This is a genomic window from Variovorax sp. 01N425, from assembly GCF_056399465.1.
The window spans coordinates 282,493-336,277 of the sequence record NZ_JBFTRJ010000005.1 but is presented as its reverse complement, the minus strand read 5'-3'; the positions used below and the strand labels follow the sequence as shown (position 1 = coordinate 336,277).

The following is a 53,785-nucleotide window of genomic DNA, read 5'->3' as shown; positions in this document are numbered from 1 at the left end:
CGCGAACTCGGGGGCCGACCCCGTGGCCACGTAGACCTCGTTCGGCGCGAGATCGTCCAGCGCCTCGAAAAGCAGACCGAAAGCCTGCCGGCTCAGCGGCGACTTTCCCTCGGGTTCGGAGCGCGCAAAGCAGTGGGTCTCCAGCACGGGCATGGCGCGGCCCGCCACGACCATGGAGCGTTCGACCGGCTTGATGGCCGGGGGCAGGAACTGGTGCATGAAACCCAGGGTGTCGAGGATGTCGCCGACCACCGCAGGGAACAGGCGCGCGCGCATCAGGGCGAACAGTTCGTCATCGTCTTTCCACATTGCTTCTTGCCTCCTGAAGAAATGCGGATTGGACCCATGGCAGCACGCGTGCACAACCTGTCCACCTGTATGATAGGTAAGGAGACCGACGCATGACCGCACACCCCTTCGTCCTGGGCCGACTGGAGAGAACTTCCCTCGCAGAGCAGGCCGTTCAGAGCCTTCTGCAGCGCATACAGGACGCGAAGCTCGGCCCGGGAGCATCGCTGCCTTCGGAAGCGCGCCTGGGTGAGTTGCTCGGAGTGAGCCGAACCGTCGTGCGCGAGGCGCTGAGAACCCTGAAGGGCTTGGGTGTGATCGACATTTCGAACGGCAAGAGCCCGACGATTCGCCGCGAGCTGGACGCGACTGCGCTGGGCATCTACTTTTCGCGCGCCATGCAGGTCCTGGACAATTCCACGGAGGAATTGATGGACGTGCGGGCAAGCCTCGAGGGTCGCGCTGCAGCATTGGCAGCGCTTCGCCGCACGCCGGAGCAACTGGCCCGGATGTCTGACCTGGTGATCCGGATGCAAGCGCAGCTTCGCCGCCCCGCGGTGTACGCATCGCTCGATATGGAGCTGCACCTGGAAATCTCGCGGGCGAGCGGAAACCTGCTGCTGTTCCAGATCATCGGATCGATCCGGGCCTCGCTGGAAGCGCAGGCGCGCCAGGGCATGGAACGGCGCAAGACGCAAGCAAGCCTGCAACAGGTGCAGGATGCCCACGTCGAACTCGTCGAGCGGATCGGCAACCGGGACGCAGAGGGTGCGAGCCGATGCATGCTCTCGCACATGGAGAGTGCGCTGAGGGTGCTCCCGGTCCAGGGCAGACCGTCCGTCAGCCACCCGCGCGCTCGTCCGGAAGCTTCGCGATCACCTTGATCTCGAACTGGAAGCCATAGAGCCAGGTCACGCCGATGCCCGTCAGCGTCGGGTGCGGCGCCTCGCCCCAATATTCCCCAACCACCTTCCAGATGGTTTCGAACTTCGATTCAGGGTCGACGATGAAGACCGTCACGTCGACCACGTCGTCGAAGCTGCAGCCCGCGGCCGAGAGGATCGCGTTGAGGTTGTCGAACGCGAGCCGGACCTGCGCCTCCAGGTCGGGCTCCGGCGAGCCATCGGGCCGGCTGCCGACCTGCCCCGACACGAACAGAAAACCGTTGGAGCGGATGGCTGGCGAATACCGGTTGCGCTCATAGAGCGCCTGGCGGCCGGCGGGAAAAACAACGTTGCGTGCAGACATGGTTCGGCTTTCTTTCTTTCTTTCTTGGAAAGGGAGGTTGCGATCGATGGACTCTAGAAGCGCGCGGCCGCCAGATAAACAGGCAGGACGCACAATGACTGTTTGCTCAGCCCAAACAATCGACCGAGGCACAGAGATGGACCGATTCGATGCGCTGCAGGCCTTCGCCCGCGTGGTGGAGGCGGGCAGCTTCACCAAGGCGGCGCAGACGCTCCACATGAGCAAGACCACCGTGACGCAGCTGGTCCAGCAACTGGAGGCGCGGCTGCGCGTGAGGCTCTTCAACCGCACGACGCGCCAGGTCAGGGTCACGGCCGAGGGCGCGGCCTACTACGACCGCGTGGTGCGGCTGCTGGCCGACCTGGAGGATGCGGACGCCAGCCTGCTGGGCACCTCGGCCTCGCCGAGGGGGCGCCTGCGCGTGGACGTGCCCACCCCGTTCGCCCGCATGATCCTGGTGCCTGCGCTGCCGGCGTTCCATGCGCGCCACCCCGAGATCCAGCTCGAACTCGGCGTGAGCGACCGCATGGTCGACCTGATCGGCGACAACGTCGATTGCGTGCTGCGCGGCGGCGAGCTCACCGATTCATCGCTGACGGCGCGCCGCGTGGGCGAGCTGCGGCTCGGTGTCTTTGCGGCGCCGTGCTACCTGGAACGTGCCGGCACACCCGCGCACCCGAACGAGCTCGAGGGCACCCACCACCGCATCGTCGGCTACCTGAGCACGCGCAGCGGCAAGGTCGCTGCGCTGCGCATGCAGCGTGGCGCCGAGCACATCGAACTGCAGGGCCGCTACGTGGTCGCGGTCGACGACGGCAATGCCTACCTTGCGGCCGGCGTGGCGGGCATGGGCGTTCTCTGGCTGCCGCACTACATGGCCGCGCCCCACGTGGCCCAGGGCGAGCTGGTGCCGCTGTTCGAGGGCTGGCACTTCGGCGCGATGCCGATGTACGTGATGTTCCCGCCGAACCGGCATGCCAGCGCGAAGCTGCGCGTGTTCATCGACTGGATCGACGAGCTGATGGCGCTGCATGCGCCGATTGCTGCGCTGGGCGAGGCGTGATTCACGCCGGCGACTGCGCTCGCCAGGCCTTCAGGATCATCGTCTCGATGTCATGCACTTCGCGCCCGACCGCCGCAGCCACGGCCTCCCGGTACGGCGGCATGTTCGTGCATTCGAGCACGATGCGCTCGACGGAAGGGAAGGCCTGTACCAGGCGCACGGCCGCCTCGACAACATTGCGCTGCGCCTCGGCAAGATCGAGCACGGTGTCGTTGTCCAGGATGCGGCGATGGAATTCGCAGCCCGGGCGCACACCCATGACGGGTGTTCCTGCGGGCACGCCGGCAGCATGCAGGATCTGCGGCGTCAGCGATTGCGCATCGAAGGTGACGATGCCCGGACGGGCGCAGTGCCGCACCTGCAGCAGGCTCGAGGTCAGCACCGGCACCGGAACCGCCTGCGAGAGCACGTCCTGGTAGGCGGCCAGGAAACCGCAGCTGGTGGTGATCATCGACGCGCCTTCGGCCGCCAGCCGCACCGCGGCATCGACGAAAGGCTGGACCAGGCGCGGATCGGCTTCCTCGACGATGCGCCTGGGCGACGCACCCTGCACCGTGAGAAAGCGCACCGGGATGCCGGCCCGCGCATAGGTCTGCGGATTGCCGACATCGCCCGGCGGCCGCGGAAAGCGCGTGTCGAGCATCAGCACACCGAGAAAGCCAGGCGCAGCGGGGTTCATCTCAAACAAGAAATCAGGAGACCGACGGAAGGGCGCTGCGCCGGTCGATCTTCCGGCTCAGCACGATGGAGGTCTGCGTCTGGTTGATGCCCTCCAATTGGCCGAGCTGGTCCAAGAGGACATCGAGCTTTTCGGGCGTGTCGCAGCGCAGGAAGACCATGTAGTCGAACTGGCCGCTCACGGCCGAGAGCTCCTCGACTTCGGGCACGCGCTCGAGTGCCCGGATCACCGCGGGCGCGTTCTTGGCATTGACGCTGAGCCCGCAGATCGCGCGAACGGCCGCATGCTCGAGCTTGTGGCCCAGGCGCACGCCATAGCCCGCCACGATGCCTTCGCGCTCGAGCCGGGCGATGCGCGCGACCACGGTGGTGCGCGCGATCTTGAGCTTTCGCGCCAGGTTGGCGGCGGGCTCCCTGGCGTTGGCCTGGAGCAGGCTCAGCAGGTGCCGGTCGAGATCGTCAAGTCTTCCATCCATCGGGGTGTCTCGTGAAGTTCTGGCGTTTGACCGGCATGCTACGGCACTGCGGCCCAGCCGCGGCCGTCGTGCAGGGAAAGCTCGATGTGCACGTCCTGCAGCGCGTCGACGCAATGCAGGTTGACATTGACCTCGCCGGGGGCCGACCGCGGATGGCAGTGCGTATGGATGCCGCAGGTCCTGCAGAAGAAGTGGCGTGCGCGCATGGTGCCGAAGCGGTAGCTCGCCAGTTGCTCCACGCCCGCGAGCAGGCGGAAGTTGCCGGCCGGCACGCGGTGGTGCAGCGCCGCCTTGCGCACGCAGTAGCTGCAGTTGCAGCTCACGCCCTTGTGCGACGCCAGCACGAACTCGAAGCGCACCGCGCCGCAGTGGCAGCGCCCCTGCTGCCACGCGCAGGCTTCTTCGGAAGGAGCCTCGCCGCTCACTAGGCGAGGACAGCAGCGGGTTCGGCCGTGCCGGCGGACGCCTTGAAGCGGCCGAGGAACGCGCGCGTCGACTCCTGCTGCGGGTTGTCGATGACGATGCCGGGCGGCCCGCATTCCGCGACGACGCCATCGCGCATGAAGATCACCTGGTCCGCCACCTCGCGCGCAAAGCCGATTTCATGGGTGACCAGGATCATGGTCATGCCTTCCTTCGCCAGGCCCTTGATGACGGTCAGCACTTCTCCGACGAGCTCGGGATCCAGCGCCGAGGTGGCCTCGTCGAAAAGCATGACGTTCGGCTTCATGGCCAGCGCGCGGGCGATGGCCACGCGCTGCTTCTGCCCGCCCGAGAGCTTGTCGGGGTAGTAGTCGGCGCGCTCGAGCAGCCCCACCTTCTGCAGCAGTGCCCGGGCCTCGGCCGCCGCCTGTGCCTTGGGCGTCTTGAGCACCGTGACCGGGCCTTCCATGACGTTCTGCAGCGCGGTCATGTGGGGGAACAGGTTGAAGTGCTGGAACACCATGCCGGTGGAGGCGCGGAACTTGGCGAGCTTGCGCTCGTTCGGCAGCGCGGTGTCGCGTCCGCTGAACTGGATCGCCTGGTCGCCGACGGCGATGCGTCCGCCGTCTGGAACCGTCAGCAGGTTGATGCAGCGAAGCAGTGTGGATTTGCCGGAACCCGAAGGCCCGATCATCGCGACCACCTGGCCGCGTTCGATCTTCAGCGAGATGTCCTTGAGGACCACGTGGGCGCCGAAGGACTTTCGAAGGCCTGCGATCTCGATCACGGTGGGTGTCGTCATGTCAGGCTTCCTTGGCAACGCCGTATTCCATGCGCTTGGCCCAGATCGTGATGGGCAGCAGCACGGCGAAATAGGCAATGGCGATGAAGGTGTAGAGCTCCAGCGGCCGGTAGGTGTCGTGCGCGATCACCTGGCCCTGGTACAGCAGGTCCGGCACGGCCAGCACCGAGAGCAGCGAGGTGTTCTTCAGCTGCATGATCGACTGGCTCATCAGCGGCGGCACCATTTTCTTGAACGCCTGCGGCAGCAGGATGCGGCGCAGCAGCTGCAGGCGCGTCATGCCCAGCGCCTTGCCGGCCTCGGTCTGGCCGGCCTCGATGGAGATGATCCCGCCGCGCACGATCTCGGAATAGAACGCGCCGCCATAGAGCGTCAGGCACAGGGTGGCGGCGGCCGTGGCCGAGAGTTCGAGGCCGGTGAGCACGGGCAGCGCGTAGTAGAACCACACGAGCTGCACCAGCACCGGCGTGCACCGGAACACCTCGATGTAGGCGCGCAGCGGCGCCGTGATGTACGGGTTGGTGGACAGGCGCCCCAGGCCGGTGACCACGCCCACCAGCAGCCCGAGCACCACGCAGACCACCGTGAACAGCAGCGTGTAGAGCAGCCCGCTGATGAGCAGCGAGCGGTACTTCCAGAGCACCGCGAAATCCCAGTCGTAGCCTGCGGAGGCCGCGCTGGCACCGGCGAAGTGCTTGACCAGCGCCCAGGCGCCGGCCAGCGCGAGAACCACCATCAGGGCCATGCCCAGGCGGGAGCGCGAGCGGGGCGCCCCCTGCGATTCGGCGTATTCCATGGCCCGGCCTCAGAACTTGATTTCGGACGGGAAGGCGCTGGCCGGAACGCCGGCGAGTTTTTCCATGTTCTTCAGGATCACGCTGCGGACTTCGCCCTTGGCGCGAACCTCGCCCAGCCAGGCGTTGACGGCTGTCTGCATGGCCGGATCGGCTTCCTTGCGCAGGCCGATGCTCACGGGTGCGGTGTAGATCGGCGTGGGGATCTGCATCACGCCCACGTTGGCGCGCTTGGCCAGCAGCGGCTGCGCCAGCAGGATCACCAGGATCTGGCAGTCGGCGCGGCCGGCCTGCAGCGCGAGCGTTGCGGAGCCCGAGTTCTCCAGCCGCTGGACATCGGCCTTCGGCAGGATGCGCGTGGCGAGCTGGTCATGGCTGGAGCCCACGTCGACCACGATCTTGTTCTCGGGTGCGTTCAGCTGCTCCCAGGTCTTGGTCGGGAAGCCCTTCTTGCACACGGCGGTGTAGGTGTTGTCGAACAGGGTGTCGGAGAAGTTCACGACCTCCTTGCGCGCCGGCGTCGGCGCCATGCCGAACATCGCATCGATCTTGTTCGACTGCAGGTCGAGCACCGCGTTGCCCCAGGTGGTTTCCACGTACTCGACCTTGGCGCCGAACTTCTTCGCCAGGCTCTCGGAGAAGTCGGGCCCGAAGCCTTCCCACTTGCCCGAGACCAGGTCCTTGCTGAAGTACGGAATGGCCCCGGCGATCGCGCCCACCCGCAGGACCTTGGTCCGTTGGACGCGGGTCATCGAGCTTTCCGGCTCCTGGGCGACGCTGAGGGTGAGGGTGCATGCGCTCGTCAGCGCGAGGAGGGTGCGAAGGATCGCTCGTTTTGTAGTCATGGGGTCTCCAAGCAAAAAGCTCGCCATTTGAATAAGAAGGAAGGCTTCGACTCGCGAATGAAGTCTAGGAGCCATGATAGTCACGAGCAATGCGGCACTTCGTCAGGATCGCGCGAAGTTTTCGTCATACCGTCATCCTGGGCATGCGAAACGACCGATTCCGTCGGACGGCGCTTGAATATCCGGGTCGCACCATGGGCACGCCCCGGGTGCCAGATCGGTGCGCCCCGGGCGGCTTCAGCCCAGGAAGCGTGAAGGCCGGAACGGCGCGGGATCGAAGGCGCAGGCTTCGCCGGCCATCATCGTGCCCAGGAGCGCGGCCGTTCCGGGAGCGGTGTTGAAGCCGATGTGCTGGTGGCCGAAGGCGAGCCAAAGGCCTGGGCGGCCCGGGCATTCGCCGATCACCGGGCGGCTGTCCGGCAGCGTGGGGCGGCTGCCGAGCCAGGCTTCCTTGTCAAGGCGCTCCTCGAGTGGAAACGCCTCGCGCGCGGCGCGCTCCGCCAGGTCCAGCTGCGCGAGATTCCGGGGCGCCTCGCGATCGGTCAATTGCACGCCCGTGGAAAGGCGCAGGCCTTGTTCCATCGGCGACAGCACATAGCCGCCGCCGGTGTCGTAGACCGGCCGCCCGAGCGAGGCGCCGCCGGCGGCCCCGTAGTGCATGTGGTAGCCGCGCTCGTACGCCATCGGCACCGACAGGCCCAAGGCTTTCTTCGCGAACTCCCGGCTCCAAGGCCCCAGCGCGAGCACGACGCGCGAGGCCTCGTGGAGCGTGCCGGCGTCTTCGGTCACCTGCCAGTCATCGCCTGCATCCGATCGGCGCAGGCCGCCGATCGATGCCTGCCGGATGCGGCCTCCGCGCGCGGTGAAAAGCCTGGCATAGGCCTCGACCACCTGGCCCGGGCTGTCCACCGACGCCGTGTCCTGGATCCACAGCGCGCGCGGGAACAGCGGCTTCAGATGGGGCTCGAGCTGCGCGAGCTCTCGCGCATCGAGCACCTGCGTCGCGATGCCGAATTTCTTGAAAGTGTCCCGCGAGAGCTGGCCGCCGAGAAAGCCTTGCTCGCTGCGATAGAGAAAGAGCCACCCGTTCGTGCGCAGGCGGTGCGCCGCGCCCGCTTCGCCCAGCAGTCGCAGGTGCTCCGACGTCGAAAGCCGGATCAGTGCATCGAGCGCCGCGGTCGTTTCATGAAAGACCGCCGCGCGCGTGTTGGCCAGGAACTTCAGCGCCCATGGCAGGTTCTTCGCGAGGAAAAGCGGGTTGTAGCGAAAGCCCGCGGAGTTGTTCTTCAGCAGCCTGGGAAGCGAAGACCACAACCCCGGATGGTTGAACGGCATCAGCGAACTGCGGGCGATCACGCCGGCATTGCCGTAGGAGGTTTCGCGGCCCGGCGCGGCGCGGTCGAAGACCGTCACGTCGAAACCCCGCCGCTGGAGCTCGAGGGCGCACGACACGCCGACGATGCCGGCGCCGAGCACGGCAACAGTGTTCTTCATTCAGGCCAATCGGTTCATTCGCCGAAAAGTCTATCGCGAACCGCCGGCGCCGCGATCGGGTCTACAGATAGGCCACGTCTTCCGGCGCCAGCGCCAGCGGATCGAGCTTCTTTTTCGCGAGCCATGAATACACGGGCGGCACGCGGTCCGCCAGCGATTCGATATGGATGTCGATGAGGCAGGGGCCGTCATAGGCGAAGGCTTCATCGAGCGCCTGCACCAGTTCGCCGGGCGTGGCGGCCGTCCAGGCCTTGATGTCGAAGGCCTCGGCAATGGCCTGGCCGCGCGGCGGCAGGAAGTCCACGCCAAAGCATTCATCGTGGCCCTTGAGCCGGTGCAGCCCCTTGATCCAGCCGAAGCAGCCGTTGTTGAAGAGCATCAGCAGTGCCGGCACCTTCTTGCGAACCAGCGTCTCGAGCTCGCCGACGGCCATGTTGAAAGAGCCGTCGCCGAACATGCCGATCGGCCGGCGCGTCTTGTCGGCGTACCAGGCGCCGACCACCGCGGGAATCGCCGAGCCCAGGCCGCCGAAGGCACGCGGAATGACGAAGCGCGTGCGGCGGTCGCCGATGCGCAGGAAGCGCGTCATGTAGGGCGTGGGTGTGCCGGCATCCGAAAGAATGTGCACGGCCTGGCCGTACTTATCGAGCTGCTTGCCGAACTCGCGCACCACGCGCTCGGGCCGCAGCGGCACGTCGTCCAGCGAAAGCACGCCTTCGGCATGCTCCCAGAAATTCTCGCGGTAGGCGTTCAGGTGCTCGACCCACGGCGTGTGCTTCGAGCCATCGAAATCGACGGGCGCCTCGTTCAGGATCTGCTTCAGGACCAGCTGCGCATCCGCGGCGATCGACAGCAGGTTCTCGTAGTTGTTGGCAAGGCGCTCGGGGTTGATGTCGATCTGCACCACGCGCTTGTTGAGCGTCGACTTGGGGAAGGTCCAGCCCACGGTGACGACCGATCCCATGCGCGAGCCGACGAAGATCACCAGGTCCGATTCCTCGAGCGCGCGGTTGGCATGCGGATGAAAGCCGTTGTCGCCGATGACGCCGATGGCCAGGCGGTGATCGTCGGGCAGTGCGCCCTGGCCGGTGATCGTGTTGACCACGGGCACGTTGAGCTTCGCAGCCACCTCGGTGAGCGCGCTGCCGGCGCAGGAGCGGTTCACGCCGCCGCCCGCGACGAAGAGCGGCTTCGAGGCCTTCCGCAGCAGCGCGAAAAGCTCGCCCACCTTGCCGGGCGCGGGCGCCATCGGAAAGGCCGGGAAGGTCCTGCATTCAGGCTCGGCGTGCAGCGAGATGGCGTCGGGGTCGATCTCCGCCAGCAGCATGTCTTCCGGGATCTGCAGGTGCACGGCGCCGGGCGTGCCGGAGCAGGCCACGCGGAATGCGCGGCGAATGATCTCGGGCAGCTTCTCGGGCGACTTCACCTGCACCGACATTTTGGTGACGGGTTCGAACAGCCTGGCGCAGTCGAGCTCGGTGATCATGCCGCGGCCTTCGCCGGGCAGCGGCAGGTCGATGGTCAGCAGGATGACCGGCACCGAAGAGGCATTCGATTCGGCCAGTGGCGGCAGCGAGTACATCGCGCCGGCGCCCGAGGGGCATTCGAAGATGCCGGGCCTGTCGGTCAGCCGCGCATAGGCGTCGGCCATGTAGCCGGCCGAGCGCTCGTCGCGGGCCATGACGTGCTCGATGTCGCCCTGGCGGCGCTGCAGCGCCTCGTAGAACGGCACGTTGGTGTCGCCGGGCACGCCAAAAAGCACGTCGACGCCGTAGTTGATCAACATCTGCACGAGCACGTCTGCACCACGCATGGCAAAACTCCAGTCCGGAATTGAAAAAGAAGAAAGAGAGACAGGGGCGGGCCGGGGCCTTGCGCTCCCCGGCCGCGGCTTGCGCGAAGCACTCAGGCTCAGGCTTCGGCGAGCTCCTGCTGCGAAGGGCTGGAGGCGCTCACGCCAAGCCCTTGGTAGTAGTGGCCCACGCGCGTCGAGAGAAAGGCCTCGAGCGGCGCCTGCTCCTGCCCGACAAAGCCGGCGCGGGGCAGCTTGCCTTGCTGCAGCAGCTCGAACACGCCGACCACGCCGGCCGCCGTGGTGAGCTCGATGGCGGTGCGGTCCTTGCCGCGAAGCTTGGCGCCGAACACGCGGCCCAGGCGGGTCTCCTGCTCGAAGCGGCCGCCGCGCATGCCCGAGGCCGACGCGAACACGATCACCACGTCTTCGCGGCTGTGCGGCACCGCATGCTCGAGCACCTGGCGCAGCAGGTCGCGGCGCTCGATCAGGCGCAGGTCGTGCAAGAGGAAGTTCATCGCATCGCGGTGGCCCGGATAGCGGATGGTCTTGTAGTCGAGGTTGCGCACCTTGCCGCGCAGCGTCTCGCACAGCGTGCCCAAACCGCCGGAGGTGTTGAAGGCCTCGAAGGCCTCGGCGTCGAGCGTGAAGGTCTCATGGCCCTCCAGCGCCTGCACCGACACGAGCTGGCCGTTCACGATCGCATCGCAGGCGTTGCAGTATTCGTTGATGACGCCATCGATGCTCCAGGTGAAGTTGTAGCGCAGGCTGTTGGTGGCATTGCGCGTGAGCGCGCCGACGCGAAGGCGCAGGTCGTAGAGCTCGTCGAAGTGCCCCGCCAGGTGCCCGCCGAGCATGCCGATCACGCCGGGCGCGAGGCCGCTTTGCGGCATCAGCACAGACGTGGCTTCGTCGGAAAGCTGGCGGATCGCATGCGTGGCCGCCACGTCCTCCGTGAGGTCGAAGTAGTGCACGCCCAGCCGCGCCGCCTGCGTGGCCACGCGCGCGGCCAGGAAGAACGGCAGCGCGTTGATGACCACCGTGTGCGCGGCCAGTTCGCCGGCCAGCGCCGCTTCGTCCTCCACGTTCAGCGTGATCTGCCGCACCAGTGGATCATTGGACGGCGTGCCGGCGCGCTGGTCGGCCAGCGTCACCGGGATGCGGTGGTATTCGGCGATCATGTCCGCCACCGTGCTGCCCACCTTGCCCGCACCCAGCACCAGAACATTCTTGACTTGCAGCTTCGACATTTTGATTCTCCAGAAAAGAGCCGCGGCCCCGTAGAGAAAATGTAGAAGCGAAGGCTGGCAGGCGGTAGAGAGCAGAACGGCGAAGGCCGCAGTGTTCTCGACGTTTCGACGAAGGGGCGTGACGTTTTCGCGCGAGGGGCGGCCCGCGCCTTCAGGTTCAGGCCGTGGCGGCCGGCTGCCGTGCGAGCACCTGCAACACGTTCTTCGCTGCGCCAACGCCCATGTTCACATAGGCATCGCCGGTCACGCCGCCGATGTGCGGGCTCAGCACGAAGTTCTCCTCGCCCTGGAACGGGTGGCCGGCGGCCATGGGCTCGACCGCGAAGCTGTCCAGGCCCGCCATGCCGACCTGGCCCGAGCGCACCGCGGCCAGCAGCGCCGCCTCGTCGACGAGGCCGCCGCGCGCGGTGTTCACCAGGATCACGCCGCGCTTGCACCGCGCCAGCGTCCCGGCGTTGACCATGCCGCGGTTGTCTTCCGTCAGCGGGCAGTGCAGCGAGATCGCATCCGACTCGCGCCAGATCGCCGGCAGGTCGACGGCCGTCACATGGGGCGGAAGATTCGCGGCATAGGGATCGAAGCCGATCACGCGCATGCCCAGTGCATCGGCCATGCGGGCAAAGCGCAGCCCGATCGCACCCAGGCCGATCAGCCCGATGGTGCGGCCGCCGAGCTCGAGGCTCTTGTGCGTGGCCTTGTCCCAGTGGCCGGCATGCATGCGCGCGTCCAGCGCCACGACCGACTTGGCGCAGGCCAGCAGCAGCGCCAGCGCCTGCTCGGCCACCGCGGCGGCGTTCGCGCCCACGGCCGCGGCCACCTCGATGCCCCGCGCCTGTGCGGCGGCCTTGTCGATGGTGTCGGTGCCGCTGCCGTGCTTGGAGATCACGCGCAGCGAGGGCGCCGCATCCATCACCGCGGCGCCGACCTTGCCGTAGCGCACGATGATGGCGACGGGGTCGTGCGCGCGGCACAGCGCCACCAGGTCGTCTTCGGTCGGCGCCTTGCCGGCGTAGACGATCTCGTGGCCCTCGAGCAGCGTGATGGCCTGCGGCGCGAGGTCGGCGCCGGTCACCACGATGGTGCTCACAGGGTCTCTCCTTCCTTGAGCACGCCGGCCGTGCGCAGCGCAGTGTTGAGCCACTTGGCCGCGGTGTCGCCATCCTTGATGGCGGCAATGCGCGCGGCCTCGTCGCTGACCTTGCGGGCCGCCGCAGGCAGCAGCGCCTCGATCTTCTCGCGCTCCACCACCACTACGCCGTCGCCATCGGCAATCACGAAGTCGCCGGCACGCACCGTGACGTCTCCGACCGAGACGGAATGCCCGATGCGCCCCGCGATGTTCTTGGTCGGTCCGTTCGGGTTGGTGCCCACGCAGAACACGGGAAAGTCCATCTCGTCGATCTCGAGGCTGTCGCGGCAGGCGCCGTCCATCACCACGCCCGCGATGCCCAGCTTCTGGCAGGCCGTCATCATGATGGTGCCCATGAGCGCCGAGCCCTGGTCGCCCTTGCCGTCGATCACCAGCACGTCGCCGGGCCTGGCCATCGCGATGGCGGCGTGAATCATGAGGTTGTCGCCGGGGCGCACTTCCACCGTGAAGGCGGGGCCGGCCAGCTTCATGCGCGGGCGCAGCGCCTTGATGCGGCCATGCATCGCGCCCCGGCGGCCGGCCACGTCGGCCAGGATGGCGGGCTGGAATTGCGCGGCCTGCGCCACGACGTGTGCGGGTACGCGCTCGAAATTGCGGATGATGTCGGGAGGGTTGGAGGACATGGGTTTCTCTTGGAGGAATGAAGAGGGGGGGCAGTGCGGCGTGCGCCTCAATCGACCTTGGCGCCCGAGTCCTTGACGACCTTGCCCCAGCGCACCATTTCTTCGCGGATGTAGGCGCCGAACTCCTCCGGCGTGCTGCCCTTCACCTCGGCGCCCTGGCTCGCGAGCTTGCGCTTGACCTCGGGGTCCTGCAGCGCCTTGTTGAACGCCGCGTTGAGCTTGGCCACCACGTCCTTCGGCAGGCCGGCCGGGCCCGCAACGCCGAACCATGTCGCGGCCTCGAAGCCCTTGTAGCCCGACTCGTCCACCGTTGGCGCGCCGGGAAGGTCGGCGGTGCGCTTGCGCGAGGTGACGACGATCGGGCGCATCTTGCCGTTCTTGATGTGCCCGATCAGCGTCGGCACCGAGGACATGTACATCTGGACCTGGCCGCCGATCAGGTCGGTCGATCCCTGCGCGGCGCCCTTGTAGGGCACGTGCGTGAACCTGACGTCGGCGGTCTTCTGGAAGAGCTCGGTCGCCAGGTGCGCCACCGTGCCGCTGCCCGAGCTCGCGTAGTTGAGCGCCTCGGGCCTAGCCTTGGCCGCGGCCACCACGTCGGCCAGCGTCTTGTACGGCGAGTCGGCCGCCACCACCAGCACCAGCGGCGCGCTGGCAACGAGGCCGATCGGCGTCAGATCCTTCTCGGGGTTGTAGGGCAGCCTCGCGTAGAGCGTGGGATTGATCGCCAGGTTGCTGGTCTGGCCGAGCACCAGCGTGTAGCCGTCGGGCGCTGACTTGGCGGCCGCATCGACCCCGAGGTTGCCGCCCGAGCCGGGCTTGTTGTCGATGACGATCGACCAGCCGTTGCTGGTGGCGACCTTGTTGGCAACTTCACGCGCAACCAGGTCGGTGCCGCCGCCGGCCGGGAACGGCACGATCAGCCGGATCGGCCGCGACGGATACGGGGCCTGCGCAAGAGCGCCGGCAGGTGCGAGGAGGGTGGCGCCGGCCACCAGTGCTGCGGCGGCGATGGCGAGACGACGGCGCGAAGCGCCGGCACGAAGCGGGAATGAGGGCATGAACTTGTCTCCTGTGGCCGAACTGCCCGGCCCTGTGAAGCGGGTCCGGTGCGTTCGATGGAGGCAAGTATTCGCGCTGCTTCGCCAGCGGTCCAATCGATAATTTCTTGGAACCGATAAATGCCGCTTGGGGTATCAGCGCGACCGGAAACGCCCGTGCCTGGCCAGCAGCACCACCAGGCGCTGCGCTGCCGGCGAGAGGTAGCCGCTCTCGCGGTAGGTGACGACCATGCGCCGGCGCATCGTCACGCCCCGGACCTTGACCTCGCGCAGCGCCGCGCCCGAGCGGCCTTCCTGCAGGTGCAGCCGCGAGATGAAGCTCAGCAGGCCGGTCTCGTCGATCAGGCTCGGCAGCATCAGCAGCATCGTGCTTTCCACCTGCACCTGGGGCCGCGGCAGGTGGCTGCGGTCGAAGGTCTGGTCCAGCCAGTCGCGCGTTGGCGCGCCGGGCGGCTGCAGTACCCAGCGGTAGCCGGCCAGGTCCTTGAGCGTCGGCTTGGCCTTCTTGAAGATCTCGTGCGAGCTGGTCGCGGCAACCACGATCGGGTCTTCGGCGAGCAGCTTCGAGGTGAAGCCCGGCTCCTGCGTGCCCTCCGTGCCGACCATCAGGTCGATCTCGCCGGACCGCAGCAGCGGCGTCAGGATGTCGCCCAGCGCCACCGTCGTTCGCAGCGTGATGCCCGGCGCCTCGCCCATCAGCTCCCGCGCCGCCGGCGGAAGCAGGAACTGCGCGGCCGTGGGCACGATGCCGATGCGGATATTGCCGGCCAGGCCGCGGCCGATGTCGCCGATCTCGCGGCGCGCGCTTTCCACATCGAAGCGCGTGCGCTGCGCCCACTTGAGCAAGGCCTTGCCGGCGGCCGTGAGGCGGATGCCGCGGCCCGTTCGCTCGAACAGGGCCGCGCCGCAGGCTTCTTCCAGGCGCTTGACGCAGCTCGTCAGCGCAGGCTGGGTGCGGTGCAGCCGCTCCGAGGCGCGGCCCATGTGCTCGAGTTCGGCAATGACCTCGAAGTACTGCAGGTCGCGCAGGTCCAAAAAACTCTCCTGGTTTTGCTCTTGCGCGACGCGTGGCGCCGGGGCCTTCGAGCGAATGGTCTTGTCCCGTGCACGGTGGACACGGGCTGTTCGCAATATAGCGCCCAGCATCTCGGGATCGGCGTTCCGTTCAGGGTTGGCGCCTGTCCAGCCCTCGGCTGCGGAACCAGCGGAGTTTCGATCCGTTACTCTGCCGAGCCCGGCCGCTCCCCGCCAAGTCATCTGCGCTTCACGTTCGCGAGCCACACTGCAATGGATGCTTGCCGGCGCTGGTAGAGGTGGCCTTATGGCACCCGCCTGCAGTGCGGATCCTCGAGGCCGGCGGCATCCTCTCTTCCGCCCTCGGCTCAGTCCGGCGAGGCCTCAGCCCAGCAGCTCGATCGCCGCCTGCACGATCGGCCGCGCCCAGGCGGGCGTGGCCGCGAGCGCGGCCAGGTCGCCTGGCTGCGGAAAGACGGGTTCGCCCGCGCTCAGTTCGAGCACCAGCACCGGGTCCGCAATGTCGCCGCCGGGCGGCGCCTCCGCGCTGTTGTCGAAGACCTGCAGCCGCGTGAGCTTGGGCAGCAGCTTGATGAGGTTGGCGCGCGAGGCGATCCAGCGCTCGCGGATCTTGGCCTCTGGAATGTCGTGGCCGCCGCGCGCCACGCGCGCCCGCACGCGGGCGATGTGCTGCTCGGGCGAAGAGAGTCCGCAGAAGATCATGACCACGTCGTGGCTCGACGCGGCGCGCGCGAGCAGCGCGGGAATGGTGCTCGCGCCCAGCGTGGTCTCGAAGGCGTAGTTGGAACGCTGCGCGATGGCTGCTTCCAGCCGCTCGCGGCCGAGGTTCCATGCGCGGGCGTTCGCCTCTTCGGGCGTGATCCCGAGCTGCGCGATGAGCTCGCGCGCGCAGGTGTCGGGGTTGAACCAGGTCAGGCCGTGCTCGGCGAGCAGGGCGCCGCCGACCGAACTCTTGCCCGCGCCGTTGACACCGGCCAGCACCAGGATGAAGGGGCGGGCGGCCGCCGCCATCAGAAGGTGTCGCCTGCCTTGGGACGGCGCCCGAGCTTGCCCTTGGCGGCGAACAGCTTGCCCATCTGCGCGGCTGCTTCGGGCTGCTGCAGCACGCCCAGGCGCACGTCGAAGCGGCGCCCGAGTTCGTCGAGCACCGACTGCTCGCGCGCCTTGAGCGCCTGCGCGTCTTCCACCAGCTGGTTGTAGGTGGCTGCGGTCAGCAGCACCATCTCCACCGTCGAATGGTTGGTCACGGCCAGGCTGCCGGTCTTCTGGACCTGGCGGACCACGTCGCCCCAGCGGTTCTTGACCTGGGATGCGTTCTGACGCGGCAGTTCATCGAGGTTGGGCAGGATGGCGGCCATGGTGTGCTCCTTTGGCGCCATTATGGCAAAAATAGCAAAATTGGACAAAATGGCCGGTTATGGCGGATTGCGGGCGCAGCAAAGAGCTGCGGCGGCAACCGCCGGCTAGGGCCGTGCGGCCGCCAGCACTCGGGCCAGGGCGCGCGCGAGTTCGCCGCGCGTGTAGGGCTTGCGCAGCAGCTCCCAGCCTTGCGGCACGTCGCGGTCGGCGTCGAGCAGCTCCGACGAAAAGCCCGACATCAGCAGGATGGCGAGCTGCGGAAAGCGCTGCTGCGCCTCGGCGGCGAGCCGGGTTCCGCGCATGCCGGCTCCGAGCGCGATGTCGCTGAGCAGCACGTCGAAGGAATCCGCATCCGTTTCCATGCTCAGCAGCGCCTGCTTGGCATTGGCCGCGGTCACCACGCTGCAGCCGAGCGTCACGAGAAAGGTGTGAACCACCCGGCGCACCTCGGCGTCGTCCTCGACCAGCATGACCCGCAGGCCGGCGGGAATCGCCTGCTCTTCGTCTTCCTCCTCTGCGGCCGCAGGCGCCGGGTCGTACAGCTGGGGAAGATAGAGCGTCACGGTCGTTCCCGCGCCCGGCCGCGTTTCGATGGCCACGGCGCCCTTGGACTGCTTCACGAACCCGTACACCGTGCTCAGGCCCAGGCCGGTGCCGCGGCCGGCCTCCTTGGTCGTGAAGAAGGGCTCGAAGGCGCGCTCCCTCACTTCCTCGGTCATGCCCGTGCCGCTGTCGGCCACCGAAATGGCAACGAAGCTGCCGTGCGCATCCTGGTCGCTGAGCTCGTTGTGCACCTCGGGCGGCAGCGCGCCGCAGGCCTCGGCGCGAAAGTGCAGCGTGCCGCCCTCGGGCATGGCGTCGCGCGCGTTGATGGCAATGTTCAGCAATGCCGATTCGAGCTGTCCGGGATCGGCGAGCACCGGCGGGCAGCCCGGCGCCGCATCGATCGCGATGCCGATGCGCTGGTCGAGCGTGCGCCGCAACATGTCGGCCAGCGAATGCAGCATCGCATGCGTGTCCACCGCGTTGGGCTGCAGCATCTGCCGGCGCGAAAAGGCCAGCAGCTTGCCCGTGAGCTCGGCGCCGCGCCGCGAGGCCCGCGCCGCGGCGCCCACCAGCTGCTGGGCGTAGCCGTCCTGTGCAATGGCGGGCAGCTCTTCGAGCACCTGCAGGTTGCCCTGGATGATGGTGAGCAGATTGTTGAAGTCGTGCGCGATGCCGCCCGTGAGCTGGCCGACGCTTTCGAGCCGCTGGGCATGGCTGAGCGCCTCTTCGGTCTGCACCCGCTGCAGGCTGGTGGCCAGCAGGTTGGAAAGCGATTCGAGGAAGCGCAGCTCCTCGTCGCCAAAGCGCTTGGCCTCGCGTGATCGCACGGCCAGCACGCCGATGAATCGGCCCCGGTCGTAGAAGGGCACGGCCAGCGCGCTGACCAGCCCGGCATCAAGGTAGGCCTGCGGCACCGCGAAGCGCCGCTCGTTGCCGTAGTCGGCCACCACCACCGGCCGCCCCTCGGCAAACACGAAACCCGGCGGCGTGTTCGCATGGCTGGGAATGCGCGCGCCGATTTCTTCTCCGGGCACCAGGCCCACGCCGCTGGCCACGCGGAATTCGAGGCGGCTGTTCTCCAGCAGCAGCACGACGGCCACCTCGACCTCCAGCGCTTCCGCGGCCATGGCGGGCACGTGGTCGAGCACCACCTGCAGGTCGCGGGTGTCCACGGCCAGGCGGCCCAGCTGCGCGAGGTAGTCGCTGTAGCGCGCCCGCTGCAGCGCCTGCTTCACGCGGGGATAGGCGCCGATGTCGCGGATGGCGGCCACCACGAAGGGCAGGCCCTGGCTCTGCAGCGGACTGAGCGCGATCTCGACCATCACCTCGCTGCCGTCCTTGCGCTTGGCGACCAGTTCCATCTGCGTGCCCATGGGCCGCGGGCGCGGCGCGCGGCCGTAGGCCTCGCGGTAGGAGGCGTGGCGCGGGCGGATGCTGTCGGGCACCAGCGCATCGACGTTCAGGCCCACCAGCTCGTCGACCGCGTAGCCCAGCAGGCTGGCTGCCGCGGGGTTGGCCAGCACGATGCGGCCGGCCTGGTCGACCAGCAGCAGCGAGTCAGGGTAGGAAACGAAGAGCGAACGAAAGACGCTGCTCTCTTCAACGCCCGAGGGCAGTCCCGGCAGGGTCGGGGCGACCGGGGAAGAGGGCGGGTTCATCGGCTCAGCCCTGGGTGACGGGCGGAACCAGGATGTAGCCCGCGCCCCGCACCGACTTGACGATCTGCGGCTCGTCCGGATCGGCCTCGATCTTCTTGCGCAGCCGGCCGACCTGCACGTCGATCGTGCGGTCGAAAGGGCTGGCTTCGCGTCCGCGCGTCTGCTCGAGCAGGAAGTCGCGCGAGAGCACGCGCCCCGGGTGCCGCGCAAAAGCGCAGAGCAGGTCGAATTCGCCACCGGTGAGCGCCACGTTCTGTCCCTGCGGGTTCGTGAGGCTGCGTGCCGCAAGATCGAGCTGCCAGCCGGCAAAGCGCAGCCGGTCGGCAGAGGCAAGGCCGGCGGGCCTGGACGATGCGGGCACGGCCACCGGTGCGTCGTCCGGCGCCAGGCGCCTGAGCACCGCCTTGACCCGCGCCACCAGCTCGCGCAGGTCGAAGGGCTTGGTCACGTAGTCGTCCGCGCCCACCTCCAGGCCGACGACCTTGTCCACCGCATCGCCGCGGCCGGTGACGATGACCAGGCCGCAGCGCCAGTTCTCGCGCATGCGGCGGGCAATGGAGAAGCCGTCCTCGCCGGGCAGCCCGAGGTCGAGCAGCACGAGGTCGGCCGGGTCGCTGTCCATCAGTGCCATCAAGGAAGGGCCGTCGTGCAGCTGGGTGACGCGAAAACCGTGGCTTTGGAGGTAGCCGGCCAGCAGCTGCGTGATGTCGATCTCGTCGTCGAGTACCGCGATATGAAAGGCGGATTTCATTCGGAAAGCGTGGATTCGAGGCCGAATGTCACAGCATTGTTAAGAACCGTACAAGCGTAGCACGCAGGCCTTGTGCGAAGCCCGCCATTCCCGCGCGGTTTGCATGGGGCCTTGCCTTCCTCCTCAGGCTTCCACGGCCAGTTCGTTGACCACCGAAACCACCCCCGGCGCGGACCAGGCGGCGCCGCGCACCGCGTCCAGCTCCGCCCAGGAACGCACCTTGCCGCGCAGCACGACCTGCGAGCCGTTCACGTCGACCGCCACCTGCCGCGGCGCGTCGTGGAACACGCGGATGAGCGCGTCCTGCACCTGCCGTTCCACGTCGGCGGAACACCGCTGCAGCCTGATCCTCACCAGGTTCGTGATGCCGGTGACACCCAGCAGGTTGCGAACTGTCGATTCCGCGGCCTGGCGCTGGTAGTCCCACTCGACTTCGCCGGTCAGCGTGACCCATCCGTCCTCGACCATCGGCCGCACCGCGTCGCGGGGCACCTGCACGTTCCATTCGAGCGCGTGCCCGGCAGCCTGTGCGATGTCGGCATCGGTGCGTTCGAAGCCGGCGGCCAGCTTCACCGAGGTTTCGATGGCCAGTGCCTTCACGCCGCTGACGCGCTGCGCGGCCTGTTCCACCGCGAGCTTCTCGGCGCAGCTGCCGAGATGGCCGGTCAGCGTGACCACGCCGTGGCTGACGATGACGCCCACATCCGTCGAAGTGACGGCCGGGTCCCATTCGAGTTCGGCCTGGATGTCTGCCCTGAGCTGTGTGTCGGATTTCATGGGCACCCAATGTAGGCCGCACGCGCCGCGCCCGGCTTGATCTGGAACAAGGCGCGGCTGCCAGCCGGCGGCGAACATCCGGCCATCTCGAACGAGCCCCCAAGGAACATCATGAAGATTCTCCTCGCCGTCGACGGCAGCGACTACACGGCCCGCATGCTCGACTACCTGGCCGCGCACAAGGAATGGTCCAACGCGGGCCATGCGTTCACGGTCTTCCATGCGGTGCTGCCGGTGCCCCATCGCGCTGCCGCCTTCGCAGGGCCGGACCTCGTGCACACCTACTACGGCGACGAGGCGCGCGTCGTGCTGGAGCCGGTGCGCGCCGCGCTGGCCGCGCGCGGCATCGAGGCGGCGTTCGCCCACAAGGTGGGCCATCCTGCCGGCGAGATCGCCGCCTTTGCGGAGCACGGAAAGTTCGATCTAGTGATCATGGGATCGCGCGGGCAGGGTGCGCTGACGAACCTCGTGCTGGGTTCGGTGGCGATGAAGGTGCTGGCCCGCTGCACGGTGCCCGTGCTGCTGGTGCGCTGAGCTTCGGGCCATCCGCAACGCCCGCGCGCCAGGCATCGCACCGACTCCGATCATGCACAACGATTTCACCTTTCCACTGGCGCTTTGCAGGGCGCAGTGGAGCGTCGGCCTGCACACGCTCGCCGTGCTTGAGACCTGCGGCGCACAGTGCCTGTCGCTTGGCGCGCACATGCTGCAGGACGCGGTGCGCACGCTGAAGGCCGCGCTGAATGCGCGCGCGGTCCGGCATTCCCCAAAAGCCGGGGCGCGGCCTCTCCGGGCAAGGGCCTGACGCGCGCGGCGCCTCAGGCAACGCTGCCCAGCAGCAGCGCCTGCAGCAGGAAGCGCCGGTTGTCCGCCGGCGAGGTCCGCTCGTCGAGCAGCGCGGCAAGCCGGGTAGTGGAGTGGCTCGCGCAGGCAAGGCCGTCGTAGACAGGAATGCCCGCATGCCGGCCGATCTGCCGCACCACGTCGGGCGCCATGCCCTGGCACTCGAGCGCGTCGTAGAAGCGGCCGAGCACGCGCGCGGTGTGCTCGATTTCGCCGGAGTTCCCGAGGTTCGAGAGCGCGGGGCGGATGATCGCCACATGCGCGCCCAGTTCCTCGGCAGCATGCTGGAACAGCAGCCGGCTCTCGCTGGCGTCGCTGCCTTCGTCGCAGAGGATGCCGAGCTTCTTGCCCTTGAGCTGCCGCGAAGGAGCGCCCCGCAGCGAGGCCGCCTGCAGCAGGCGCGCGCGGCTCAGCAAGGCCGTCTCGTCCTGGGGCGACAGCGCATGGAAGGCCGAGAAATTGTGGTCCTCGAAGGGAAAGAGCATGGGCCCCCTGGAATATGAGCGCCAAAGGCTACCTCCGGAAGGCGTGCCGGCCTTGATGCAGATCAAGGCCGGGCGCGCCGGCGCTGATACACGCCGGACACAAAGCATTCACCGAGCGTTACCCACCGATTCCGGCCGTTGTCACTGTGTTGCCGGGCGCTTCCTAGCATTCGTCCATCGACCCGCGACCAGACAACACCAGGAGTTCTTCAAATGTTCAACCCGTCCCTGACCCAAGCCGCCGCACCCGCGATGAACGGATTCATCGCCGCACGCGCAGCAGTGCCGAAGACCGGCATCGCGGTCCACGAGCGGGCCAGCCGAAAGCTGGTGGAGACGCAGCAGCTGCTGAAGGAGCGCCTGGCCCCGCAGCGCCGCGTGGTGCATGCCGGCGACGTGATCTACCAGGCCGGCGAGCAGTTCGGCAATCTCTACATCCTGAACTCGGGCTTCTTCAAGATCGTGAACCTCTCCGCGGACGGGCGCGAACAGGTGGTGGGGCTGAAGTTCCGCGGCGACTGGCTCGGCTTCGACGGCATCGCCGCCAATCACTATTCCTGCGACGCCGTGGCCATGGACACGGGCGAGGTCTGGGTCGTTTCCTACGAGGCGCTGCTGGCCGCATCCCTCGCGGAGCCCGCCTTGCTGCAGGTGTTCCACACCGCGATGAGCCGCGAGATCGCCCATGACCGCGATTCGCTGATGTCGGTGTGCACGCTGCCGGCCGATGCGCGGGTGGCCGACTTCCTGCGCTACTGGGCCGAGTCGCTGGCCGAGCGCGGCATGCGCACCGACCAGATCACGCTGCGCATGACGCGCGCCGAGATCGGCAACTACCTGGGCATGACGCTCGAGAGCGTGAGCCGGGCGCTGTCGAGGCTGGCGCGCGACAAGGTGATCGAGTTCGTGGAAAAGGGCCGCCGCGACGTGCAGATTCCCGACGTGGGCGCCTTGTCGGCCTTTGTGCAGCGCTGCCTCGCACCGGCGCCTGCGATGCTGCAGTAAGGATCGGCGCTCGAGCGCTGCCGGCGGCCGGCCGGCAGGACCGCCGCGTTATTCGGCGGCCTGGACAAAAGCGGACTCGTCCATTCGGAGCAGGTGCGACAGCGGTGCAATGTCGACCTCGCCAAAGAGCGTGGACACCGGGAACTCCAGCTCCCGCAGAACGGCGTATTCGCGCAGCCGCGCGGCGCCGTGCGGGTCGCTTGGCAAGAGGCCGGCGGACGGGTGGCACATCAGCACGTCGCCGCTGCGGCTGGCGGTAATCCAGGCGGACAGGCGCCGCCGGTAGTCGGCCGCACTGCCCGAAAAATCGTAGACACCGAGCAGGCCGCGGCTCACCGGAATGCCGTGCTGCCGCGCGAGCGCGCGCAGGCTGGCGCCACCCAGCGCATGGATGATGCCGGCCTTGATGCCGCCGGCCGCAGCGCCCGGGGCCGCCGCGGCGGTGCAGCGCAGCCACGGCCGCGGCATCGGGTAGCGCCGCACGATTTCCTCGACCAGCAGCTCGCGCACCACCGGCAGCTGGTGCACATGCCGGTGTCCGTCGACGAAGGCGGGCGGGCATCCCATCGCATCCTCGAAGCGGTCCAGCTGGTCGCGGATGTCGGCGCGCAGCGCCTGGGCGTCGACGGTTCGCATGCAGGTCCTCGCGATCAGCCCCGCCAGCCCGGGCTCGGCGCCGTCGGCAACGGCCGGCCGCGTGAGGTCCAGGTGCAGGCCCACGTCCAGCCGGCTGGCATCGAAGCGTCTCAGCGTCCCCGCACCGTCCTGCCAGGCGCTGCGGCGCACCATGCCGCTGGTGGCGGAGATCTTGCCGTGCTCGGCGAGATCGAAGACGGCCGAGTTGATGCCCGCGCTCATGCCGAAATCGTCCGCGCAGATGCAGAGATGGCGCGAAGCCGCAGGCGGCTGCGTCCCCGTTGCCTCAGTCATTGCCATCCGTCTTCTTGTCCGCCGGCTTGGGCATGGCGGCTGCGGGCGCCCCGGGCGAGAGCTCCAGGCAATGCGGATCATGCGCCGTGCTGCCGGCGAATCGCCACACCGCAATGCGCTTGTTGAACGCGACCAGCTGCGCGCGCGCCAGCCAGGGGGTCGCCAGCTGCGCGTTGCTGGGCCCGACCAGCCAGCTGGTGCGCGGGCTGCAGAGCGTGCTTGCCAATCGCGACCGCTCGACAAGCGTGGCGGCCGCGCGTGCGGGATCGAAGCGCGCCGCGTCCAGCAGCTCCTTGTGCCAGTTGTCGCGGCCCTCGTCGCCGGCCGCCTTCCAGTCGGCGGAGACGAGCACCGGATTGCGCAGCCGCCAGTAGAACGGCAGTTCGTAGGTGTAGCTGTCGAGCATCACGACCTGGTCGCCGGGCGCCGCGGCCAGCTCCGCCGGAAGCCGCAGCCGGGCGCCGGGCGGCGTGGCATAGGCCACGATCGCCATCAGGCAGGCCACGCACACGGCCGCGGCCGCGAGGGTCATGGCGCGCAGCCTGGGCAGCAGCGCTCCCAGCGGCCGGCCCGCCAGCGCGCGCTGCGCGATCAGGTACGCCAGCGGCGGCAGCGCCGGCAGCACATAGCCGATCAGCTTGGAACGCGGGACGGAGAAGAAGGCCACGATGACCGCGAGCCAGATCCACATCAGCCAGTCGATCTCGGAGAGCCGGCGTCCTGCAGGCGGCGCCTCCTGGCGCCGCGGCATGAGCAGCCAGCCGAACCAGGGCAGCGTGAGGCCCGCCAGCACCGGCAGGTAGAACCAGAACGGGTGCTCGTTGTTGAAGCCCGAGGACGCGAAGCGCCGGAAATGCTGCGTGACCACGAAGTAGTCGAAGAACTCCGGATACTTCATCTGCATCGCGACGAACCACGGGCCGGCCACGGCCAGCAGCAACGCCCATCCCGGCAGCCAGGCGGCCAGGCGCAGCACGGCGCTCTTGCGCGTGACCGCGCACCAGGCCAGCAGCACCGCCGCCGGCAGCACCACGCCGATCAGCCCCTTGGCGAGCAGCCCGGCCGCAGCGAACAGGTAGGCGCACGCCAGCATCGCGCGCCAGGGTTCGCCGCGCTCCCGGGCCAGCACGGCGCCGGCGCCCAGCAGCACCGTGGCCGCGATGCAGCCGGCCACCAGCATGTCGAGGTTCGCGAACTGTGCACCCAGGAAGAAGAACGGCGTGGTCACGAGCACCACGGTGGACAACAGCGCGAGCCGCACCGTCGACCAGCGGCGCAGGAAGAGGAACAGCGCCGCCGCCGCCGCGACCGCACCCAGGATGGAAGGCAGCCGGGCCGCCCATTCGACGGGTCCCGCCAGCGCCATCGCGCCGGCGCCGATCCAGTAGAAGAGCGGGGGCTTGTGGAAAAAGGGCAGGCCGTCGAGCCGCGGCACCAGCCAGTCGCCGGAGTACAGCATCTGCAGCGCGACGCCGGCATAGCGCCCCTCGTCCGGTGCCATCAGCGGGCGGACCCAGGCGGTGGCGATGAGCCAGGCGAAAAGAGCCGCGACGAGCCACAGCGGCTGCGGCGATGTCCACCATGTGGTGCTGCCGGACCGCTTCATGGCTGGTCGGCCTCGAGGCCGACGCCGCTTTCGCGGCGGACCACGTAGAGCGGCCGGCCCTTGACCTCTTCGTAGATGCGCGCCACGTACTCGCCCACGATGCCGGTGAAGATCATCTGCACGCCGATGAAGAACATCAGGCTGACCACGATCGTGCTCCAGCCCGAGACCGGGTTGCCGAACATCAGGTGGTCGAGGACCACGTAGGCGCCGTATGACAGCGCGGGCACGGCGAACAGCAGCCCCACCACGCTGACCATGCGCAGCGGCCAGGTGGTGAAGGCGGTGAGCCCGTCGATGGCCAGGGCGAACAGCCGCCGCGCATTGAAGCTGCTGGCGCCTGCGGCGCGCGGCCTGGGCGTGTAGGGCATGGCCACGGCCCGGAAGCCGACCCATGCATACAGGCCCTTCATGAAGCGGCTGCGCTCGGGCAGGCTGGTCAGTGCATCGACCACCCGCCGGTCCATCAGCCGGAAATCGCCCGCATCCTGCGGCACCGCGAAGCGGTCCGACGCGTTCAGAAGCCGGTAGAAGATCCGGCTGCCGATCTGCTTGAGGCGGCTCTCGTCGCTGCGCTCCTGGCGCACCGCATAGACCACCTCCGCGCCGGCCTTCCAATGGTCCAGCATGGCGCGGATGAGCGACGGAGAGTGCTGCAGGTCGCCGTCGAGCACAACCACCGCGTCGCCTGCAGCGGCCGCCAGGCCTGCGGAGAGCGCCGCCTCCTTGCCGAAGTTGCGCGACAGGCAGATGCACCGGAAGCCCGTCAGTTCGCACCAGGCCTGGGCCACGGCCGCGGTGTCGTCGGTGCTGCCATCGTCCACGACGATGATCTCCCAGCGCATTCCCGTGGCCCAGAGCGTTTCTTCGAGCAGGGGCAGCAATTGCCGCAGGTTGGCCGCCTCGTTGAAGCACGGGATCACGCAGGAAATGCTGCGTTGCTGCGTCCCGGTCGCGCCCTGCGCGTGCGGGGCAACGATGGGCGCGGACGCGGGTTCGGCAGCGGTCGAGGAGATCATGAAGGCCTCCACAGCGAACCGGCCGCGTCCTTGTCGCCGGATGCGCCGCCGGTTCGTGGCAGGGCAAGATGCACGCACCATTGCACGAGGGCCAGCGCCGCGGCGATCACGCCGGCCAGCAACAGGCCCGCGATGATGTCGAGCGGGAAATGGACGCCCACGTAGATGCGTGCCCACCCGGTGGCGGCCGCCAGCGCAAGCAGCGGCACGCCAAGCGCGCGCAGGCGGGGGCGCAGCAGGAAGGCCAGCGCCACCATGAACATGACGGCCGCGTGCGCGCTGGGAAGGCTGCCGCGTCCCCCGTGTTCGATGTAGGCCGGCGACAGCGCCAGCACGAAGGGCCGCGGCATGTCCAGAGACAGTGCGATGGCATGCGCCATCGCCGATGTCGCGCCTGCGAGCGCTGCGACGATGCACAGGTAGGCGCGCTCGGCGCGATGGCGCCACAGGGCCGCGATGACGATTGCTCCGCAGAGCCAGCTGCCCCAGAGCGCGAGGGCGATTGCGAGGCCAAGGACCCACGGCGTGGGCCGGGGGCCGGCAGCGATCCATTGGAACGCGGCGAAATTGAGGGCATTCACGGGCGCCCCCACACAACCACGGCGGCGCATGACAAAAAAAACGGAAACATGGCAATCAACCTTTCGACGGAACAGGAAGGCCCGTGCGCGGCGCGCAGCGGGAGGCCCGGCGCGCGAGGCGCCGCTTCTCAGATCGCCGAAGGGGGGGCGGTGGTGGGCGGCAGCCGCCGCCACGATTGCGCGGGCGGCGGCGCGCCGCTGTGGTGTGGCACGCGTTCGGGCATGTCGCGCAAGGCGGGCGCCTTCGGCCGCGCCAGCAGCACCGCAAGAGGGGCCAGCACGAGAACCAGCGCAAGAAAGGTGTCCAGCGCGGAGCTCAGCGCATGGGGAAGGTCGATGCTGGCCGGGGCCTGGGCAAAGACCGTCGTCTCCCGGTCGGCCGCATGATCCGGCCGGTCATCGGCCTCGAACTGGGTCGTGGCGCTGGCGTTGCGCACCCTCAGCCCGGGCTCGTCTTCCAGGCCGTCGCACCGGAAATGAACCGCGATGAAGGGCTGCAGAAGAAGCAGCGCGATGCCCGCCACGCACCACAACCTGCGGTGCGCTTCGGTGAATCGGCGGATGCGTGCCAGCAGCATGCGCGGATGCTAGTTCCGCCAAGTGAACGGAACCTGAGCGGGCTCGTCAGCATCCCGCAAGGTCGCGCTGCTTCTTCCGGGGCATGCAGGCGACGGGGATCTGCGCCTTTGCGGATACACAACAAGACTGATTCCTTTTGGCATCCCAGGCCTATTGGCCGGCCTTGCTTTGTTCTTTGGTGCAACCCCCTTAGGCTTGGCGCATCGGGCCCCGTTTCGCGGCTCGGCGAGAAGCCGCCGCCGAGGCGTGCTGAAAAGAACGATCTCAGTAATGCGAGTGGAATTGTCGAACCAGCGCCAACGTCGACGCACGGGATCCGTGGCGTGGTGGTGGGTGTTCGCCCTGGTGTTGACGGCGCTGCAGCCCTTCATCGCCATTCATTTCCGCGACGACGGATGGGAGGACGAGCCGGGCTTTCGCATCCGCGCCGTGAGCTCCACTGTGCAGTTCGAACCCGACGAGCGGCCCGGTCACGCCGCCATTGCGGAAACCACCGTGTTCGTGCCGCCGGGCGCGAGCATCGAGCAGCCCGACGTATTCCGCGATGGGCTGTCCGGCTTGATGCTTCTTGTCTTGGCGCTGCTGCCGCTGATCCTGCCGCTGCTGCGGGTCCCGTGGCTCACGGCCTCGCGCGTGCCGTCCGAGCGCCTCGACGCACGCAACCGGGCACCTCCGCCGGCCACCGCCTGGCTGAGGCTCCCGCCCGGTACCGCGCCGCCCCTTGCACGTTGACTCGCGGCCTCGCCATGCGATGCCGGTCCTGCTGCGCGCGCTCGCGCCGCGCGGCGATCCTGTTCAGTTTTCAAAGGCTCTATCGTGAATTCATCGTCAAACCCTGCGTGCGCTCGCAGCGCTTCAGGCATCCTGCTGCCCACCGTCCCCGAGCCATTCGGCGCCGGTGTCCACAGCAGCCGTGTCTTTCATCTCTGAAGGCGCCCGACATGTCCTGGAAAAACTCGACATCCCGCTACGGCGCAGCGGTCATCGGCCTGCATTGGCTGATGCTGCTGCTGCTGGCCGCCGTCTACGCCTGCATGGAACTGCGCGGCTTCGCGCCCAAGGGCAGTGAATTGAGAAGCGCCATGAAGTCCCTGCATTTCCTGCTGGGCCTGGGCGTGCTCGCGCTCGTGCTGCTTCGGCTCGCCGTGCGCTGGAGCGCGGGCGCCGCGCCCGGCATCCATCCCGCGGTGCCGGACTGGCAGGACAGGCTCGCAGGGCCCGTGCACTTCGCGCTCTACGTCTTCATGATCGCCACGCCCATCCTGGGCTGGATGACGCTGAGCGCTGAAGGCCAGCCGATCGCGCTGTTCGGCCTGCCTGTGCCGTCGCTCGTCGATGCCAACGAGGCCCTGGCCGACCAGCTGCAGGACGTGCACGAAGCCCTGGCCACCGCCGGCTATTTTCTGATCGGCCTGCATGCGGCGGCCGCGCTGGCCCACCACTACCTCTTTCGCGACGACACGCTCTCGCGCATGCTGCCCCGGCGCGGTTCGCGCCAAGGAGCCCATGGCAGGGACAGATGAAATCTTTCCACTATCGCGCCCATCCCGAGCGCCACCGCACCGAACACATCGGCTGGCTTCGGGCCGCAGTGCTCGGCGCCAACGACGGCATCATCTCCACGGCCAGCCTGGTCGTGGGCGTCGCGGCGGCCCATGCCGGCCACGCCAACATCCTGACGACGGCCGTGGCGGGCCTCGTGGCCGGCGCCATGTCGATGGCCGCGGGCGAATTCGTCTCGGTGTATTCCCAGGCCGACACCGAAACCGCGGACCTGGAGCGCGAACGCCGCGAACTCGCCTCGGAGCCCGAGGCCGAGCAGCGGGAACTGACCGCGATCTATGTGCGCCGCGGGCTCGACTACAAGCTCGCCAGCGAGGTCGCCACGCAGCTGATGGCGCACGACGCGCTGGGTGCGCATGCACGCGATGAACTGGGCGTCTCGGAAGCGCTGAGCGCGCGCCCGCTGCAGGCGGCGCTGGCTTCCGCAGGCAGCTTCGCTGCGGGTGCGGCCATGCCGCTTGCCGTGGTGGTGCTGGCACCGCCGGCATCGTTGCTGGCGTGGACCATCGGAACCGCCATCGCCTTCCTGGCGCTGCTCGGTGCCATTGCCGCGAAGATCGGGGGCACACCCGTCGCGCGAAGCGTCTGGCGCGTGGCCTTCTGGGGCACGCTGGCCATGGGAATCACGGCGGGGGCAGGTGCCGTGTTCGGCGCGCCGGCCTGAACGTCACGGCGTCCTGGCCCGGGCGTCGCCGGGCAGGCCTGGAGGCATCGGGCATGAAGTCCTTGCGGGCCGCTGCGGCGTTCATTGCCCACGTAGGCTCATGTCGCGGACGCTGCGTGGGCAGCCCGCACGCTTCACATGATAGTGGCGGCAGATTCGATTTGCCTTGAGAAGCCCGCGCAACGCGCCCCGTGGATGACCCCGCCTCACTCGCCGTCGACCCGATCGAACCCCCAAAGCACGGCCGTTACCCCCAATGCCGCCACCGGTCCCGCGAGCGGATGTACCAGTGCGGCGAGAACGGGGGCCACGAGAATCAGATGACGCAGCCCCCAGCCGTACAGCGCGCCGGCGCGGCGCGCATAGCCATTGCCCATCGGATTCCACCGTTGCCGTGCCGCGCATTCCACCGGCATGCCGCTGATGAAGCCCAGGTGCGTGTAGTAGCGCACAGCCATGGCGGAGCACACGAGCGACGCAAGCAGCAGGGCAAGGAGCAGGAGTTCGGACGCGAGCCGGGGTGTGAGATGCAGCCATCCGGCGCCGCCGAGACCTTCGCGCAGCGAAGGGGCGGTCAGCGTCGCGGTGCCGACCAGTCCCAGCGCGGCGGTCGACGCCGTCATCGTCGCGGACATCAGGGAATTGCGCAGTGTCTGGACCGAGAGAATCTCCGAACCCCGTTGCTGTGATACGGCATCGAACCACTCTTCCCGCAGCAAGGCATGCGCGCTGCGCGCCACGCGGTGCGGGTCCCGGTGCTGTGCCCATGCGCGCGCGCCTTCGTAGGCGGCGAGCACCGCGACGGTCGCCAGGATCGCCAGCCAGGCCACAGCCGAGCTCATCGCGCCGTGTCCGCCGCAGCGCCCGGCATGCCCGCAGCGGCGGATCTGCGCCGCTCGACCAGCTCGTACCCCGCCATGCCCGCGAGCATCGCGGCGACGAAGACCAGTGCCTTCACCTCCCCCATGCCCGCGGCCACCAGCCCCGGGCCCGGACAGAAGCCCGCCACGCCCCAGCCGATGCCGAACAGCACGCTGCCCAGGACCAGGCGGCGATCGATCGTGCGCGAAGCCGGCAGCCGCATCGCCGCGCCGAGGAAGGAGCGTGTGCGGCGCCTCGCCACCGCGAACGCGACGGCGCCGACGGCGATCGCGCCGCCCATCACGAAGGCGAGCGACGGATCCCAGCGCCCTCCCAGGTCGAGGAAGCCGAGCACCTTGGCCGGGTTGGCCATGCCGGAGACGATCAGGCCCAGGCCGAACGCCAGGCCGGCAAGGAACGAAGTGAAGACGGTCATGGCGGTTCTCCTCAAAGACCGAGCAGATGGCGCATCAGGAACACGGTCAGGAAGCCGGCACCCATGAAGACCGCAGTCGCCGCCAGCGAGCGCGGCGACAGCCGCGAGAGGCCGCACACGCCGTGGCCGCTCGTGCACCCCGATGCATAGCGCGTGCCCACGCCGACCAGCAGGCCGGCTGCAACGAGCGCAACGTAGCCGGCATCGATCTGCGGCCTGGGCCACTGCGCGAAAGCCGCATAGGCCATGGGCGCCGCGACCAGCCCGGCCACGAACGCCAGGCGCCAGGCCACGTCGCCCCGCACGGGCCGCAGCAACCCGCCGACGATGCCGCTGATGCCGGCGATGCGGCCATTGAGCAGCACGAACATCGCGGCGGCCGCGCCAACGAGCACGCCGCCCGCCAGGGCGGTCCAAGGGGTGAATGCAGGCCAGTCGATCGTCATCGTCATTCTTCCTTCGGGCAGTAGATCCGGTAGAGCAGGGCGAGGATCTCGAGCAGCGCGGGGTCCGCCACGGCGTAGAAGACGTTCTTGCCCTGGCGGCGCGTGGTGACCACGCCCTCGTTGCGCAGCACGCCCAGCTGCTGGGACAGCGTCGGCTGGCGGATGTCGAGCTGCGCTTCGAGTTCGCTCACGCACATCTCGCCCTGGGACAGCTGGCACAGCAGCAGCATGCGGTCCTCGTTGGCCAGGACCTTCAGCACGCCGACCGCGCGGGAAGCAGCGCCGCGCAGGATCTCAGGATCGAAGACGGGGTGGCGGAGTGATTTCATGGTTGACGACATTATACAAACATATATATTATTAATCCATAGATCATTGGTCGACCCCGCGAGCTCTCCATGAACAACACCCCAGCTTCCATCCAGGCCTTCTTCGATCCCCAGACCGGCACCGTCTCCTACCTCGTGTGGGACCCGGCCAGCCTGCGCGCCGCCGTGATCGACCCGGTGCTCGACTACGACTTCAAGTCGGGCCACACCGGCACCGCGTCCATGGACCGGGTGCTGGCCTGCGTGGCCGAGCACGGGCTGCAGGTCGACTGGATCCTGGAGACCCATGCCCATGCCGACCACCTTTCGGCAGCCAGCCATCTGCAGCAACGCGTGGGCGGGCGCATTGCCATCGGCGAGCACATCCGCACGGTGCAGGCCACCTTCAAGACGCTCTTCAACCTGGAGCGCGGCTTCCTGCCCGACGGCAGCCAGTTCGACCACCTGTTCAAGGACGGCGAGACCTTCCGCATCGGCGCCATCGAGGCCACGGCCCTGCTGGTGCCCGGCCACACGCCCGCCGACATGGCCTACCTGATCGGCGGCGCGGTATTCGTCGGCGACACGCTCTTCATGCCGGACCTCGGCAGCGCGCGGGCCGACTTCCCGGGCGGCGATGCGCGCCAGCTGTACGCATCGATGCGCCGGCTGCTGGACCTGCCGCCCGAGACGCCGGTGTATGTCTGCCACGACTACCCGCCGCCATCGCGGCCGGCGCAATGGCAGACCACCGTGGCCGAGCAGCGCGCCCGCAACATCCATGTGCGCGACGGCATCGGCGAGGACGAGTTCGTGGCCATGCGGCGCGCACGCGACGCCACGCTCGAAGTGCCGACGCTGATCCTGCCGTCGATCCAGGTCAACGTGCGAGCCGGCCGGCTGCCGCCGCCCGACGGCAACGGCGTGTCCTACCTGCGCATTCCGATAAACGCGCTGCCGGTTCGCCGCACCGCCGCCGACTGAGCCCTGGAGACTGCGGGCTTGACGGGCATCAAGTCCCGGCTGTGCGGCGCATGCCAAGCTCCGTTCGGAAAAGGAGCGCCATGTCGTCACCCAACCGCCTGCTGGCCCGCCGCGCCGGCATCGACACGTACCAGCAGGCCGTGGTCTACATGCGCAGCGACTGCGCCGTGTGCCGTGCCGAGGGCTTCCAGTCGCAGGCGCAGGTCGAGGTGATCGCCAAGGGGCGCCATCTGTTCGCGATCCTGCACCAGGTGAACAGCGACTGGCTGCGCGGCGACGAGATCGCGCTGTCGGAGGCGGCCTGGGCCCTGATGGGCGCCGCCGAGGGTGAAGAACTGGTGGTGCGTCACCCGCCGATCCTCGATTCGCTGGCGCACCTGCGCAGCAAGGTGCATGGCGGCAGGCTGGACTACGCCGCGCTGCGCGCGCTGATGGAGGACGTGAGCCGCGGACGCCTTCCCGACATCCACCTGGCGTCCTTCGTGACAGTCTGCGCCGGCCGCGGCCTCGACCTGGACGAGACCGTGGCGCTGACCCGCGCCATGGTCGACGTCGGAGAGCGCATCGACTGGGGCGTTTCGCCGGTGATGGACAAGCACTGCATCGGCGGCCTGCCGGGCAACCGGACCACGCTGCTGGTGGTGCCGATCATCGCGGCCTGCGGCCTGGTGATGCCCAAGACCTCGTCGCGCGCCATCACCTCGGCAGCTGGCACGGCCGACGTGATGGAAACGCTCGCGCCGGTCGACCTGGACCTGCCGGCGATGCGCCGCGTGGTCGAGCGCGAAGGCGGCTGCATCGCATGGGGAAACGCCATGCGCATCAGTCCCGCGGACGACATGCTGATCCGCGTGGAGCGGCCGCTCGGCATCGACAGCGAAGGCCTCATGGTGGCCTCCATCCTGTCCAAGAAAGCCGCCATGGGTTCGCAGCGCGTGCTGATCGACATTCCAGTCGGCCCTCTGGCCAAGGTACGCAGCGATGCGGCCGCCGGCCAGCTCTCGCACAGCCTCGTATCGGTGGGCGCTGCGCTGGGCCTGCAGGTGCAGGCGGTGTTCACCGATGGCAGCCAGCCGGTCGGCCGCGGCGTCGGCCCTGCGCTAGAGGCGATGGACGTGATGGCGGTGCTCGAACGTGCCGCCGATGCGCCGGCGGACCTGCGCGAACGCGCGCTCTTGCTGGCTGGCCTGCTGCTCGAACTGGCGGGCAAGGCGGCGCCGGGCACCGGCAATGCGCTGGCGCGCGCGGTGCTGGACGACGGGCGCGCGCTGGCCCGCTTCATTGCCATCTGCGAAGCGCAGGGCGGGCTGCGCGTGCCGCCCAAGGCGGCCCACACGCACTGCGTGACCGCGCCTGCGGCCGGGGCGGTGGCGGGCATCGACACCCGCCTGGTGGCGCGCATGGCCAAGCTCGCCGGTGCGCCGCGTGATCCGGCGGCGGGCGCCTCGATGCACGTGCGCGTGCAGGACCGTGTCGCTCGCGGCCAGCCGCTCTTCACCTTGCACGCCGGGAGTCTCGGCGAGCTCCAGTACGCCTTGAGCTTCGTGCGCTCGCAGCTGCCCGTCGTGCGCATCGGGGCCGTTTCCTGAGGCGTGCCTGGGTGCAAGAGGGCGAGGGTGGCAGCGGCCCCGGGCCGCGAACATTCGAGGAGCTTTCCAGGCCGCCCCGAGTGGCCCGCGGGCCGGCAAGGCCGGCTGGTCAGCGTGCAAGAACGTAGGTGCCCGGCGCGTCGCCGATCGGTGGGTAGCCGCGCCGCGGCGACCCCATGGCCGGCCGCCGGCGCCGGGGTCCCGAATGGCCGGCCAGCCACTGCTGGAAACAGGGCCACCAAGAACCCGTCGTTTCCTGTGAGCGCGCGAGGAACTCGTCCGGTGCGAGGTAGGGCGCGTTTTTCGTCCGCTTGAGCACCCGGTGGCTGCGATGCGTGTGGCCCGGTTCGCTCAGGATGCCGGCGTTGTGGCCGCCCTCCGTGAGTACGAAGGTGACTTCGGCATCGCACAGCAGATGGATCTTGTACACCGATCGCCAGGGCGCGACGTGGTCGGTGCGGGTGCCGAGCGCGAACACCGGCACGTCGATGTCGTTCAGCGAGACCGGCCGTCCGTCGACCAGGTAGTGCCCTTCGGCCAGCGCATTCTCGAGGAAGAGGCTGCGCAGGTAGTCGGAATGCATGCGGTAGGGCATGCGCGTGCCGTCCGCGTTCCACGCCATCAGGTCGGTCATCGGCACGCGTTCGCCCAGCTGGTAGTTGCGCACCATCGGCGCCCAGAGCAGCTCGCCGGGGCGCAGCGCCTGGAAAGCCGCCGCCATCTGCCGCGCGTCCAGGTAGCCCTGGCGCGACATGATGTCTTCCAGGAACGCCAGCTGGCTTTCGTCGATGAAGAGGCCCAGTTCGCCGGGCTCGGTGAAGTCGGTTTGCGCGGCCAGCAGGGTGAGCGTGGCCAGGCGGTCGTCCCGGTCCCGCGCCATGGCGGCCGCGGCGATGGCCATCAGGGTCCCGCCGAGGCAGTAGCCCACGGCATGGACGCGGCGTGCGGGCAGCACGGCCTCGACCGCGTCGAGGCTCGCCATGATGCCCAGGCGCAGGTACTCGGCCATGCCGAGCCGCGCATCCGCCGCCCCGGGGTTCTTCCAGGAAATGGCGAAGACCGTATGCCCCTGGGCCACGAGATGGCGGATCAGCGAGTTGTGCGGCGAGAGGTCGAGCACGTAGTACTTCATGATCCAGGCGCTGACGACCAGGACCGGCTCGGCATGCACCGTCGGCGTGGCCGGGGCGTACTGGATGAGCTCGATCAGCTCGTTACGCAGGATGACCTTTCCCGGCGTGAGCGCGACTTCGTGCCCGGGCCGGAACGATGCGGCCTCTGCAGGCGGCGGGCCCCATGCCGCGCGGCCCGCGTCCTCGAGCCAGTGCATGGCGCCATTCGCCAGGCTGGTGCCGCCGGTGGCCGCGGCCTTGCGCAGCACCTGCGGATTGGTGATCGCGCCATTGGCGGGCGAGAGCAGCTCCAGCCATTGCCTTGCCAGGAAGGCAACCAGCTGCTCGTGGTGGCGGTCCACGCCGGGCACGCCGTGAATGAAGGTGCGCAGGCGGTGGGCGGCAGCTTCGTGGGCCTGGCGGTAGAAGCTGAACGGCCAAGCGTCCCATTCGCCGCCCGACAGGCGCGGCTCGTGCGCCGGGTCGGGTGCCTGGACGACGGCCCCGTCGATACCGGCCCGCACTGCGCGCCCGGGCTGCGTCGCCAGGTGAATGGCCCAATCCGACCACGCCAGCATCTGTGCGGCGGGCGACAGGCCCCCGCCCAGGTGCCCCCCAGAGCGCGTGCAAGGTTCTGTCTAGTTCGTCGGGCGCTTCGTTCATGGTGGTGTTCTTCGGGAAGGTTCGCGCGTCCGCGTGAAGGCCGGGACACCGCGTCGCCGGTGCGTCCGGTCTGGCCGAATGTAGGGACCGCAGGCGGCGGTGGCCTTGCGCTGAATCAATCAAGACGCGCCGCGCCCGGAGCTCAGTGCGGCCGGCTCGCCCGCACCTCGGGCCAGGAAAGCTCCAGCCCCATCACTGCGCGTGCATACAGGTAGTTGTTGAGCATCCGCTCGCTGAGCGAGTCCATGTCGACATGGCCGATCGCGTCGCAGGGAAAGGCGAAGGCGCGCTGATTGGCGAACAGAGGTTGAAACCGCAGTTCGTAGCCGCAGGATGCATGAGGTGTGTCCATCTTGGTCTCCTTGAGCGCTTGCGTTGGCACCGGCCGTTGCAAGAGGAAGAAGAACGGCGCCATCTCAATCTAGACCTCGTGCGTGGCGGCATCATCAATGCTGCGCATCAGACGGAAACAAGGTGTCAATCGTCGGTATCGGCGCGACCTGGCCTGTGCCGGAAACTGCTGAACCAGGCGGCCAGCTGCGCGAGATCCAGCGCCGCGCTGCCCGAGCGCGGGCGCCCCCGACACGGCGGCGGGAGCGGCGTGTCTTCCTCGACCACGTTCGTGCGCAGCGCTTCCCATCCGTGGGGTGTGATCTCGAGCACGGTGGCCGGGGCCTGCCGCAGACAGCGGTCGCAGCCGATGTGCGGCGATGGAATCAGCACCCTGATCAGACCGGCGGCGTCCAGCAGGCGCAACCTGTCGATCATCGCGGCATCGGCCCTGGCGCAGGGCAGCGGCGCATCGGACAGCTCCTTCAGGAGATTCATGCACATGGACGCGTTCCCGAGCGCTCAGTCGAGCGTGATCCAGAAGACGAACATGTTCAGCGCAAGCCAGGCTCCCGCTGCGAGCAGTACCGCAGCCAGCGCGACCGCGAGCCACTGGAGCGGGGGCATGGCCGGTCTCGCCACGCGTTCAGCGCCTGGCGCGAGCGCAGGTGCTGAAGCCGAAGAGCGAATAGAGCGGGCAGGTGCCGATCACCCCGGTCAGCAGCGGCACCACGCCGATGTAGCCCCACCGGCCTACGATTTCCGTGGCCGCCAGCATGATGAGCAGCGTACCGCCGCCCACACGCGCCGTGCGCTCCAGGGGACCGATGTTTTTCGACAGGAAGGACATGCGTTTCTCCTTGTGGGCAGGAGAAGATCTTGTGCGGCGCAAGCCTGTCCGGTGTTGAGGCAGATCAAGGATTCGAGGTTCCAGACTGCATCGGACGCATCCGAGCCCTCAGGCGGGCAGCAGCGTGCGGACGCCCGCGGCAATGGCCGCGGCGAGCGGGATCCGGTTGGACGGGTGGCGGATGGTGTCGCAGCTGACGATCTCGCCCGCACCGGCCGCGCGCAGGTCCTCGAATGCGGTCTGCGCGAACACCGCATGCACCGCCACGCACACAGGGGCGGCGAGCCCCGCCTGGCGCAGATGGCCGACCGTCTCGATCATGGTGCGGGCGGTCGAGACGATGTCGTCCACCAGCACCGGCGTGCGCGAGCGCCAGCGCTCGACGTCCGGCAGCGGGACCTCGACATCGCGGTCGCCTCGGCGCGTCTTGCGCAGCACGACGAAGGGGGCAAGGGCATGCTGCGCCACGGCGCCGACCCATTGGGCGCTTTCCTCGTCGGGACCGATCAGCAGGGGGTCGCGCACATGCTCTCGAATCCACTGCGCCATGCTCTGCGCGGCATGGACGGCGTGCGCCGGAACGCTGCAGACCTGGGACAGGTCGGTGATCCGGTGCAGGTGGGGATCGACCGTCAGCAGCCAGTCGGCGCACTGCGAGATCCATGCGCCCACATGGTGGGCGCTGATCGTCTCGCCGGGCTGGAAGCGACGGTCCTGCCGCATGTAGGCCAGGTACGGCGCGACCAGGCCGACCGACCGCGCGCCGGCTTCCCGCAGCGCCGCCGCCAGCAGGAACAGCGGCACGAGCTTGTCGTCAGGCCGGTCGAGCGTGCAGACGATGATCGTCCCCCGGCCATCGACCGGCGACTCGATGCGCACGTAGGACTCGCCATCGGGAAAGCGCCGCACCGTGGCGACGCCGCGTTCCAGCCCGAGGCGGATCGCCAGCTCTTCGGCGAGCTGTTCGTTCCCGGGCATCGCGATCACGACGCCGGGCGCGGTCATTCGAAGGCCAGGGCTCCCGTCGGCAGATGCACGCGCAACGGCTTCTCCGCCTCGGGCTTCGATTGGGCTTCCGGCGCACGCACGAGCAGGACCGGCACGGGCGCGTAGCGCAGGATGTGTTCCGCACAGCTGCCCATGATCGCGCGCCCGACGCCTCGGCGGCCGTGCGTGCCGAGCACGATCAGGGCCGCAGGCCACGTGGCGGCTTCCTGGGCGACCAGTTCATGAACCGGTCCGGACCGCCTGTCGCACAGCACCGTCTCGACCCCGATGCCGGCCGTCTTTGCCGAGTCCCTGGCTTCCTCAAGGAGGCGATCGCCGTTCTCGCGCAGCACCTTCAGCAAATCCCCGGCGTAGCCATAGGCATCCACGGCAAGCGCGAACGAGAGGTCGTCGATCGCATGAAACACCCGTAGCCGTCCTTGCGTCAGCTTCGCGAGGCGGATGGCCTCGTCCAGTCCGCGCCGCGCCGTCGGGCTGCCGTCGATGGGAACAAGAATTCGCTGGTACATGGCGGACTCCTCGGATTGCGGGTTGAAAAGACCGTCAGTATCCGAAGGACGGCGCCCCTCGCCTTGAGGTGGCGCAAGGCAGGTCGACAGCGCCGCGGCGAACATCAGGCCCTCCCGCATTTCGAACGGAAGGAGACGCCATGAAGATTCTGCTTGCAGTGGACGGCAGCGACTACACGCGGAGAATGCTCGGCTACCTGGCCACCCACCAGGAGACGCTGGGCTCCGGTCACGACTACACCGTGCTCCATGCGGTTCTCCCGCTGCCGCACCGGGGTTGAGGCGCCGCAGTCTGGGCGGTGAGCGCGATGGCACTCGTGACGGCCTTCTTCGAAAGCGCGGAACCGTCGGTGGCGACCAGGATGCGTTTGAACATGAGAGGTCTCCGAGCGTGTCTGCCGCGAGCTTAGGCAAGCCGCGGCCGCGCACGTTGATTCACATCAAGAAGCGCTGAAGCGGCTGCATCGCAGCGGGATGGATCAGGCCCGTGCCTTGCGGCGGGGCGGATGCCCGCGCGTCCTCGAAGGCGCGGCGGCCGCCAGCCGGGCGTAGAAGAATCGCTTGGCCATCTCCGCGAGCGCCAGGTACGCCACCAGCATGCCGGCCAGCCAGGCGAAGAAGATCGCGGGCGGCGGCTCGAAGTGGAAGAACCTGGCAAGCGGCGAAAAAGGCAGCAGCAGCGCGGCCCCCACGACGAAAAGCGATGCCAGCGAAAGCGCCGCGCCGGGCCGGCTGGCCCAGGGCTTGCCTCGCGTGCGGATCACGAAGATCACCAGCACCTGCGTGGCCAGCGACTCGACGAACCAGGCGGTACGGAACAGCGGCGCCTGTGCGTGCAGCACATGGATCAGCAGCCAGAAGGTCAGTGCATCGAAGGCCGAGCTGATCGCACCGAACAGCCACATGTAGCGCCGGATGAACTTCATGTCGAGGGTGCGGGGCCGGTGCAGGTCGGCGGCGTCCACGCGGTCGAGCGGAATGGCCGCCTGCGACAGGTCGTAGAGCACGTTGTTGAGCAGGATCTGCGCCGGCAGCATCGGCAGGAAGGGCAGCAGCAGCGAGGCGCCCGCCATGCTCAGCATGTTCCCGAAGTTGGAGCTCGTGCCCATCATGATGTACTTCATGACATTGCCGAAGGTGCGCCGCCCTTCGAGCACGCCCTCGTGCAGCACCGCAAGGTCGTGGTCGAGCATGACGATGTCGGCCACCTCCCGCGCCACGTCGACCGCGCTGTCCACGGTCAGACCCACGTCGGCCGAGCGCAGCGCAGGGGCGTCGTTGATGCCGTCGCCCAGGTAGCCGACCACATGGCCGCGCGCCCTGAGCGCCAGGATGATCCGGTTCTTCTGCGCCGGGTTGACGCGGCAGAACAGGGTGGTGCGGCCCACGCGGGCGCGCAGCGCGGTTTCGTCCATGGCCGAGATTTCCTGCCCGGTCAGCACGCCCGCCACGGGAATGCGCAGCAGGGTGCACAGGTGCTGGGTCACCAGCTCGCTGTCGCCGCTCACGATCTTCACGTGGACGCCGCTCTTGGCCAGCGCGGCCATGGCTTCGCCCGCGCCGGCCTTGGGCGGATCGATGAAGGCCGCGAAGCCGGCGAACACCAGCGCGCTCTCGTCGCGCACGTCGGCATGCGGATGGTCCGCGGGCACGTCGCGCCAGGCCACGCCCAGCACGCGCAGGCCCTGGCGTTCGAGCGCATGGCAGCGCTCGCGCAGCTGTACCAGGGCGGCCGCGTCCAGCGGCGCCAGCGACCGGCCTTCGTCGCGCTCGAAGCGGCTGCACAGGGCCAGCACGTCGTCTGGCGCGCCCTTCGCCACCAGCCAGCGCGCATCGCCCCGGTCGAGCAGCACCGAGACACGCCGGCGCTCGAAGTCGAAGGGCACCTCGTCGATCTTCTTCCAGGCCGCGGTGTCCATCGGGTGCGCCAGCACCGCCTCGTCGAGCGGGCTTTTCAGGCCGCTTTCGAAAGTGCTGTTGAGGTGGGCCAGCATCAGCACCCGTGCGCTGTCGCGGCCGTCCGCATCGGCGCATCGGGCGAGGCTGATACGCGCTTCGGTCAGGGTGCCGGTCTTGTCGGTGCACAGCACATCCATCGCGCCGAGGTTCTGGATCGAGGCCAGGCGCTTGACGATGACGCGGCGCGAGGCAAGGCGCATGGCGCCGCGCGAGAGCGTGACCGACACCACCATCGGCAGCAGCTCGGGCGTGAGCCCGACGGCGAGCGCCACCGCGAACAGAAAGGCGTCGAGCAGCGGCCGATGCAGGATCACGTTGACCAGCAGCACGAACAGCACCAGCAGCAGGGTCATCCGCATGATCATCATGCCGAAGCGGTGCATGCCGATCTCGAATGCGGTGGGCGGCGGCTCGGCCTGGAGGCTGCTCGCCACCTCGCCGAGCGCGGTGTGCGAGCCGGTGGCCATGACGCCGACGCGCGCGCTGCCGCTGATCACCGTGCTGCCCATGAACACCGCGTTGAGCGCGTCCTGCAGCTCGGCGGCGCGGCCCCCGGGTGCGCCCGGGTGCTTCTCCACGGGGTAGGACTCGCCGGTCAGCAGGCTCTGGTTGACGAAGAAGTCGCGCGCCTCCAGCACCAGGCCGTCCGCCGGCACCCGATCGCCCGCCGACAGCAGCATCAGGTCGCCCGGCATCACCTCGGTCACCGGAATCTCCCGCACGGCGCCGTCGCGCAGCACGCGCGCGCGCAGCGCCACCGAAGCGCGCAGCTTCTCGGCGGCGCTGCTGGCGCGGTGCTCCTGCACGAAGTCGAGCGTCACGCTCAGCAGCACCAGCAGCACGATGATCCCGGCGTTGGCGATGTCGCCGGTGGCCGCCGAGATCGTGCTGGCGGCCAGCAGCACGAGCACCAGCGGATTGCGCAGGCGGGCGAGGAACTGCAGTGCCAGCGAGCGCTTCGCCTGCGGCTCGAAGCTGTTCGGGCCCCAGCGCGCTCGCGCCTCGTCGGCCTGCAGCTGCGACAGGCCCCAGGTGGCGCCCGCGCCCGCGCCGCGCCACCATGGCTCGGGAACGGAGGCGTCGGGGCTGGCGTGCGAAGGGAGGGTCACTGCAACCGGATGTCGTCGCAACGCCGGGCTGGCGACGCGGAACATTCTTCCATCGAAGCTGGACAAGGCCCAAGACTAGGCATGCCTGCGCGCAACGGCCTTGCGCCCGATCAAGCATCGGGCGCCGCGGTGCGCAAGCTCGCGGGCGGTTGATCCAGCGCAAGGCCGCGCGGGCGGGGCGGCCTAAGGTCGGCCCATCGCATTGCGCAAGCTCCAGGAGCCTTCATGCAGACCCCGAAATCCATCCTGCTTCACCTCGACAGCTCGGCGCGCACGGCGGAGCGCATCAAGGTGGCCGGCGAACTGGCCGAGGCCTTCGAGGCCGAAGTCACCGGCCAGCCGTGCACCCTGTCCGCGCTCGTTCGCTATCCGTTCGCCATGGAGGCCGCGGGGGAAGCCGTCGCGATCATGCAGGAGATCGACAAGGGGGCGCGCGACAGGATGTACGCCGCCTTCATGGCGAACAGCGCGGGCTTGCGGCGCCTGCGCTGGGCCGAGCCGCAGAGCGACGGCCCCCTGGGATTCGCCCGGCGCGCGCTCTATGCCGACCTGATGATCCTGGGCCAGCGCGACAGGAACGGCCCGATGCAGGGCGAACTCCCCGGCGACTTCCTGCCCAGCCTGCTGGTGCAGAGCGGCCGGCCGGCGCTGGTGCTGCCGTATGCGGGGCCGATCGGCCCCATCGGGCGCACCGTGCTGGTGGCGTGGAAGGAAACGTGCGAGGCCGCGCGCGCGGTGAGCGCGGCGCTGCCGTGGCTGCGCACGGCGTCGCGCGTGCATGCCGTGGCCTACGGCGAGGACGCGCAGGCCTCCTTGCAGGAGCTGCAGAACTATCTGCGGGTGCAGGGGGTCCGGAACCTCGAGCTGCACCCCGGCGGCGGCGACGACGAGAGTGCCGGCAGCAGGCTGCTTTCCTTCTCGGCCGACCTGAGCGCGGACCTGCTGGTCATGGGCTGCTACGGCCACGGCCGGGCGCGCGAATGGGTGCTCGGCGGCGCCACGCAGTCGATCCTGCAGTCGATGACGCTGCCCGTGCTGATGTCGCACTGAGCGGGACCCATCGCCATGAGCACCGAATTCACCTTTCCCTTGGCGCTTTGCAAGGCGCAGTGGAGCATCTGGCTGCACACGCTCGAAATGCTGGAGACGGCGGGGGCACAGTGCCTGGCGCTCGGATCCCACGCGCTGCGCGACAGCGCGGCCGAGACCCGTGCCCAGACCGACGCGATCGCCCGGGCCGGGGGCTGGCAGTTCCGGGCCACGCTGCCGATGAATGCGTGTTGGTGCTCCGCGGCGCCACACGCCTCGGCGGCTTGTGCATTCGACCGGCCGGCGATCGGTCCGACGACGGCCGCGGCGCCGCACGTGGTCGCCGCGTCGGCGTCCCGGCGCGCCGTGGTGGCCGACGCACTGCGCACGCTGAACGCCGCGCTCGCGGCCACGCCCTCCCGAAAGAAGCCATGACGCTCTCGACCATCGCCGTGCACCTCGACCACACCGAGCGGTGCGAGGCCCGCACCTTGCTCGCGGTCCGGCTGGCAAGGCAGCACGGCAGCCATCTGCTCGGCCTCGTGCCCACGGGTGTGCCATCCGAGGCGGCGTTCGCACAAACGGGGGACGCCGTCTCCCTGGTGGCTGCGGCCGCGCTGTACCAGCGCCGGCGGGCCGAGGCCGTGGCGCACGTGTTTCGCTGCCGGCTGCGCGAGACGGGCCCGCTGCCCTGCGAAATCCGGCTGGCGGATGGCGACCCGGTGGAGGCCGTGCTGGCCCATGGCCACGCGAGCGACCTGGTCGTCGTCGGACAGGCAGACCGGCAGGCGGCGGTGGACGCCCGGGCCCGGCAGCTGCCCGAAGAGATCATGCTGCATGCGGGGCGGGCCGTTCTCATCGTGCCGCGTGCGGGGCGTTTCGAAGGTGCTTTGAGCCGGATCCTGGTGGCCTGGGATGGCGGCAGGGAGGCGGCGCTCTCGGTGTCGGGCGCGCTGCCGCTGTTGCGCGCGGCGAACACCGTCACCGTGGTGTCGATGCGGGAAGACGGCGGCGCCGACTCGGCCGGCACACCTTCTGCCGGCGAATTGGACGGCTGGCTCCTGCGGCACGGCATCCGGGCCGCTTTCGATTGCAGTGCGGTGGCCGGGAGAACCGGCGATGCCCTGCTGGCCCACGCTTCGGCGCGGAAGGCCGACCTGATCGTGATGGGGGGCTTTGGGCACGCCCGGTCGCGAGAGCGGCTCCTGGGCGGCGTCACGCACGACGTTCTTGCGCGCACTCCCATCCCCGTCCTCATGGCCCATTGAAGCGAAGCCGGCCCGCCAGATGCGGCCGAGCAGCGTGGCCTGCTTCCTGTCGGTGCCCGCGGTGCGCGGCGCATGCTTCATGGCCTCGACCGTCCGGGCGGACGCGTCCGCCGCAGCCGTGGCCGCGCTGCGCGTGGCGATGGACAGCGGCCGGCAGACCTTCGTGCTCGACATACCGCCAGGGTTCCAGGCCGACGTGCTGGCCGGCCGCGCGCCGGCGGCGCAGCTGAACGTGGACGCCACGCCCATGAGCCAAGCCTTCACCGGCAGCGCCTACATCCAGCAGATGGTGGCGGCGGAAGTCGCCGAGTTCGCGCAGCGCTTTCGCGGCGATCCCGTGCTGCCGGCGGAGCTTGCGATGCGCATGCGCTTCAATCCGAACCTCGAGGCGGCGTGGTTCGGCTCGCTTTCCGAGCTCATCAACAACGTGACCATGCTCTCGATCATCCTGACCGGCGCCGCCCTGATCCGGGAGCGCGAGCACGGGACCATCGAGCACCTGCTGGTCATGCCCGTCACACCGGCCGAGATCGTGCTGGCGAAGATCTGGTCGATGGGGCTGGTCGTGATGGTGGCGGTTGGCGTCGCGCTGGCGGTGGTGGTGCGCGGCGCGCTGCGGGTGCCCGTGGAGGGCTCGATCGCGCTGTTCATGGCGGCCACCGCCTTGCATCTGTTCGCGACGACTTCGATGGGCATCTTCATGGCCACCGTGGCCAGGTCGATGCCGCAGTTCGGAATGCTGCTGGTGCTCGTGCTGGTGCCGCTGCAGATGCTCTCCGGAGGCAGCACGCCGCGCGAGAGCATGCCCTCGTTTGTCCAGGAGGTGAGGCTCGCGGCGCCGACGACGCACTTCGTGTCGGCCGGCCAGGCCATACTTTTCCGCGGTGCAGGCATCGGTGTCGTGTGGCCGCAGTTCGCCATGCTCGCGGCCTTCGGCTGCGTGATGTTCGCAGCCGCATTGGCGCGATTTCGCAAGACCATCAGCCTGATGGCCTGAAGAATCCCCGCCGCGCTGGCTTGATCGGCATCAAGCCGCCCGAGCGGTGCGCGCCCGAAGATTCGTGCACCGCCCACATCCCGCGCCGGGGCGCGCGCATCACCGAGCAGGCTGCCTCATGAACTTCAGAACCATCCTCGTTCACCTGGACCGCTCCGGCCGCAGCGCGGCGCGTGCCGCACTGGCGGCCCAGTGGGCCAAGGCCCATGAAAGCCACCTGGTCGGACTGGTTCCCACGGGCTTGCATGGCGGCGTGGTCCCGGCCGGGACCGTCGCCGTGGGCATGACCGACTACATCGCCGATGCGGCCAGCCGCCTGCGGCTGCGGGCCGAGGCCGTCGCTCGGGAATTCAGGGAGGGCATCCACGAGTCGGGCCCGCTGTCGTACGAGGTTTGCCTGGCTGACGGAGGGGCGGTCGATGCCCTGGTCCGGCACGGCCGCGCGAGCGATCTCCTGGTGCTCGGACAGGACGGCGACGGCTCGGATGCGGCGGACGCCACGGCACGCGGCCTGGTGCCGCAGGTGCTGGTGGAAGCCGGGCGCCCGCTGCTGATCGTGCCGTGCGCCGGGAACTTCAACGCATCCGCGAAGAATGTCGCGGTCGCCTGGGACGGTTCGCGGGAATCCGCGATCGCCATCCATGCGGGCCTGCCGGCGCTGCGGCGCGCAGCGCGCGTGACGCTGATCTCCTGCAGCCATCCGGGCGGTGCGGACGACGAGCGGCGGCTCCTCGTTCCAGAAATGCTCCAGTTCCTTCTCAGGCATGGCGTGCGCGCGAGTGCGCAGCGCGAGGTAACCGAGATCGACATTGCCGATGCGCTGCTGTCGCGCACCGCGGAGCTGGGCGCCGACCTGCTCGTGATGGGGGGATATGGCCATTCGCGCTTGCGCGAGCGGGTGCTGGGCGGCGTCACGCGGCGGATCCTCGCGCGGATGGCCGTGCCGGTCCTGATGGTGCACTGAGCCGGCCGCGGGCGCGCGCCGGCACGGCAGGCCCGCTCCCACGCAACCCAAAAAAGATCCCCGTGCGCGACAACCCGCCCCCGGGCCTGGCCGACGCCGAGGCCGCACGGCGCTTGCGCCGCGACGGCCCGAATGTCCTGCCCTCCGTTTCCCGCAAGGGCCTGACCCGCATCGCCTGGGGCGCGCTGACGCAGCCGATGTTCATGCTGCTGCTGGCCGCCGCAGCGCTCTATGCCCTGCTCGGCGACTTGAGCGAGGCCGGCATGCTCGCGGTGTCCGTGCTGCTGGTGGGCGGACTGTCGATCTACCAGGAGCAGCGTACCGAGCGGGTCCTGGAAGCGCTCAAGGACCTGTCCAGTCCGCGCTGCACCGTCGTGCGGCAGGGGCGTCCCGTCCGGATCGCGAGCCGCGAACTGGTGCGCGGCGACTGCCTGCTGGTGAACGAAGGCGACCGCCTGTCCGCCGACGCGCGGCTGGTCGAGGCCGTCGGGCTGCAGGTCGACGAATCCTTGCTCACTGGCGAGTCGATGCCGCTGGCCAAGCGTGCCGGTGGCCCGGGCGGCAGCGAGGGCCGGGCGGACGTGCTCCTCGCGGGCAGCCTGGTGGTGCGCGGCGACGGCGTGGCCGAGGTGACGGGCACGGGCGCCCACACCGCGCTGGGCGCCATCCACCGGTCCATCGCGCAGCTCGCGCCGCGCGCCAGCCGGCTGCAGGACGAACTGCAGCAACTGGTGCGGCGGGTGGCTTGGCTCGCGGCCTTCACCTGCCTGGCCGCGGCCACCGTGTTCGCGCTGCGGGAGGGCTCGTGGACCCAGGGCCTGCTGGTCGGGCTGACGCTGGCGATGTCGCTGATCCCCGAGGAGTTCGCCGTCGTCTGGAGCGTGATGCTGGCGCTCGGCGGCTGGCGTCTTGCCAAGTCGAACGTGCTCACCCGCCAGCCCCAGGCCATCGAGGCGCTCGGCACCATCACCGTGCTGTGCGTGGACAAGACCGGCACGCTGACGCGAAACCGCATGGCGCTGGCGGCCCTGCACGACGGTGCCGGCGAATGCGAGTTGCACGAAGCGGGCGAGGCGGCGGCGCAGCGCTTCCATCGCCTGCTGCAGGCCGCGGTCCGCGCCAGCAACGCGGAGGGCGTCGAACCGATGGACCGGGCGGTGCGCGCGGCCGCCGAGGCTGCGGGCCTGCGCCCCGATCCGGCCTGGGCGCCCGGCGTGCGCCGGGGGATCCGCGAGGGCTCGCCCTACGTGGTGCATTGCTGGCACGCGCCCGGCGTGCCCGGCGAGGCCGTGGCGGTCAAGGGCGCGGCGGAGGCCGTGCTCGGTCTTTGCGGCGCCGATCCGGCGCTGGCGCAACGGTTGCGCGAGGCGGCCGACCGCTGGAGCGCCGCCGGCCTGCGTGTGCTCGCGGTGGCCGAGGGCCGCGCTGCCGCGCCCGGCGACGACGCCGCGCTGCCCGAGGGCCTTCGGCTCACGCCGCTGGGCCTGCTCGGCTTCATGGATCCCTTGCGCGACGAAGTGCCCGCTGCCGTGCAGGCGTGCCGGCACGCGGGCGTGCGCGTGGTGATGATCACCGGCGATGCCGCCCTCACGGCGCGTTCGATCGCGCGGCAGGCCGGGCTCGTCGATGGCGCCGCGGCGCATGTGATGACCGGTGCGGCGCTCGCCGCCATGGACGACGAAGCGCTGCGGGATTGCGTGCGCGAGGTGCAGGTGTTCGCGCGGGTCGACCCGGCGCAGAAGCTGCGCATCGTGCAGGCCCTGCAGCAGTGCGGCGAGGTCGTCGCGATGACGGGCGACGGCGTCAACGACGCGCCCGCGCTCAAGGCGGCCGACATCGGCGTCGCGATGGGCCAGCGCGGCACGGACGTGGCGCGCGAGGCCGCCTCGCTGGTGCTGACGGACGACAACTTCACCTCGCTGGTCGACGCTGTGCGCGCCGGCCGGCGCATCTTCACCAACCTGCGCAAGGCCCTGGGCTATCTCTTCGCGGTGCACGTGCCCATCGTCGGCGTGGCGCTGATCCCGGTCGTGCTGGGCGGGCCGGTGCTGCTGCTGCCGCTGCACGTGGTGCTGCTCGAGCTGCTGATCGACCCGGCCTGTTCCCTGGTCTTCGAGGCCGAGCCCGCGCCGGACGACAGCATGGACGTGCCGCCGCGCCGCAAGGAGGACACGCTGTTCTCGCTGGGCTCGGCCGGCCACGCGCTGGCGCTCGGCGGGCTTGCGTTTGCCGGCGTGGCGCTGGTGCAATGGGTGTGCCGCGAGCGCGGCGCTTCGCCGGAGGTGCTGCGCCTGGCGAGCCTGGGCTCGATCGTGCTCGGCAACCTGTTGCTGCTGGTGTGGTTCCGGGGGGCAGGCTTCGGGCGCACGCACGCCAACGCGGTGTTCCATGCGCTGCTGGTGGGCGTCTGCGTGGTCTGGGTCCTGCTGACCGGTGTGCCGGGCGTCGGCGCACGGTTCGGCCTGGCGACCCTGCCGCCGCACTGGGCCCTGTGGGCCGCGCTGCCGGCCAGTTGGGCGGCGTGGCGCCTTTTCGTTGATTCTCATCGCCATTGAATCGGAAACAGGACAGATGGACACGACACTGGTGCAGGCGCTGCGCGAATCACTGCAGCGGGAAACCGGCGCGCGCGTCGAGCTGGTCGAGACGCACATCTCGTGGGTGCTGCTGACGGCAACGCACGCCTACAAGCTCAAGAAGCCCGTGCGCTTTCCCTTCGTCGACTTCGCAAGCATCGCGGCGCGCAAGCATTTCTGCGAGGAAGAACTGCGCCTCAACCGGCGCTTCGCGCCCTCGCTGTACCTGGACGTGGTGCCGGTGTGCGGCGCGCGCGAGGCGCCGCGGCTCGGCGGCGACGGCGTGCCGATCGACCACGTGGTCCGCATGCGGCGCTTTCCGGAGTCGTCGCTCTTGCGCAACCTGCTGATGGCAGGCCGGTTGGAGCCGGCCTGGCTCGACGGCTTCGCGTGGCGGGTGGCGGCGCTGCAGGGTGCGGCCGAGCGCGTGGTGCCGCCGTCCGCATTCGGCGCGCCGGACGCCATCGTTCGTGCGGCCGTCGATGTCGTGAGCCAGCTGCTCGTGCAACGCAGCGACAGCTGTCTCGCGACCCTGTCCGCATGGATCCGCGAACGCGCGCAGGCGCTGCACATGGCCTGGATCGCGCGCCAGCAGAGTGGCGCGGTGCGCGAATGCCACGGCGACCTGCACATGGCCAATGTCGTCCTGGTGGACGGCGAACTCACCGCCTTCGATTGCATCGAGTTCGACCCCATGATGCGCCGGATCGACGTGATGAGCGACATCGCATTCCTCACCATGGACCTGAAGGCCCACGGCCGCGCCGACCTCGCGTTCCGCTTCCTGGATGCGTGGCTGCAGCACAGCGGCGACCATGCGGGCCTGCAGGTGCTCGGCTTCTACGAGGTGTACCGGGCGCTGGTGCGGGCCATGGCCGCGGGCCTGGGGCCGCAGGCCGCATCGAAGCCCGACTACCTGGCCTGCGCCGCGCAATTGGCGCACGGCCCGCGGGGGCGCGCTCGCCTGCTGATCACGCACGGGTTCTCGGGCTCCGGCAAATCGAGCATCGCCTCGCTGCTGCTGTGCGCTGCGGGCGCGGTGCGCATCCGTTCCGACGTGGAGCGCAAGCGCCTGTTCGGCCTCGATCCGCTCGCCCGCTCCGCCGAGCGGGGCCTGGCCATCTACGGCGCGGAGGCCACGCGGCGGACCTTCGAGCGCTTGCGGGCCTGCGCGCGCGACGCGTTGCTGGCAGGGTATCCGGTGATCGTGGATGCGGCCTTCCTGCGCAGCGCCGAGCGGCGCAGCTTCCAGGTGCTGGCGGCCGAGCTCGGCCTGCCTTTCGCGATCCTGGACTGCCGTGCCGCCGAAGCGGTGCTGCGCCGCCGCGTGGCCGAACGCGGAGCCGCGGGCACGGACGCGTCGGAGGCCAGCCTGGAGGTGCTGGCGCGCCAGCTCGCAGTGCACGAGCCCCTGGAAGCCGACGAGCGCACGCTGGCTATCGAGGTCTTCACCGAGGACGCAGTGGACATCGCGGCGCTCGAGGCGCGCTGGCGCGCGAAGACTTGATCTCCGCTGGCCGAAGCGCAAGGCTCCTGCGTGCAGGGGGCGCTCAGCCGGGCTTGCCGTCCGCCCGGGCCCGCGTCAGCACCGGCCAATAGCGCACCGCGTAGAGGCCGAAGCCCAGGCTCCAGAATGCGGCGGAACAAAGCACCGCGGCGACCGTGTGCGCCGGTGTGGCCAGCGGCACGAGAATCCGCACTAGCGCAGCGAGCAGCACCAGCACGAAGCAGGCCGTGTCGACCTGGTCGGCGCGCAGCACCCGGCCGGTGTGGCCGCGCGCCGTGCGCACCATCATGCCGATGATGAGTCCGCCCGCGGCGCCCACGGTCAGCGCATGGGTGGCGAGCGATGCCGGCACCGCGCCGTGCAGCGCGAGCGCCCGCAGCGCGAGGTGCACCGGAATCCATGCGTAGGCCACGTGCAGCACCAGCACCAGCGTGTTGGCCGGCGCCTTCCAGGGCCGCCAGAGCAGCCAGCGCACCAGATGCGCGAGCGCCGCCGCCAAGGCGAGCGCCGCTCCGGCGACCGGTGGCAGGCCCGTGGCATCAGCCAGCAGCAGCGCGAGCACCAGCCCCAGCGCGGCCTTCTCGACCAGGGCGTTTCGCGTGGCGCCCGCGCCCGAGATGCCGTTGTTGGTGAACATCGGCACCACCCGGCCCGCCATCACGGCCATGATGAACAGCAGCACGTCCAGCGCCACCTGGATGCCCAGCCACGCCGGCACCTCGATCACGCCGAGCGCCGACAGGTGAAAGGCGAATGCGGCGCCCGAGAGCAGCAGCAGCAAGCCGACGAAGAAGTAGTTGCGCCGGTTGCGCGCGGCCACCAGCGGGCGCGCCAGCGCCAGCGCGCAGGCGAGCGGAAACGCCGCGTTGGCCACGGCGGCTGTCCACGCAAAAGGCGTGAGCACGAGCACGCGGCCCGCCACCCAGAGCAGTGCCAGCGCCGCCAGCGGCAGCCCCGTGGGCGTGGGCTGCCCCGACCAGTTGCGCCCCGCGGTGAAAAGGAATCCGACGATCACCGCCAGCGCGAAGCCGAACAGCATCTCGTGCGCATGCCACATCGGCCCCTGCAGGTAGGCGCCGGGCAGCCAGCCCGCGAACTGCATCGCCCACAGCGCGATGGACAGCGCCGCGAAGCCGCTGGCCAGCAGGTAGAAGGGCCGGAAGCCGAGCTGCCACAGCGCAAAGGCCGGCGCCCGGGTGGAAGGGGGCTGTGCAGGTTCGAGCGGAATGAAGGATGCCACGGTCAGGCCTTTCGGGCGCCCTCGGCGCCATGTTGGATGCGCCACGCGATGGCCGCGCCGGCCACGGTGACGGCAAAGAAAACGATCGCGGCCGCATTGAGCGAAGCGCCGGCGGCGCGCAGCGGATCGCTGAAGCTCCCCAGCACCAGCCGCACGACAAGCGACAGGTGCAGCGCGGCCAGCGGCAGGTAGAAGAAGGCGCCGAAGCGCAGCTTGATGCGTGCGATGGCCGGCAGCACGACCGGCGCATGCCCCATCACCATGCTGACGACGAAGCCCAGGCCCAGCGCGTGCAGCGCGATGTCGCGCGTGGGCCCTCCGAGCGCGGCCGCGGCCCAGGCCGCGCCGGCGACGCCGAGCCAGGCATAGCCGCCCAGCAGGCAGACCGCCATGTAGCGGCTGATGCCGTGCATGGCCACCGTGCGCCGCGCGATGTCGAACACCGCAAGCCACACGGCCAGCAGCGCGAGCGCCGTGCCGTAGGCGAGTCCGCCGGCGCGCGGGGCCGTGCCCGACCATGCGGCGCCGGCCAGCAGCAGCACCAGCACCGCCTGCAGCGTCAGGCTGGCCGCGGGACGCCGGCGCATGAGCCGCGTCATCTCGAGCCGTTCGGCCGCGATCGTCATGACCAGGAAGGCGAACCACCACGGGAACACGGCGCCGCCGTCGCGGCCGAGTGCGAACAACAGGTTGCCGGCCACCCACGCCGCCGCGCCGGCCGCGAGCAGCAGCGTGTGCGCCGCGCGCTGGCGCCGCACCACCACCGCGCTGGCCGCCAGGAAGAACACCGCTGCCGCCACTTCGAGCCACGCGCCGGCGGCCTGCTGCCCGAAGGCCAGGCACAGCGCGCCGGTGCCCGATGCCAGCGGCGCCGCGAATGCCCAGCGATGCTTGACGGCCACGGCGCGCTCGATGCCGACCACGGTGCCCAGGAAGCCGCAGATCATCAGTGCGGCATGCACCAGCAGCACCTGGCCGGTCCAGGCGAAGGAATGCGGGTCCGGCACCGCGACGCCGAGCCGCCAGAGCCCGCCCGCAATGCCACCCGCCAGCGACGCGCCCGCCAGCGCGCCGAACAGCGCACGCGCAAGAACCCGGCCGTGCACCGGCGATGTCCTTGCTGGCCGTCCCGTGCGGGCGGCGGGGCTTGCAGCGCCTACCATCCCATGAACCGCCTGGCGCCGGCACTCATGCGCTCCGGGCCCCAGGGCGGCTCCCACACCAGCTCGACGCGGATCTGGAGCTCGGGTGGCACCACCTTGTCGAGCTCGGCTTCCGCCTCGTCCATGATGAGATCGATCACCGGGCAGGCCGCGGAGGTCATCGTGAGCCGCACATGCGCCACGGTGGCATCCACCGTGACGCCGTAGACCAGGCCCACGTCGACGATGTTCATCGAGATTTCCGGATCGACCACGCGCGCGAGCGCTGCTGCGAGCGGCTCGCGCAGCGGCTCGGGCCCGTCGTACGGGAAGGCGGCCGTGTCCGCCGGCGAACTCACGCTGCCTCCCGTTCGGCGTGCGCCGCGCCGATGCGGCCTGCCAGGAACACCGTGGCCAGCGCCTCGCGGTTGCGCACGAGGTCGGCCAGCGTGTAGCGCTGCAGCACCGCATGGAACGCCGCCACCGCTTCGCCCAGGATGCCCTGCAGGCGGCACAGGCCCGTGATGCGGCAGGCGCCGCCGCCTTCTCCAAAGCACTCCACGAGGGCGCCGCCCTCGGTGCGCTGTACCACGTCGCCGATGTTGATCGCCTCGGGCGGCTTTGCGAGCGCCAGGCCGCCGCCCTTGCCGCGGACGTTGGCCAGCCATCCCTCCTTGCCCAGGAAGTGCACCACCTTCGTCAGGTGATGCTCGGACACCGCAAAGGAGGCGGCGATCTCGCTGATGGTGGCGCGGCGCCCGGGCTGCGCGGCCAGGTAGATCAGCACGCGCAGGCTGTAGTCGGTGAAGGCGGTGAGCTTCATGGCTTCGATCGCGCCGCGTCACTGCTCGGCCACATGGCCCGCCTGGACGGCAAGGCCCTTGGCGTGCGGCCGGGCCTGCGGCGCAGCCTGCACCGCCGGACGGCGCAGCAGCCGCAGCGCATAGGCCGCGAGCAGCACCGCGCCCACGGCAAAGACGATGTCGCCAGGCACCCGCATCCACACCAGCGCCTCCATCACGCGGGAGTGCACGAGCTCGGCCGAGCGCGCGAACCACAGCCCCTGCGTGACGCTGGCCCAGGCCTGGTAGATGCCCGCGGGCAGCAGCGACAGGAACACCATCATCGCCAGGCCGATGTTGAGGCTCCAGAACGCCGGCCTGAGCAGCCGGTCGGCATGCAGCTGGCGGTCGTACAGACCGCGCAAACAGAACAGCATCAGCCCGATGCCCAGCATGCCGTAGACGCCGAAGAGCGCGGCATGGCCGTGCGCGGCCGTCATGTTGAGCCCCTGCACGTAGTAGAGCGAGGCCGGCGGATTGATCGCGAAGCCGAGAACGCCGGCGCCAATCGTGTTCCAGAAGCCGACGGCCACGAAGCACATGACGATCCACTTGTAGGCGCCGAGCCAGGGCATGGCTTGCGAACGGCGCCATGTCTGCAGGGCCTCCAGGCCGATCAGCGTCAGCGGCACCACTTCGAGCGCCGAGAACACCGCGCCCACGGCGAT

59 protein-coding genes and 2 pseudogenes (2 of these 61 running past the window's edge) are annotated in these 53,785 nt (G+C 69.5%); 18 read left to right on the top strand and 43 right to left on the bottom strand.

Features of this window, described 5'->3' with window-relative positions; translation table 11 throughout:
• Positions 1–309: the beginning of an RraA family protein gene (locus AC1DSC_RS11520; protein WP_018905955.1), read on the bottom strand. The gene continues 378 nt to the left of window position 1, outside the view; only the first 309 of its 687 coding nucleotides appear in the window; the start codon lies at positions 307–309; its stop codon lies beyond the left edge, outside the window.
• A 92-nt stretch (positions 310–401) separates the two neighbouring features.
• Between AC1DSC_RS11520 and AC1DSC_RS11515 the strand changes: the two genes are divergently transcribed.
• Positions 402–1,172, top strand: a complete 771-nt coding sequence (locus tag AC1DSC_RS11515) for a FadR/GntR family transcriptional regulator (protein ID WP_436288696.1) — start codon at positions 402–404, stop codon at positions 1,170–1,172.
• On the opposite strand, the gene AC1DSC_RS11510 is transcribed toward AC1DSC_RS11515, so the two are convergent.
• Positions 1,129–1,536, bottom strand: coding sequence for a RidA family protein (locus AC1DSC_RS11510; RefSeq protein ID WP_018905960.1), 408 nt, complete (start codon positions 1,534–1,536; stop codon positions 1,129–1,131). The two genes, AC1DSC_RS11515 and AC1DSC_RS11510, sit on opposite strands and share 44 nt — an antisense overlap.
• A 136-nt stretch (positions 1,537–1,672) precedes the next feature.
• Between AC1DSC_RS11510 and AC1DSC_RS11505 the strand changes: the two genes are divergently transcribed.
• Positions 1,673–2,599: a LysR family transcriptional regulator gene (locus tag AC1DSC_RS11505; RefSeq protein WP_436288697.1), complete on the top strand. Its 927-nt coding sequence runs from the start codon at positions 1,673–1,675 to the stop codon at positions 2,597–2,599.
• A 1-nt stretch (position 2,600) separates the two neighbouring features.
• On the opposite strand, the gene AC1DSC_RS11500 is transcribed toward AC1DSC_RS11505, so the two are convergent.
• From AC1DSC_RS11500 to AC1DSC_RS11415, 18 genes are all read right to left on the bottom strand, one after another.
• The gene (locus tag AC1DSC_RS11500; protein WP_436288698.1) at positions 2,601–3,278 is read right to left on the bottom strand and encodes an aspartate/glutamate racemase family protein; all 678 of its coding nucleotides are present in this window, start codon (positions 3,276–3,278) and stop codon (positions 2,601–2,603) included.
• A 13-nt stretch (positions 3,279–3,291) separates the two neighbouring features.
• Positions 3,292–3,753 (bottom strand): Lrp/AsnC family transcriptional regulator, encoded by a 462-nt coding sequence (locus tag AC1DSC_RS11495; RefSeq protein WP_015865647.1) that lies wholly within the window; start codon positions 3,751–3,753, stop codon positions 3,292–3,294.
• A 38-nt stretch (positions 3,754–3,791) separates the two neighbouring features.
• Positions 3,792–4,178, bottom strand: a complete 387-nt coding sequence (locus AC1DSC_RS11490) for a GFA family protein (RefSeq protein ID WP_436288699.1) — start codon at positions 4,176–4,178, stop codon at positions 3,792–3,794.
• Positions 4,178–4,978, bottom strand: a complete 801-nt coding sequence (locus AC1DSC_RS11485; protein WP_018905964.1) for an amino acid ABC transporter ATP-binding protein — start codon at positions 4,976–4,978, stop codon at positions 4,178–4,180. The genes AC1DSC_RS11490 and AC1DSC_RS11485 overlap by 1 nt, the downstream gene beginning before the upstream one ends.
• A 1-nt stretch (position 4,979) precedes the next feature.
• Positions 4,980–5,774, bottom strand: a complete 795-nt coding sequence (locus AC1DSC_RS11480; protein ID WP_015865644.1) for an amino acid ABC transporter permease — start codon at positions 5,772–5,774, stop codon at positions 4,980–4,982.
• Between the two features lie 9 nt (positions 5,775–5,783).
• Positions 5,784–6,524, bottom strand: coding sequence for a transporter substrate-binding domain-containing protein (locus AC1DSC_RS11475; protein ID WP_369664965.1), 741 nt, complete (start codon positions 6,522–6,524; stop codon positions 5,784–5,786).
• 330 nt (positions 6,525–6,854) lie between these two features.
• Positions 6,855–8,111 (bottom strand): NAD(P)/FAD-dependent oxidoreductase, encoded by a 1,257-nt coding sequence (locus AC1DSC_RS11470; RefSeq protein WP_436288700.1) that lies wholly within the window; start codon positions 8,109–8,111, stop codon positions 6,855–6,857.
• Between the two features lie 61 nt (positions 8,112–8,172).
• The gene (locus tag AC1DSC_RS11465) at positions 8,173–9,924 is read right to left on the bottom strand and encodes a thiamine pyrophosphate-binding protein (protein WP_436288701.1); all 1,752 of its coding nucleotides are present in this window, start codon (positions 9,922–9,924) and stop codon (positions 8,173–8,175) included.
• 98 nt (positions 9,925–10,022) lie between these two features.
• Positions 10,023–11,153 carry a saccharopine dehydrogenase family protein gene (locus AC1DSC_RS11460; RefSeq protein ID WP_436288702.1) on the bottom strand — a complete coding sequence of 377 codons (1,131 nt, stop codon included), beginning with the start codon at positions 11,151–11,153 and terminating at the stop codon, positions 10,023–10,025.
• Positions 11,154–11,310: 157 nt separating this feature from the next.
• Complete coding sequence (locus AC1DSC_RS11455; RefSeq protein ID WP_436288703.1) at positions 11,311–12,240, bottom strand: NAD(P)-dependent oxidoreductase; 930 nt, start codon at positions 12,238–12,240, stop codon at positions 11,311–11,313.
• On the bottom strand, positions 12,237–12,926 hold the full coding sequence (locus tag AC1DSC_RS11450; RefSeq protein WP_436288704.1) for an RraA family protein: 690 nt from the start codon (positions 12,924–12,926) through the stop codon (positions 12,237–12,239). Before AC1DSC_RS11450 ends, AC1DSC_RS11455 begins: the two co-directional genes overlap by 4 nt.
• A 47-nt stretch (positions 12,927–12,973) precedes the next feature.
• A complete protein-coding gene (locus tag AC1DSC_RS11445; protein ID WP_436288705.1) occupies positions 12,974–13,987 on the bottom strand; it encodes a Bug family tripartite tricarboxylate transporter substrate binding protein in 1,014 nt (337 codons plus the stop codon).
• Positions 13,988–14,122: 135 nt separating this feature from the next.
• On the bottom strand, positions 14,123–15,022 hold the full coding sequence (locus AC1DSC_RS11440; protein ID WP_015865636.1) for a LysR family transcriptional regulator: 900 nt from the start codon (positions 15,020–15,022) through the stop codon (positions 14,123–14,125).
• Positions 15,023–15,385: 363 nt separating this feature from the next.
• Entirely contained in the window at positions 15,386–16,033 is a 648-nt protein-coding gene (locus AC1DSC_RS11435) for an ATPase (RefSeq protein WP_018905972.1), read from the bottom strand.
• Entirely contained in the window at positions 16,033–16,380 is a 348-nt protein-coding gene (locus AC1DSC_RS11430; RefSeq protein WP_015865634.1) for a type II toxin-antitoxin system prevent-host-death family antitoxin, read from the bottom strand. The genes AC1DSC_RS11435 and AC1DSC_RS11430 overlap by 1 nt, the downstream gene beginning before the upstream one ends.
• A 105-nt stretch (positions 16,381–16,485) precedes the next feature.
• The gene (locus AC1DSC_RS11425) at positions 16,486–18,585 is read right to left on the bottom strand and encodes a PAS domain S-box protein (protein ID WP_436288706.1); all 2,100 of its coding nucleotides are present in this window, start codon (positions 18,583–18,585) and stop codon (positions 16,486–16,488) included.
• 4 nt (positions 18,586–18,589) lie between these two features.
• On the bottom strand, positions 18,590–19,336 hold the full coding sequence (locus AC1DSC_RS11420) for a winged helix-turn-helix domain-containing protein (protein WP_436288707.1): 747 nt from the start codon (positions 19,334–19,336) through the stop codon (positions 18,590–18,592).
• Between the two features lie 123 nt (positions 19,337–19,459).
• Positions 19,460–20,113, bottom strand: coding sequence for a BON domain-containing protein (locus AC1DSC_RS11415; RefSeq protein ID WP_436288708.1), 654 nt, complete (start codon positions 20,111–20,113; stop codon positions 19,460–19,462).
• A gap of 111 nt (positions 20,114–20,224) precedes the next feature.
• Here AC1DSC_RS11415 and AC1DSC_RS11410 point away from each other — a divergent pair, with 111 nt between their 5' ends.
• Both AC1DSC_RS11410 and AC1DSC_RS11405 read left to right on the top strand, forming a co-directional pair.
• Positions 20,225–20,647, top strand: coding sequence for a universal stress protein (locus tag AC1DSC_RS11410; RefSeq protein WP_436288709.1), 423 nt, complete (start codon positions 20,225–20,227; stop codon positions 20,645–20,647).
• Positions 20,648–20,699: 52 nt separating this feature from the next.
• Positions 20,700–20,918 (top strand): hypothetical protein, encoded by a 219-nt coding sequence (locus tag AC1DSC_RS11405; protein ID WP_436288710.1) that lies wholly within the window; start codon positions 20,700–20,702, stop codon positions 20,916–20,918.
• A 13-nt stretch (positions 20,919–20,931) separates the two neighbouring features.
• Here AC1DSC_RS11405 and AC1DSC_RS11400 read toward each other — a convergent pair whose 3' ends face one another.
• Positions 20,932–21,441 carry a Rossmann-fold NAD(P)-binding domain-containing protein gene (locus AC1DSC_RS11400; RefSeq protein WP_436288711.1) on the bottom strand — a complete coding sequence of 170 codons (510 nt, stop codon included), beginning with the start codon at positions 21,439–21,441 and terminating at the stop codon, positions 20,932–20,934.
• A 213-nt stretch (positions 21,442–21,654) separates the two neighbouring features.
• Here AC1DSC_RS11400 and AC1DSC_RS11395 point away from each other — a divergent pair, with 213 nt between their 5' ends.
• Positions 21,655–22,446 carry a Crp/Fnr family transcriptional regulator gene (locus tag AC1DSC_RS11395; protein WP_436288712.1) on the top strand — a complete coding sequence of 264 codons (792 nt, stop codon included), beginning with the start codon at positions 21,655–21,657 and terminating at the stop codon, positions 22,444–22,446.
• Positions 22,447–22,494: 48 nt separating this feature from the next.
• Here AC1DSC_RS11395 and AC1DSC_RS11390 read toward each other — a convergent pair whose 3' ends face one another.
• The 5 genes from AC1DSC_RS11390 to AC1DSC_RS11370 form a co-directional block, all read right to left on the bottom strand.
• A complete protein-coding gene (locus AC1DSC_RS11390; protein ID WP_436288713.1) occupies positions 22,495–23,376 on the bottom strand; it encodes a ChbG/HpnK family deacetylase in 882 nt (293 codons plus the stop codon).
• Entirely contained in the window at positions 23,369–24,982 is a 1,614-nt protein-coding gene (locus tag AC1DSC_RS11385) for an ArnT family glycosyltransferase (protein ID WP_436288714.1), read from the bottom strand. The genes AC1DSC_RS11390 and AC1DSC_RS11385 overlap by 8 nt, the downstream gene beginning before the upstream one ends.
• Positions 24,979–26,001: a glycosyltransferase family 2 protein gene (locus AC1DSC_RS11380; protein WP_038107758.1), complete on the bottom strand. Its 1,023-nt coding sequence runs from the start codon at positions 25,999–26,001 to the stop codon at positions 24,979–24,981. Before AC1DSC_RS11380 ends, AC1DSC_RS11385 begins: the two co-directional genes overlap by 4 nt.
• Complete coding sequence (locus AC1DSC_RS11375) at positions 25,998–26,582, bottom strand: phosphatase PAP2 family protein (protein ID WP_018905996.1); 585 nt, start codon at positions 26,580–26,582, stop codon at positions 25,998–26,000. The genes AC1DSC_RS11380 and AC1DSC_RS11375 overlap by 4 nt, the downstream gene beginning before the upstream one ends.
• A gap of 128 nt (positions 26,583–26,710) precedes the next feature.
• The gene (locus AC1DSC_RS11370; RefSeq protein WP_018905997.1) at positions 26,711–27,160 is read right to left on the bottom strand and encodes a hypothetical protein; all 450 of its coding nucleotides are present in this window, start codon (positions 27,158–27,160) and stop codon (positions 26,711–26,713) included.
• 271 nt (positions 27,161–27,431) lie between these two features.
• On the opposite strand from AC1DSC_RS11370, the gene AC1DSC_RS11365 reads away from it, so the two are divergent.
• The 3 genes from AC1DSC_RS11365 (at position 27,432) to AC1DSC_RS11355 (ending at position 29,388) form a co-directional block, all read left to right on the top strand.
• Complete coding sequence (locus AC1DSC_RS11365; RefSeq protein WP_049809369.1) at positions 27,432–27,893, top strand: hypothetical protein; 462 nt, start codon at positions 27,432–27,434, stop codon at positions 27,891–27,893.
• Positions 27,894–28,102: 209 nt separating this feature from the next.
• Positions 28,103–28,684: a cytochrome b gene (locus AC1DSC_RS11360; RefSeq protein ID WP_018905999.1), complete on the top strand. Its 582-nt coding sequence runs from the start codon at positions 28,103–28,105 to the stop codon at positions 28,682–28,684.
• Complete coding sequence (locus AC1DSC_RS11355; protein ID WP_018906000.1) at positions 28,681–29,388, top strand: VIT1/CCC1 transporter family protein; 708 nt, start codon at positions 28,681–28,683, stop codon at positions 29,386–29,388. Before AC1DSC_RS11360 ends, AC1DSC_RS11355 begins: the two co-directional genes overlap by 4 nt.
• 206 nt (positions 29,389–29,594) lie before the next feature.
• Here the strand turns inward: AC1DSC_RS11355 and AC1DSC_RS11350 are convergent, their stop codons facing one another.
• The 4 genes from AC1DSC_RS11350 to AC1DSC_RS11335 are packed head-to-tail and all read right to left on the bottom strand — an operon-like array spanning position 29,595 to position 31,460.
• Entirely contained in the window at positions 29,595–30,230 is a 636-nt protein-coding gene (locus AC1DSC_RS11350) for a DUF599 domain-containing protein (protein WP_026284167.1), read from the bottom strand.
• The gene (locus tag AC1DSC_RS11345) at positions 30,227–30,685 is read right to left on the bottom strand and encodes a DUF6691 family protein (RefSeq protein WP_018906002.1); all 459 of its coding nucleotides are present in this window, start codon (positions 30,683–30,685) and stop codon (positions 30,227–30,229) included. Before AC1DSC_RS11345 ends, AC1DSC_RS11350 begins: the two co-directional genes overlap by 4 nt.
• Positions 30,686–30,696: 11 nt before the next feature.
• The gene (locus AC1DSC_RS11340) at positions 30,697–31,131 is read right to left on the bottom strand and encodes a YeeE/YedE family protein (protein ID WP_020610600.1); all 435 of its coding nucleotides are present in this window, start codon (positions 31,129–31,131) and stop codon (positions 30,697–30,699) included.
• A gap of 2 nt (positions 31,132–31,133) precedes the next feature.
• On the bottom strand, positions 31,134–31,460 hold the full coding sequence (locus AC1DSC_RS11335; RefSeq protein WP_018906004.1) for an ArsR/SmtB family transcription factor: 327 nt from the start codon (positions 31,458–31,460) through the stop codon (positions 31,134–31,136).
• A 69-nt stretch (positions 31,461–31,529) separates the two neighbouring features.
• Between AC1DSC_RS11335 and AC1DSC_RS11330 the strand changes: the two genes are divergently transcribed.
• Together AC1DSC_RS11330 and AC1DSC_RS11325 are read left to right on the top strand one after the other, a co-directional pair.
• The gene (locus tag AC1DSC_RS11330) at positions 31,530–32,423 is read left to right on the top strand and encodes an MBL fold metallo-hydrolase (RefSeq protein WP_018906005.1); all 894 of its coding nucleotides are present in this window, start codon (positions 31,530–31,532) and stop codon (positions 32,421–32,423) included.
• An 80-nt stretch (positions 32,424–32,503) separates the two neighbouring features.
• The gene (locus AC1DSC_RS11325) at positions 32,504–34,012 is read left to right on the top strand and encodes a thymidine phosphorylase family protein (RefSeq protein ID WP_018906006.1); all 1,509 of its coding nucleotides are present in this window, start codon (positions 32,504–32,506) and stop codon (positions 34,010–34,012) included.
• 109 nt (positions 34,013–34,121) lie between these two features.
• Here AC1DSC_RS11325 and AC1DSC_RS11320 read toward each other — a convergent pair whose 3' ends face one another.
• The 6 genes from AC1DSC_RS11320 to AC1DSC_RS11295 all read right to left on the bottom strand — a co-directional run bounded on the left by AC1DSC_RS11320 (position 34,122) and on the right by AC1DSC_RS11295 (position 38,484).
• The gene (locus tag AC1DSC_RS11320) at positions 34,122–35,702 is read right to left on the bottom strand and encodes a PHA/PHB synthase family protein (protein ID WP_018906007.1); all 1,581 of its coding nucleotides are present in this window, start codon (positions 35,700–35,702) and stop codon (positions 34,122–34,124) included.
• Between the two features lie 227 nt (positions 35,703–35,929).
• Positions 35,930–36,202 carry a hypothetical protein gene (locus AC1DSC_RS11315; RefSeq protein WP_018906008.1) on the bottom strand — a complete coding sequence of 91 codons (273 nt, stop codon included), beginning with the start codon at positions 36,200–36,202 and terminating at the stop codon, positions 35,930–35,932.
• 62 nt (positions 36,203–36,264) lie between these two features.
• Positions 36,265–36,615 (bottom strand): hypothetical protein, encoded by a 351-nt coding sequence (locus tag AC1DSC_RS11310; RefSeq protein WP_018906009.1) that lies wholly within the window; start codon positions 36,613–36,615, stop codon positions 36,265–36,267.
• Positions 36,616–36,763: 148 nt separating this feature from the next.
• Positions 36,764–36,967 (bottom strand): YgaP family membrane protein, encoded by a 204-nt coding sequence (locus AC1DSC_RS11305; protein WP_018906011.1) that lies wholly within the window; start codon positions 36,965–36,967, stop codon positions 36,764–36,766.
• Between the two features lie 108 nt (positions 36,968–37,075).
• Complete coding sequence (locus AC1DSC_RS11300) at positions 37,076–37,972, bottom strand: ribose-phosphate pyrophosphokinase (RefSeq protein ID WP_018906012.1); 897 nt, start codon at positions 37,970–37,972, stop codon at positions 37,076–37,078.
• A complete protein-coding gene (locus AC1DSC_RS11295) occupies positions 37,969–38,484 on the bottom strand; it encodes a universal stress protein (RefSeq protein ID WP_018906013.1) in 516 nt (171 codons plus the stop codon). Before AC1DSC_RS11295 ends, AC1DSC_RS11300 begins: the two co-directional genes overlap by 4 nt.
• A 140-nt stretch (positions 38,485–38,624) precedes the next feature.
• Between AC1DSC_RS11295 and AC1DSC_RS11290 the strand changes: the two are divergent.
• Positions 38,625–38,759, top strand: a pseudogene (locus AC1DSC_RS11290) (universal stress protein); the annotation flags it as partial.
• A gap of 8 nt (positions 38,760–38,767) precedes the next feature.
• On the opposite strand, the pseudogene AC1DSC_RS11285 reads toward AC1DSC_RS11290, so the two are convergent.
• Positions 38,768–38,860: pseudogene (locus AC1DSC_RS11285) on the bottom strand (universal stress protein); the annotation flags it as partial.
• Positions 38,861–38,963: 103 nt separating this feature from the next.
• Entirely contained in the window at positions 38,964–41,552 is a 2,589-nt protein-coding gene (mgtA, locus tag AC1DSC_RS11280; protein WP_018906015.1) for a magnesium-translocating P-type ATPase, read from the bottom strand.
• 225 nt (positions 41,553–41,777) lie between these two features.
• Here mgtA and AC1DSC_RS11275 point away from each other — a divergent pair, with 225 nt between their 5' ends.
• The 7 genes from AC1DSC_RS11275 to AC1DSC_RS11245 all read left to right on the top strand — a co-directional run bounded on the left by AC1DSC_RS11275 (position 41,778) and on the right by AC1DSC_RS11245 (position 49,893).
• Positions 41,778–42,602 carry a universal stress protein gene (locus AC1DSC_RS11275; protein WP_018906016.1) on the top strand — a complete coding sequence of 275 codons (825 nt, stop codon included), beginning with the start codon at positions 41,778–41,780 and terminating at the stop codon, positions 42,600–42,602.
• 15 nt (positions 42,603–42,617) lie between these two features.
• Positions 42,618–43,016 (top strand): hypothetical protein, encoded by a 399-nt coding sequence (locus tag AC1DSC_RS11270; protein ID WP_018906017.1) that lies wholly within the window; start codon positions 42,618–42,620, stop codon positions 43,014–43,016.
• Positions 43,013–43,849, top strand: a complete 837-nt coding sequence (locus AC1DSC_RS11265) for a universal stress protein (protein ID WP_018906018.1) — start codon at positions 43,013–43,015, stop codon at positions 43,847–43,849. The genes AC1DSC_RS11270 and AC1DSC_RS11265 overlap by 4 nt, the downstream gene beginning before the upstream one ends.
• A gap of 79 nt (positions 43,850–43,928) precedes the next feature.
• The gene (locus AC1DSC_RS11260) at positions 43,929–44,846 is read left to right on the top strand and encodes an ABC transporter permease (protein ID WP_230537901.1); all 918 of its coding nucleotides are present in this window, start codon (positions 43,929–43,931) and stop codon (positions 44,844–44,846) included.
• A 118-nt stretch (positions 44,847–44,964) separates the two neighbouring features.
• On the top strand, positions 44,965–45,810 hold the full coding sequence (locus AC1DSC_RS11255) for a universal stress protein (RefSeq protein WP_018906021.1): 846 nt from the start codon (positions 44,965–44,967) through the stop codon (positions 45,808–45,810).
• A 62-nt stretch (positions 45,811–45,872) separates the two neighbouring features.
• Positions 45,873–48,365, top strand: a complete 2,493-nt coding sequence (locus tag AC1DSC_RS11250) for a cation-translocating P-type ATPase (protein ID WP_018906022.1) — start codon at positions 45,873–45,875, stop codon at positions 48,363–48,365.
• 16 nt (positions 48,366–48,381) lie between these two features.
• On the top strand, positions 48,382–49,893 hold the full coding sequence (locus AC1DSC_RS11245; protein WP_018906023.1) for a bifunctional aminoglycoside phosphotransferase/ATP-binding protein: 1,512 nt from the start codon (positions 48,382–48,384) through the stop codon (positions 49,891–49,893).
• A gap of 43 nt (positions 49,894–49,936) precedes the next feature.
• On the opposite strand, the gene AC1DSC_RS11240 is transcribed toward AC1DSC_RS11245, so the two are convergent.
• The 5 genes in view from AC1DSC_RS11240 to AC1DSC_RS11220 are tightly spaced (at most 50 nt apart) and all read right to left on the bottom strand, a layout consistent with a single transcriptional unit that may run on beyond the window.
• Positions 49,937–51,133, bottom strand: coding sequence for an NnrS family protein (locus tag AC1DSC_RS11240; RefSeq protein ID WP_018906024.1), 1,197 nt, complete (start codon positions 51,131–51,133; stop codon positions 49,937–49,939).
• Between the two features lie 2 nt (positions 51,134–51,135).
• Complete coding sequence (locus AC1DSC_RS11235; protein ID WP_369664972.1) at positions 51,136–52,239, bottom strand: hypothetical protein; 1,104 nt, start codon at positions 52,237–52,239, stop codon at positions 51,136–51,138.
• 50 nt (positions 52,240–52,289) lie between these two features.
• Positions 52,290–52,634 carry a metal-sulfur cluster assembly factor gene (locus AC1DSC_RS11230; protein ID WP_018906026.1) on the bottom strand — a complete coding sequence of 115 codons (345 nt, stop codon included), beginning with the start codon at positions 52,632–52,634 and terminating at the stop codon, positions 52,290–52,292.
• Entirely contained in the window at positions 52,631–53,098 is a 468-nt protein-coding gene (locus AC1DSC_RS11225) for an Rrf2 family transcriptional regulator (RefSeq protein WP_018906027.1), read from the bottom strand. The genes AC1DSC_RS11230 and AC1DSC_RS11225 overlap by 4 nt, the downstream gene beginning before the upstream one ends.
• A gap of 18 nt (positions 53,099–53,116) precedes the next feature.
• Positions 53,117–53,785, bottom strand: the final stretch of a protein-coding gene (locus AC1DSC_RS11220; protein ID WP_020610603.1) for a nitric-oxide reductase large subunit. It continues 1,635 nt past the right edge of the window; only the last 669 of its 2,304 coding nucleotides appear in the window; its start codon lies beyond the right edge, outside the window; its stop codon occupies positions 53,117–53,119.

Bases quoted from the DNA above. Each gene is read 5' to 3' on its own strand.
- AC1DSC_RS11315 (WP_018906008.1), bottom strand. From the start codon at position 36,202: ATGGCGCCGTTCTTCTTCCTCTTGCAACGGCCGGTGCCAACGCAAGCG.
- AC1DSC_RS11395 (WP_436288712.1), top strand. From the start codon at position 21,655: ATGTTCAACCCGTCCCTGACCCAAGCCGCCGCACCCGCGATGAACGGA.
- AC1DSC_RS11225 (WP_018906027.1), bottom strand. From the start codon at position 53,098: ATGAAGCTCACCGCCTTCACCGACTACAGCCTGCGCGTGCTGATCTAC.
- AC1DSC_RS11505 (WP_436288697.1), top strand. From the start codon at position 1,673: ATGGACCGATTCGATGCGCTGCAGGCCTTCGCCCGCGTGGTGGAGGCG.
- AC1DSC_RS11510 (WP_018905960.1), bottom strand. From the start codon at position 1,536: ATGTCTGCACGCAACGTTGTTTTTCCCGCCGGCCGCCAGGCGCTCTAT.
- AC1DSC_RS11425 (WP_436288706.1), bottom strand. From the start codon at position 18,585: ATGAACCCGCCCTCTTCCCCGGTCGCCCCGACCCTGCCGGGACTGCCC.
- AC1DSC_RS11310 (WP_018906009.1), bottom strand. From the start codon at position 36,615: ATGAATCTCCTGAAGGAGCTGTCCGATGCGCCGCTGCCCTGCGCCAGG.
- AC1DSC_RS11465 (WP_436288701.1), bottom strand. From the start codon at position 9,924: ATGCGTGGTGCAGACGTGCTCGTGCAGATGTTGATCAACTACGGCGTC.
- AC1DSC_RS11430 (WP_015865634.1), bottom strand. From the start codon at position 16,380: ATGGCCGCCATCCTGCCCAACCTCGATGAACTGCCGCGTCAGAACGCA.
- AC1DSC_RS11500 (WP_436288698.1), bottom strand. From the start codon at position 3,278: ATGAACCCCGCTGCGCCTGGCTTTCTCGGTGTGCTGATGCTCGACACG.
- AC1DSC_RS11515 (WP_436288696.1), top strand. From the start codon at position 402: ATGACCGCACACCCCTTCGTCCTGGGCCGACTGGAGAGAACTTCCCTC.
- AC1DSC_RS11385 (WP_436288714.1), bottom strand. From the start codon at position 24,982: ATGAAGCGGTCCGGCAGCACCACATGGTGGACATCGCCGCAGCCGCTG.
- AC1DSC_RS11475 (WP_369664965.1), bottom strand. From the start codon at position 6,524: ATGACCCGCGTCCAACGGACCAAGGTCCTGCGGGTGGGCGCGATCGCC.
- AC1DSC_RS11410 (WP_436288709.1), top strand. From the start codon at position 20,225: ATGAAGATTCTCCTCGCCGTCGACGGCAGCGACTACACGGCCCGCATG.
- AC1DSC_RS11495 (WP_015865647.1), bottom strand. From the start codon at position 3,753: ATGGATGGAAGACTTGACGATCTCGACCGGCACCTGCTGAGCCTGCTC.
- AC1DSC_RS11300 (WP_018906012.1), bottom strand. From the start codon at position 37,972: ATGACCGCGCCCGGCGTCGTGATCGCGATGCCCGGGAACGAACAGCTC.
- AC1DSC_RS11420 (WP_436288707.1), bottom strand. From the start codon at position 19,336: ATGAAATCCGCCTTTCATATCGCGGTACTCGACGACGAGATCGACATC.
- AC1DSC_RS11400 (WP_436288711.1), bottom strand. From the start codon at position 21,441: ATGCTCTTTCCCTTCGAGGACCACAATTTCTCGGCCTTCCATGCGCTG.
- AC1DSC_RS11295 (WP_018906013.1), bottom strand. From the start codon at position 38,484: ATGTACCAGCGAATTCTTGTTCCCATCGACGGCAGCCCGACGGCGCGG.
- AC1DSC_RS11380 (WP_038107758.1), bottom strand. From the start codon at position 26,001: ATGATCTCCTCGACCGCTGCCGAACCCGCGTCCGCGCCCATCGTTGCC.
- AC1DSC_RS11320 (WP_018906007.1), bottom strand. From the start codon at position 35,702: ATGCTGGCGTGGTCGGATTGGGCCATTCACCTGGCGACGCAGCCCGGG.
- AC1DSC_RS11330 (WP_018906005.1), top strand. From the start codon at position 31,530: ATGAACAACACCCCAGCTTCCATCCAGGCCTTCTTCGATCCCCAGACC.
- AC1DSC_RS11245 (WP_018906023.1), top strand. From the start codon at position 48,382: ATGGACACGACACTGGTGCAGGCGCTGCGCGAATCACTGCAGCGGGAA.
- AC1DSC_RS11365 (WP_049809369.1), top strand. From the start codon at position 27,432: ATGCGAGTGGAATTGTCGAACCAGCGCCAACGTCGACGCACGGGATCC.
- AC1DSC_RS11340 (WP_020610600.1), bottom strand. From the start codon at position 31,131: ATGACGATCGACTGGCCTGCATTCACCCCTTGGACCGCCCTGGCGGGC.
- AC1DSC_RS11305 (WP_018906011.1), bottom strand. From the start codon at position 36,967: ATGTCCTTCCTGTCGAAAAACATCGGTCCCCTGGAGCGCACGGCGCGT.
- AC1DSC_RS11460 (WP_436288702.1), bottom strand. From the start codon at position 11,153: ATGTCGAAGCTGCAAGTCAAGAATGTTCTGGTGCTGGGTGCGGGCAAG.
- AC1DSC_RS11260 (WP_230537901.1), top strand. From the start codon at position 43,929: ATGGCCTCGACCGTCCGGGCGGACGCGTCCGCCGCAGCCGTGGCCGCG.
- AC1DSC_RS11435 (WP_018905972.1), bottom strand. From the start codon at position 16,033: ATGGCGGCGGCCGCCCGCCCCTTCATCCTGGTGCTGGCCGGTGTCAAC.
- AC1DSC_RS11355 (WP_018906000.1), top strand. From the start codon at position 28,681: ATGAAATCTTTCCACTATCGCGCCCATCCCGAGCGCCACCGCACCGAA.
- AC1DSC_RS11360 (WP_018905999.1), top strand. From the start codon at position 28,103: ATGTCCTGGAAAAACTCGACATCCCGCTACGGCGCAGCGGTCATCGGC.
- AC1DSC_RS11485 (WP_018905964.1), bottom strand. From the start codon at position 4,978: ATGACGACACCCACCGTGATCGAGATCGCAGGCCTTCGAAAGTCCTTC.
- AC1DSC_RS11335 (WP_018906004.1), bottom strand. From the start codon at position 31,460: ATGAAATCACTCCGCCACCCCGTCTTCGATCCTGAGATCCTGCGCGGC.
- AC1DSC_RS11405 (WP_436288710.1), top strand. From the start codon at position 20,700: ATGCACAACGATTTCACCTTTCCACTGGCGCTTTGCAGGGCGCAGTGG.
- AC1DSC_RS11450 (WP_436288704.1), bottom strand. From the start codon at position 12,926: ATGTCCTCCAACCCTCCCGACATCATCCGCAATTTCGAGCGCGTACCC.
- AC1DSC_RS11325 (WP_018906006.1), top strand. From the start codon at position 32,504: ATGTCGTCACCCAACCGCCTGCTGGCCCGCCGCGCCGGCATCGACACG.
- AC1DSC_RS11350 (WP_026284167.1), bottom strand. From the start codon at position 30,230: ATGAGCTCGGCTGTGGCCTGGCTGGCGATCCTGGCGACCGTCGCGGTG.
- AC1DSC_RS11445 (WP_436288705.1), bottom strand. From the start codon at position 13,987: ATGCCCTCATTCCCGCTTCGTGCCGGCGCTTCGCGCCGTCGTCTCGCC.
- AC1DSC_RS11265 (WP_018906018.1), top strand. From the start codon at position 43,013: ATGACGCTCTCGACCATCGCCGTGCACCTCGACCACACCGAGCGGTGC.
- AC1DSC_RS11345 (WP_018906002.1), bottom strand. From the start codon at position 30,685: ATGACCGTCTTCACTTCGTTCCTTGCCGGCCTGGCGTTCGGCCTGGGC.
- AC1DSC_RS11390 (WP_436288713.1), bottom strand. From the start codon at position 23,376: ATGACTGAGGCAACGGGGACGCAGCCGCCTGCGGCTTCGCGCCATCTC.
- AC1DSC_RS11270 (WP_018906017.1), top strand. From the start codon at position 42,618: ATGAGCACCGAATTCACCTTTCCCTTGGCGCTTTGCAAGGCGCAGTGG.
- AC1DSC_RS11470 (WP_436288700.1), bottom strand. From the start codon at position 8,111: ATGAAGAACACTGTTGCCGTGCTCGGCGCCGGCATCGTCGGCGTGTCG.
- AC1DSC_RS11480 (WP_015865644.1), bottom strand. From the start codon at position 5,774: ATGGAATACGCCGAATCGCAGGGGGCGCCCCGCTCGCGCTCCCGCCTG.
- AC1DSC_RS11370 (WP_018905997.1), bottom strand. From the start codon at position 27,160: ATGCTGCTGGCACGCATCCGCCGATTCACCGAAGCGCACCGCAGGTTG.
- AC1DSC_RS11255 (WP_018906021.1), top strand. From the start codon at position 44,965: ATGAACTTCAGAACCATCCTCGTTCACCTGGACCGCTCCGGCCGCAGC.
- AC1DSC_RS11275 (WP_018906016.1), top strand. From the start codon at position 41,778: ATGCAGACCCCGAAATCCATCCTGCTTCACCTCGACAGCTCGGCGCGC.
- AC1DSC_RS11415 (WP_436288708.1), bottom strand. From the start codon at position 20,113: ATGAAATCCGACACACAGCTCAGGGCAGACATCCAGGCCGAACTCGAA.